The organism is Longimicrobium sp. (assembly GCF_036399255.1).
Taxonomy (GTDB): Bacteria; Gemmatimonadota; Gemmatimonadetes; order Longimicrobiales; family Longimicrobiaceae; genus Longimicrobium.
In genome coordinates this window covers 1-57,082 of sequence record NZ_DASWNM010000070.1, presented here as the reverse complement: position 1 = coordinate 57,082, position 57,082 = coordinate 1, and the positions used below count along the sequence as shown (strand labels likewise).

48 protein-coding genes and 1 tRNA gene are annotated in these 57,082 nt (G+C 70.4%); 27 read left to right on the top strand and 22 right to left on the bottom strand.

The genetic code is table 11. The features are described 5' to 3' along the window. The first annotated feature begins 121 nt into the window (after positions 1-121). Together VGC13_RS11110 and VGC13_RS11105 are read left to right on the top strand one after the other, a co-directional pair. Entirely contained in the window at positions 122-1,495 is a 1,374-nt protein-coding gene (locus tag VGC13_RS11110) for a hypothetical protein (protein ID WP_331125324.1), read from the top strand. 62 nt (positions 1,496-1,557) lie between these two features. Beyond that, positions 1,558-1,630, top strand: a tRNA-Lys gene (locus VGC13_RS11105). A gap of 349 nt (positions 1,631-1,979) precedes the next feature. On the opposite strand, the gene VGC13_RS11100 is transcribed toward VGC13_RS11105, so the two are convergent. From VGC13_RS11100 to VGC13_RS11080, 5 genes are all read right to left on the bottom strand, one after another. After that, a complete protein-coding gene (locus tag VGC13_RS11100; RefSeq protein ID WP_331125323.1) occupies positions 1,980-4,049 on the bottom strand; it encodes a M13 family metallopeptidase in 2,070 nt (689 codons plus the stop codon). 482 nt (positions 4,050-4,531) lie between these two features. Continuing rightward, positions 4,532-5,302 (bottom strand): hypothetical protein, encoded by a 771-nt coding sequence (locus VGC13_RS11095; protein ID WP_331125322.1) that lies wholly within the window; start codon positions 5,300-5,302, stop codon positions 4,532-4,534. 25 nt (positions 5,303-5,327) lie between these two features. Then, entirely contained in the window at positions 5,328-5,693 is a 366-nt protein-coding gene (locus VGC13_RS11090) for a hypothetical protein (protein ID WP_331125321.1), read from the bottom strand. 119 nt (positions 5,694-5,812) lie between these two features. After that, positions 5,813-6,595: a hypothetical protein gene (locus tag VGC13_RS11085; RefSeq protein WP_331125320.1), complete on the bottom strand. Its 783-nt coding sequence runs from the start codon at positions 6,593-6,595 to the stop codon at positions 5,813-5,815. Between the two features lie 10 nt (positions 6,596-6,605). Then, complete coding sequence (locus VGC13_RS11080) at positions 6,606-6,986, bottom strand: hypothetical protein (protein WP_331125319.1); 381 nt, start codon at positions 6,984-6,986, stop codon at positions 6,606-6,608. 198 nt (positions 6,987-7,184) lie between these two features. On the opposite strand from VGC13_RS11080, the gene VGC13_RS11075 reads away from it, so the two are divergent. From VGC13_RS11075 to VGC13_RS11050, 6 genes are all read left to right on the top strand, one after another. Next, positions 7,185-8,753 (top strand): bifunctional UDP-sugar hydrolase/5'-nucleotidase, encoded by a 1,569-nt coding sequence (locus VGC13_RS11075; RefSeq protein WP_331125318.1) that lies wholly within the window; start codon positions 7,185-7,187, stop codon positions 8,751-8,753. 409 nt (positions 8,754-9,162) lie between these two features. Continuing rightward, positions 9,163-10,269 (top strand): serine hydrolase, encoded by a 1,107-nt coding sequence (locus VGC13_RS11070; RefSeq protein ID WP_331125317.1) that lies wholly within the window; start codon positions 9,163-9,165, stop codon positions 10,267-10,269. A gap of 788 nt (positions 10,270-11,057) precedes the next feature. Then, positions 11,058-11,708, top strand: a complete 651-nt coding sequence (locus tag VGC13_RS11065; RefSeq protein WP_331125316.1) for a sulfite exporter TauE/SafE family protein — start codon at positions 11,058-11,060, stop codon at positions 11,706-11,708. A 44-nt stretch (positions 11,709-11,752) separates the two neighbouring features. Further along, entirely contained in the window at positions 11,753-12,034 is a 282-nt protein-coding gene (locus VGC13_RS11060; RefSeq protein WP_331125315.1) for a CDGSH iron-sulfur domain-containing protein, read from the top strand. 199 nt (positions 12,035-12,233) lie between these two features. After that, positions 12,234-13,112 carry a sulfurtransferase gene (locus VGC13_RS11055; RefSeq protein WP_331125314.1) on the top strand — a complete coding sequence of 293 codons (879 nt, stop codon included), beginning with the start codon at positions 12,234-12,236 and terminating at the stop codon, positions 13,110-13,112. A 478-nt stretch (positions 13,113-13,590) separates the two neighbouring features. After that, positions 13,591-13,905: a hypothetical protein gene (locus VGC13_RS11050; protein ID WP_331125313.1), complete on the top strand. Its 315-nt coding sequence runs from the start codon at positions 13,591-13,593 to the stop codon at positions 13,903-13,905. 12 nt (positions 13,906-13,917) lie between these two features. Here VGC13_RS11050 and VGC13_RS11045 read toward each other — a convergent pair whose 3' ends face one another. The 3 genes from VGC13_RS11045 to VGC13_RS11035 form a co-directional block, all read right to left on the bottom strand. After that, positions 13,918-14,715: a TIGR03915 family putative DNA repair protein gene (locus VGC13_RS11045; protein WP_331125312.1), complete on the bottom strand. Its 798-nt coding sequence runs from the start codon at positions 14,713-14,715 to the stop codon at positions 13,918-13,920. Positions 14,716-15,036: 321 nt separating this feature from the next. Then, positions 15,037-16,293 carry a putative DNA modification/repair radical SAM protein gene (locus VGC13_RS11040; RefSeq protein WP_331125311.1) on the bottom strand — a complete coding sequence of 419 codons (1,257 nt, stop codon included), beginning with the start codon at positions 16,291-16,293 and terminating at the stop codon, positions 15,037-15,039. Positions 16,294-16,520: 227 nt separating this feature from the next. Then, positions 16,521-17,246 carry a hypothetical protein gene (locus tag VGC13_RS11035; RefSeq protein ID WP_331125310.1) on the bottom strand — a complete coding sequence of 242 codons (726 nt, stop codon included), beginning with the start codon at positions 17,244-17,246 and terminating at the stop codon, positions 16,521-16,523. 668 nt (positions 17,247-17,914) lie between these two features. On the opposite strand from VGC13_RS11035, the gene VGC13_RS11030 reads away from it, so the two are divergent. From VGC13_RS11030 to VGC13_RS10980, 11 genes are all read left to right on the top strand, one after another. Then, positions 17,915-19,882: an ATP-dependent DNA helicase RecQ gene (locus VGC13_RS11030; protein WP_331125309.1), complete on the top strand. Its 1,968-nt coding sequence runs from the start codon at positions 17,915-17,917 to the stop codon at positions 19,880-19,882. Positions 19,883-19,886: 4 nt separating this feature from the next. Further along, positions 19,887-20,186, top strand: coding sequence for a hypothetical protein (locus VGC13_RS11025; protein WP_331125308.1), 300 nt, complete (start codon positions 19,887-19,889; stop codon positions 20,184-20,186). Between the two features lie 151 nt (positions 20,187-20,337). Beyond that, positions 20,338-20,838, top strand: a complete 501-nt coding sequence (locus VGC13_RS11020; protein ID WP_331125307.1) for a hypothetical protein — start codon at positions 20,338-20,340, stop codon at positions 20,836-20,838. Beyond that, positions 20,820-21,119 (top strand): UPF0175 family protein, encoded by a 300-nt coding sequence (locus VGC13_RS11015; RefSeq protein WP_331125306.1) that lies wholly within the window; start codon positions 20,820-20,822, stop codon positions 21,117-21,119. The genes VGC13_RS11020 and VGC13_RS11015 overlap by 19 nt, the downstream gene beginning before the upstream one ends. Before the next feature lie 106 nt (positions 21,120-21,225). Then, positions 21,226-21,972 (top strand): DUF4344 domain-containing metallopeptidase, encoded by a 747-nt coding sequence (locus tag VGC13_RS11010; RefSeq protein WP_331125305.1) that lies wholly within the window; start codon positions 21,226-21,228, stop codon positions 21,970-21,972. 287 nt (positions 21,973-22,259) lie between these two features. After that, positions 22,260-22,838 carry a thioredoxin family protein gene (locus VGC13_RS11005; protein ID WP_331125304.1) on the top strand — a complete coding sequence of 193 codons (579 nt, stop codon included), beginning with the start codon at positions 22,260-22,262 and terminating at the stop codon, positions 22,836-22,838. Positions 22,839-23,327: 489 nt separating this feature from the next. Next, positions 23,328-23,813 carry a hypothetical protein gene (locus VGC13_RS11000; protein ID WP_331125303.1) on the top strand — a complete coding sequence of 162 codons (486 nt, stop codon included), beginning with the start codon at positions 23,328-23,330 and terminating at the stop codon, positions 23,811-23,813. A gap of 80 nt (positions 23,814-23,893) precedes the next feature. Next, the gene (locus VGC13_RS10995; RefSeq protein WP_331125302.1) at positions 23,894-24,673 is read left to right on the top strand and encodes a hypothetical protein; all 780 of its coding nucleotides are present in this window, start codon (positions 23,894-23,896) and stop codon (positions 24,671-24,673) included. Positions 24,674-24,679: 6 nt separating this feature from the next. Then, on the top strand, positions 24,680-27,247 hold the full coding sequence (locus VGC13_RS10990) for a carboxypeptidase regulatory-like domain-containing protein (RefSeq protein ID WP_331125301.1): 2,568 nt from the start codon (positions 24,680-24,682) through the stop codon (positions 27,245-27,247). 690 nt (positions 27,248-27,937) lie between these two features. Next, entirely contained in the window at positions 27,938-28,825 is an 888-nt protein-coding gene (gene lepB / locus VGC13_RS10985; RefSeq protein WP_331125300.1) for a signal peptidase I, read from the top strand. 7 nt (positions 28,826-28,832) lie between these two features. Beyond that, positions 28,833-30,221 carry a cytochrome P450 gene (locus VGC13_RS10980; protein WP_331125299.1) on the top strand — a complete coding sequence of 463 codons (1,389 nt, stop codon included), beginning with the start codon at positions 28,833-28,835 and terminating at the stop codon, positions 30,219-30,221. Between the two features lie 109 nt (positions 30,222-30,330). On the opposite strand, the gene VGC13_RS10975 is transcribed toward VGC13_RS10980, so the two are convergent. The 4 genes from VGC13_RS10975 to VGC13_RS10960 form a co-directional block, all read right to left on the bottom strand. Next, complete coding sequence (locus VGC13_RS10975) at positions 30,331-31,239, bottom strand: dihydrodipicolinate synthase family protein (RefSeq protein WP_331125298.1); 909 nt, start codon at positions 31,237-31,239, stop codon at positions 30,331-30,333. Then, positions 31,230-32,156 carry a HAMP domain-containing sensor histidine kinase gene (locus VGC13_RS10970; protein WP_331125297.1) on the bottom strand — a complete coding sequence of 309 codons (927 nt, stop codon included), beginning with the start codon at positions 32,154-32,156 and terminating at the stop codon, positions 31,230-31,232. Before VGC13_RS10970 ends, VGC13_RS10975 begins: the two co-directional genes overlap by 10 nt. Positions 32,157-32,228: 72 nt before the next feature. Further along, positions 32,229-32,597: a hypothetical protein gene (locus tag VGC13_RS10965; protein ID WP_331125296.1), complete on the bottom strand. Its 369-nt coding sequence runs from the start codon at positions 32,595-32,597 to the stop codon at positions 32,229-32,231. 256 nt (positions 32,598-32,853) lie between these two features. Beyond that, the gene (locus tag VGC13_RS10960) at positions 32,854-33,927 is read right to left on the bottom strand and encodes a site-2 protease family protein (protein ID WP_331125295.1); all 1,074 of its coding nucleotides are present in this window, start codon (positions 33,925-33,927) and stop codon (positions 32,854-32,856) included. A 222-nt stretch (positions 33,928-34,149) separates the two neighbouring features. Between VGC13_RS10960 and rho the strand changes: the two genes are divergently transcribed. Then, on the top strand, positions 34,150-35,421 hold the full coding sequence (gene rho / locus VGC13_RS10955; protein ID WP_414682987.1) for a transcription termination factor Rho: 1,272 nt from the start codon (positions 34,150-34,152) through the stop codon (positions 35,419-35,421). Between the two features lie 626 nt (positions 35,422-36,047). Further along, the gene (locus tag VGC13_RS10950; RefSeq protein ID WP_331125293.1) at positions 36,048-36,923 is read left to right on the top strand and encodes an N-acetylmuramoyl-L-alanine amidase; all 876 of its coding nucleotides are present in this window, start codon (positions 36,048-36,050) and stop codon (positions 36,921-36,923) included. A 352-nt stretch (positions 36,924-37,275) separates the two neighbouring features. On the opposite strand, the gene VGC13_RS10945 is transcribed toward VGC13_RS10950, so the two are convergent. The 6 genes from VGC13_RS10945 to VGC13_RS10920 all read right to left on the bottom strand — a co-directional run bounded on the left by VGC13_RS10945 (position 37,276) and on the right by VGC13_RS10920 (position 44,221). After that, complete coding sequence (locus VGC13_RS10945) at positions 37,276-37,446, bottom strand: hypothetical protein (RefSeq protein ID WP_331125292.1); 171 nt, start codon at positions 37,444-37,446, stop codon at positions 37,276-37,278. A gap of 343 nt (positions 37,447-37,789) precedes the next feature. Further along, positions 37,790-39,481: an energy-dependent translational throttle protein EttA gene (ettA, locus tag VGC13_RS10940; RefSeq protein WP_331125291.1), complete on the bottom strand. Its 1,692-nt coding sequence runs from the start codon at positions 39,479-39,481 to the stop codon at positions 37,790-37,792. A 500-nt stretch (positions 39,482-39,981) separates the two neighbouring features. Further along, entirely contained in the window at positions 39,982-41,352 is a 1,371-nt protein-coding gene (locus VGC13_RS10935) for an alpha/beta fold hydrolase (RefSeq protein ID WP_331125290.1), read from the bottom strand. Positions 41,353-41,384: 32 nt separating this feature from the next. After that, the gene (locus VGC13_RS10930) at positions 41,385-42,032 is read right to left on the bottom strand and encodes an SdpI family protein (RefSeq protein ID WP_331125289.1); all 648 of its coding nucleotides are present in this window, start codon (positions 42,030-42,032) and stop codon (positions 41,385-41,387) included. After that, entirely contained in the window at positions 42,029-42,304 is a 276-nt protein-coding gene (locus VGC13_RS10925) for an autorepressor SdpR family transcription factor (protein WP_331125288.1), read from the bottom strand. Before VGC13_RS10925 ends, VGC13_RS10930 begins: the two co-directional genes overlap by 4 nt. A gap of 762 nt (positions 42,305-43,066) precedes the next feature. After that, positions 43,067-44,221, bottom strand: a complete 1,155-nt coding sequence (locus VGC13_RS10920; RefSeq protein WP_331125287.1) for a saccharopine dehydrogenase family protein — start codon at positions 44,219-44,221, stop codon at positions 43,067-43,069. Between the two features lie 423 nt (positions 44,222-44,644). On the opposite strand from VGC13_RS10920, the gene VGC13_RS10915 reads away from it, so the two are divergent. Continuing rightward, complete coding sequence (locus tag VGC13_RS10915) at positions 44,645-45,058, top strand: hypothetical protein (protein WP_331125286.1); 414 nt, start codon at positions 44,645-44,647, stop codon at positions 45,056-45,058. A 55-nt stretch (positions 45,059-45,113) separates the two neighbouring features. Here the strand turns inward: VGC13_RS10915 and VGC13_RS10910 are convergent, their stop codons facing one another. From VGC13_RS10910 to VGC13_RS10900, 3 genes are all read right to left on the bottom strand, one after another. Beyond that, positions 45,114-45,791 (bottom strand): HAD-IA family hydrolase, encoded by a 678-nt coding sequence (locus tag VGC13_RS10910; RefSeq protein ID WP_331125285.1) that lies wholly within the window; start codon positions 45,789-45,791, stop codon positions 45,114-45,116. Continuing rightward, complete coding sequence (locus VGC13_RS10905) at positions 45,788-46,393, bottom strand: hypothetical protein (protein ID WP_331125284.1); 606 nt, start codon at positions 46,391-46,393, stop codon at positions 45,788-45,790. Before VGC13_RS10905 ends, VGC13_RS10910 begins: the two co-directional genes overlap by 4 nt. Before the next feature lie 673 nt (positions 46,394-47,066). Beyond that, a complete protein-coding gene (locus VGC13_RS10900) occupies positions 47,067-48,002 on the bottom strand; it encodes an alkaline phosphatase family protein (RefSeq protein WP_331125283.1) in 936 nt (311 codons plus the stop codon). Positions 48,003-48,311: 309 nt separating this feature from the next. Between VGC13_RS10900 and VGC13_RS10895 the strand changes: the two genes are divergently transcribed. Continuing rightward, positions 48,312-50,057, top strand: coding sequence for a hypothetical protein (locus VGC13_RS10895; RefSeq protein WP_331125282.1), 1,746 nt, complete (start codon positions 48,312-48,314; stop codon positions 50,055-50,057). 7 nt (positions 50,058-50,064) lie between these two features. Next, on the top strand, positions 50,065-50,826 hold the full coding sequence (locus tag VGC13_RS10890; protein ID WP_331125281.1) for a hypothetical protein: 762 nt from the start codon (positions 50,065-50,067) through the stop codon (positions 50,824-50,826). A gap of 405 nt (positions 50,827-51,231) precedes the next feature. Here VGC13_RS10890 and VGC13_RS10885 read toward each other — a convergent pair whose 3' ends face one another. Further along, on the bottom strand, positions 51,232-52,377 hold the full coding sequence (locus VGC13_RS10885; RefSeq protein WP_331125280.1) for a lytic transglycosylase domain-containing protein: 1,146 nt from the start codon (positions 52,375-52,377) through the stop codon (positions 51,232-51,234). 634 nt (positions 52,378-53,011) lie between these two features. On the opposite strand from VGC13_RS10885, the gene gluQRS reads away from it, so the two are divergent. The 3 genes from gluQRS to VGC13_RS10870 all read left to right on the top strand — a co-directional run bounded on the left by gluQRS (position 53,012) and on the right by VGC13_RS10870 (position 56,540). Then, the gene (gene gluQRS, locus VGC13_RS10880) at positions 53,012-53,983 is read left to right on the top strand and encodes a tRNA glutamyl-Q(34) synthetase GluQRS (protein WP_331125279.1); all 972 of its coding nucleotides are present in this window, start codon (positions 53,012-53,014) and stop codon (positions 53,981-53,983) included. A 153-nt stretch (positions 53,984-54,136) separates the two neighbouring features. Beyond that, on the top strand, positions 54,137-54,904 hold the full coding sequence (locus tag VGC13_RS10875; RefSeq protein ID WP_331125278.1) for a hypothetical protein: 768 nt from the start codon (positions 54,137-54,139) through the stop codon (positions 54,902-54,904). A 493-nt stretch (positions 54,905-55,397) separates the two neighbouring features. Next, positions 55,398-56,540 carry a copper oxidase gene (locus VGC13_RS10870; protein WP_331125277.1) on the top strand — a complete coding sequence of 381 codons (1,143 nt, stop codon included), beginning with the start codon at positions 55,398-55,400 and terminating at the stop codon, positions 56,538-56,540. Positions 56,541-57,082: the final 542 nt, after the last annotated feature.

Here is a 57,082-nt window from a genome sequence, read left to right as displayed (position 1 = left end):
CTCTCCCCCCTGCAGTTTAGGGGGGAGAGGCCGGGAGAGGGGGGCGCCGGCGGGCGCCAGTTCGATCTCTCTCGTCGAGCCCCGTCCCAACCCTCCGGGGTTGGTGCTACGATACTGAACGATGAGCGCAACGGAGATGACGATGGATACGGCGGACGAGGCGGCGCTGCGGGAGCTGCACGCGTCGCTCTCGGCGCGGCGCAGGCCGGAGGACGTGGCGGAGACCATCCGCGAGCTGCTGGGGGATGCGCTCGCGCCCGCGGAGGCGCGCGTGCTGGAGCGGGCCGCGGGCGGGTCGCTCAAGCGGCGGATCTTCGGCTTCACCTCCATGGCGCAGGAGTTCGCCCGGCCGGTGGGGGCGGACCGTCAGGTGTCCCGCGCGTGCGAGCTCTTTCGCTCCGCCTATCCGCTGAACCACGACCTGTGCGCCAACCCCGGCGCGGTGGAGGCGTTCATCCGCGCGGTGGGGAAGGAGATCGGCAAGGTGTTTGGCCGCAGCGACTTTCGCGACCACCGGCTGTCGCACCTGGAACGGCTCGAGCGGGGGATGGAGCTGTCGCGCCGCGGCTACAACAAGCGGTTTCGCCTGCTGGCGCGCATGGAGGCCAAGCTGCAGCGCCTGGTGCGCGAGATCCGCAAGCGCGAGCTGCAGATGATGGGCAGGTCGGGGCTGGCCTCGCGGCTGTCGTGGGACGAGTTCGCCGCGGACCGCGACGCGGCGGCGTTCGCGGCGTACTACACGGCGCGGCGCAACCTGCGCTCGGAGTTCACCATCGACGGACAGCAGCGCGCGTACGACGAGGTGGCCGCCATGCTGTTTGCCCGCTGCGAGCGCGGCGCCGACGCCGGCTGGTGGACCGTGGCCCACGTGTATCCGCGGGTGGAGGTCTTCGGCCGCCTCTCCGAGCGGCAGAAGGGCGCGCTGCTGGGGCGCTGGTACGCGGTGCTGCGGGAAGTGGCGCAGGTGCTGGAAGAGACGTGGACCCGCTCCGGCATCGACCGGAGCACGATGGTGGTGCGGCGCGGCAACGACTCCACCACCTGGAACAACACGGCGGGGGCGTGGAACACCGCGCGTGACAACTGGATCGGGCTGCTGTACGCGCTGGGGATGGAGGAGCTGCTGGACCGCTTTCTTCCCGGCAAGGCCATGCGGCTCATCGCCGGCGACGTGGCGGCGTGGCACCGCGACGCCGGCACCGAGCCGGACCGCAACCTGTTCGTGTGGAATGAGCTCCCACTGCCGTGGCGGGTGCTCTCGGGCGACGAGGAATGCACCCTGCCCATGGTGGTGGATGCGTGCCGCCGCCACGGGCTGGACGCGGAGAAGTCAGGGTGGATGGCGCCGCGGGCGCACGGACAGGTTGCGCCGTTTCGCCCCACGCCCGAGCTTGTGCACGGCGTGACCGTGGCCAACCCGTTCCTGGCCGACATGCTGCGGCGGCTGGGCTGGTTTTCGGGAAAGCCGCGGGTGCAGGCGAACGCTCCGGGATAGCACTGCGGTAGAGCGCCCGGCACGTCCCGGGTGCCGGAGCAGGTCCATGGAAGACGGGGAGTCCGGCGTAGCTCAGCGTGGTAGAGCGGCCGGCTCTTAACCGGTTGGACGCTGGTTCGACCCCAGCCGCCGGCTCCCCGGCTTCCATGGACGCAAACGAAGAAGCCCCGGTCCGCGTCTGCGGGCCGGGGCTTCTTTTCGATCCACATCGAGGCGCGGCGTGTACCCAATCCTCGGGAAACACCTGTCATTCTGAGGGAGCGCCCACCCCGCGCTTTCGGGAAAATCGTTGAGCCGGTTGGCGCGACCGAAGAATCTCCCTCCCCTCGCGCGGAACCCCTTCCCGGGCATCGCCCGGGGACCCCGCGTGGCGGAAAGATCCTGCCGCCCAGAGAGAGATTCTTCGGTCGGCGCCACGCTTCCGCGCGTACGGAGAGCACTGCGCGGCGCCTCCCTCAGAATGACAGTTTGGGCGGACCTGGTGTTACCAGATCTTCACGCGCTGCTCGGGCGGCAGGTACATCCGGTCGCCGGGGCGCACGTTGAACGCCTCGTAGAAGGCGGGCAGGTTGGCCAGCACGCCGTTGGTGCGGAACATCCCCGGCGAGTGCGAGTCGGTCAGCACCATCTGCCGCAGCGCCTGGTCGCGGTACATGGTGCGCCACACCTGCGCATAGCCCAGGAAGAAGCGCTGGTCGCCCGTAAAGCCGGCGATCACCGGGGCCGGACGGCCCTCCAGCGACTTGCGGTACGCGCGGTGGGCAATGGCCACGCCCGACACGTCGCCGATGTTCTCGCCCAGCGTAAGCCGGCCGTTCACGCGCACCCCCGGCAGCGGCTCGAAGGCGCCGTACTGGTTCACCAGCATGGTGGCCCGCTGCTCGAAGGCGGCGGCGTCCTCGGCCGTCCACCAGTCGCGCAGGTTGCCCTGGCCGTCGCTCTTGCGGCCCTGGTCGTCGAAGCCGTGGCTGATCTCGTGCCCGATCACCGCGCCGATGGCCCCGTAGTTCACCGCGTCGTCGGCCTGCAGGTTGAAGAACGGGGGCTGCAGGATGGCCGCGGGGAACACGATCTCGTTGTTCACCGGGTTGTAGTACGCGTTCACCGTCTGCGGGGTCATCCCCCACTCGGTGCGGTCCACCGGCTTGCCCAGCCGGCCGATCATGTCGGCGTACTCGTAGGCCACGCTGCGGCGCACGTTGCCCAGCAGGTCGTCGGGGCGAATCTCCAGCGACGAGTAGTCACGCCACGTGTCGGGATAGGCGATCTTGACGCTGAAGCTGGCCAGCTTGTCCTGCGCCTGGGCCTTGGTGGCCGGGCTCATCCACTCCAGCTCGTCGATGGCGTCGCGGTACGCCGCCATCAGGTTGTCGACCAGCTCCTCCATGCGGGCCTTGCTCTCGGGCGAGAAGTGGCGCTGCACGTACAGCCTGCCCACCGCCTCGCCCAGCGAGCCCTCCACCACGCCCACGCCCAGCTGCCACCGCGGGCGCTCCTGCTCCTGCCCGCTCAGCGTGCGGCTGCGAAAGGCGAAGCGCGCCTCGCGAAAGTCGCGGCTCAGGAACTGCGCCGCGCCGTCCAGCATCCGCGTGGCCAGGTACGTCTTTACGTCCTCGACCGGCGTGGCGGCCAGCAGCGCGTCGATGGCGTTGAAGTAGTCCGGCTGGCGCACGATCACGCTGTCCACCCCGGGCAGTCCCGCGGCGGAAAAGTAGGGGGCCCACCGGAAGCCCGGCGTGCGGGCCTGCAGGTCCGCCATCGCCGTGGGGTTGTAGGTGGCGTTGCGGTCGCGGTTGCGGGTGCGGTCCCACTGCACGCGCGCAACCGCGGTCTCGAACGCCAGCACCCGCCGCGCCGCATTCGCCGCGTCCGGAGTGCCCGCCAGGCGCAGCAGCGTCTCCAGGTAGGTAGCGTACGCCTGGCGCACGGCGGTGTTGCGCTCGTTGTCGACCAGGTAGTAGTCGCGGTCGGGCATGCCCAGCCCCGACTGGCTTACCGTGATGGCGTAGCGCGACGAGTTGCCCTGGTCCTGCCCCACGCCAAAGGCGAACGGCGTGCCCACGCCCATGCGCCGCATGTCGGCGAACAGCTGCGGGTATTGCTCGCGCCCGGTCACGGCCGCGATGCGCCGCAGGTCGCCCTGCACGGGCGCGGCGCCCAGCTGGTCGATGCGGGCCGTGTCCATGAAGCTGCGGTACAGGTCGCCCACCTTCTGCCCCTCGGTGCCGGCGGCGTTGGGGGCCGCCGACACGGAGTCGATGATGGCGCGCAGCGCGGCCTGCGCGTTGTCGCGCAGCACCAGGAAGGTGCCGATGCTGGTGCGGTCGGCCGGGATCTGCGCGTTGCGGATCCAGCCGCCGTTCACGAAGGCGAAGAAGTCGTCCTGCGGGCGTACGCCGCGGTCGAAGCCGGCGGTGTCCACCCCCAGCGCCAGCGACGGCGAGGGCGCGGCGGCGCCGTCCATGGACGAAGACGTGCCGGGCGCGCAGGCGCCCAGGGCCGAAACGGCGAACAGTCCCGCCGCGGCAAGCGAGACGCGTTTGATTGTGGCCATGCTCCGGGTAGTTTGAGATTGAGGAACGGCGTTGCCCGGCTAAAGACAGCCAGTTCAGCGAAAACGCTGGAATCCCGTGTCCGATTCGTGTAACTGTAATTTACATATATAGTTAGGCGCGGGGAAGGGGTCGCGGGGCTTTGCGTGTCTCAGGCCGGATTCCCGGCCCGGCCGTGCATTCCCCCACAGGCCGTCTCGTCCTCATGCCGGATCCTGGAAAAGAAATGGTCGTACAGAGGAACAGAGTCAGACAGAGCAAGCGAGCCGAGGTATCATCCTGGCTCCCCGGTCTGACTTTGTGAAGGTGTCGTTTTCCCGGAACCGGTTGTCAGGATGATGGGATGCAGATCCGGCGAGGGATCGGGGTGCGGGGGAACAGAGGAAAAACAGAGGAGCAGAGGCCCCCGCCGGGGTTGCCTCTGCTCCTCCGTATCCCCATGCCGTTCCATCCGCTGACGCTCCGGACGGACCGCGTCCCATGCCTAGTGCATGGAAGGCACGGCGGGACGGGGCTGTGCGTCGAAGAAGCCGCGGACGGGGCTGCCCTGGCGCAGCTGCCGCAGCTGCCGGTACGCCAGCGCGATCATCACCCCGTACAGCGCCGTCTTGGTAAGGTGGATGTGGTACGGCTGCGGCGCCCACTGCCCCCCGATGTCGATGCGCGACAGAAAGGCGAACCAGAGCACGCTGAGCGCCAGCGTAAAGGCGTTCACGCCCAGCGCGGACCACAGCCCCCGGTCCATCCCCCCGCTGCTGATGCCCACCAGCAGAACCGCCATCAGCGCCAGCAGCTCCATCAGGTCCCACACGGCCACGGCCAGGTAGTGCGTAAGGCCGGAAAAGGCGTGCTCGTTCGCCCCCACCAGCCCGCCCACCACCATCCCGCCCAGCACCACCACCATCGCCCGCCCCAGCGGCGGCGGCGCGGCGCCGCGCTGCACGCGCAGCAGGATCACGCACAGCACGATGCAGTACGCGGTCAGCAGAAAGGTGCGGCTGTGGTTCAGGATGGGGTGCCACACCAGCACGGCGTTCCACGCGGCGGACCCTTCGCCCCCGCGCCAGCCCACCATGGAAAACATGTCGTGCAGCGCCGAGCTGAGCCCGTGCACCCCGAACGTGGCCGCGGTGAGCGTCCAGCCGTAGCGGAACGTGCGCTGGCGTGCGGGCAGCCCCAGGGCCACCCGGTGCGCGAAGAACGCAAACACCAGGAGGCCCATGGAGCTCAGCAGCTGCGGAACCAGGGTTCTCACGGGACGTGCCCCGCCTTGCGCGCGCTCAGGTCTCGCAGTGCGGGGGGCAGGTCTTGGCGTTGTTCTCGACCGTGAACACGTCGCCGAACTCGGTCAGCTCGCCCGGGCTGCGCCCCTCGTCGTACAGCTCCACCGACAGGCGGTGAATGCTGTGCTCCGGGTCGTCGATGGTGATGGTGATGTCGCGCTTGCTGCCGTTCTTCCCCTTGAGCCTGATGACGTGCTTCTTGGGGTGCCCCTTGTCCTTGCAGTCCACCACGTCGTCGTCGGGCTGGCGGTACAGCTCCTTGCGGGCGCCGCCCTTCTTTTCCACGACGCAGGCGCTGGCGAACGCGGGGTGAAACGTGACGTCGTAGTCGGCGTCACGGGTAACGGTCTTGTGGTCTTCCATGGTTTCCTCTGTTTTTGATTTCATCGGGATTGCGACAGGCGGGAGCCCAGGAGGGAACTGCACTGCGCTACAAAGTGCATCGTCGGGCGCGATCCGGCAAGTGCAACTGCTGCTTGCTGCTACACGCGGCCCGTGGGGCCGGGCGCCTGGCGCCGCAGGTCGTGCAGCCGCTCGAAAAGCGCGGGCACGCGGCGCCCGCCGCCGGCCAGGTGCAGCCGCCGCGCGGCCAGGACCGACATCAGGATCCCCACCGCCAGCTGCAGCCAGAACAGGGCGCTGAAATAGGGCTTCACGTGCGCCACGCCCCAGAAGGCGATCACCGCCAGCAGGCTCACGCTCAGGGTTTCCTTGATCGCGTACGCCGCCAGCGCCAGCCACAGCAGCTGGTCCATGGCGTCGTTCTGCACGGCGGCCAGCAGGGCGGCCATCATCATCACCGCCGTGACCGCGTTCAACACGGCCAGCCGGGTGAAGAAATCGTGGGGCGAGGCAATGGGGAACGGGCGGATGGCCAGCGTGCCCGCCACGGCCGCCACCAGCAGCACCGCGGGAGCGGCCGCGGCAATGCGGGGCGCGGTGCGGCGCGAAACCACCATCAGCGCCAGCAGCAGCAGGCCGGACGCAATGCTGGCCACGCAGCGCCCCAGGTTGGCCAGCAGTCCCCAATCGCTCACGAGGGGGTACAGCCACGACTTCTCGCCGGCGGCCACGGAGGCGGCCGACACCAGGGCGTGCAGCGTGGCGTACACGCCCACCGTGAGAAAGCTGGCGGCCGTCACCTTCCACGCCAGCGCCGCGCGGTCCCGCCGCACCGTGCCAAAGCGGCGCCACACCTTCAGGGCCTGAACCCCGAACAACAGGATGAGCGCCGACGAGGCGATCTGCTGCAGGACGGCGGTCATCGCCCGCGCCCTACTGCTCGGGGCAGAACGGCGGGCACAGCACCGGCCCGTCCTCAATGACCAGGCGCACCTCGTTGCCGTTTCCGTCGCGCGCCTTGAGCACGATCTCGATGCGGTCCACCTGCTGGCCGGGGTCGTTCACCTGCAGCATTACGTCGGCCCCGTTCCCCCGCACCTCCACCGTGCTGCTGGGCCACGGCTTCACCTGCCCGGGCGGCAGCACGAAGGGCGGCTTCTGCTCGTACACCCGCGTTTCCACCCCGCCGTCCACCAGCGTCAGCCGGCGGACGAAGCCGGGATAGAAGCAGATCTCGTAGCCCCCGGCGCTTACGCACTCGCGCGGGTTGGAGGGGGGCAGGTCGAGAAACTTCGGGATGCCGATGTCGTCCATCAAACGCCTCCGGGCCAAATGAACAAAGCGACCGCAACCGAACAAAAGGTGCTCCTCCGCGGCTCGAAACGCAAGTATTTTGTTCGAGGGGTTCGCGCCCATTGCGTAATTTCGTGCAGAAAGGCGCCGGCGGGCGCGGTGATTGCGCGCGGAGCCGGGCGTCCCGTCCACGCACCTGTACGCCCGACCTGGCGAATGATGAATCGACCCGACCGCGTTTTTCTGGGCGCGCTGCTGCTGGCCGGCGCGCTGTCCGCGTGCTCGCCGGCGGCCCCGGCGGCCGGCCCCGCGCCGGGGGACGGCGTGCGGCGCGTGCGCATCGTGCACACCAACGACTTTCACGGGCGGCTGCTGCCGCAGCAGGTGGGCGGGCGCGCCGCCGGGGGCTCGGCGGTGCTGGCGGCGCACTTCGACAGCGCGGCGGCGCGGTTCGGCGGGCCTACGCTCGTCCTCTCCGCCGGCGACGACATGCAGGGTACGGCCATCAGCAACCTGAGCTGGGGGCGCGCCACCATCGCCGCCCACAACGCCAGCGGGTACGACGCGGCGGCGGTGGGCAACCACGAGTTCGACTGGGGGCAGGACACGCTGGCGGCCCGCGTGCGCGAGAGCCGCTTTCCCTGGCTGGCCGCCAACGTCTTCGTGGCCGGGACGCGCCGGCAGCCGGCGTGGCTGCGGCCCTGGGTGATGATCGAGCGCGGCGGTGTGCGCACGGCCGTCATCGGCATCGCCCTGCGCACCACGCCCGAGGTGGTGCTGGCGGGGCGCACGGCGGGGCTGGAGTTCGGGCCCGAGGCGCCGGCCGTGGACCAGGCGGCGCGCGAGGCGCGTGCGGCGGGGGCCGACTTCGTCGTCGTCACCGCGCACGTGGGCGCCAGCTGCGAGGAGTCGGGCACCGCGCCCGCCGAGCCCTCGGCCGGGTGCCGGGGCGAGATCCTGGAGATGGCGGACGCGCTCACCGAGCCGGTGGACCTGGTCGTGGGCGGCCACACGCACCGGCGCGTGCTCACGCACGAGGATTCCATCCCCATCGTGGAGGCCGGGTCGTACTCCACCGCCTACAGCGTCACCGACCTGGAGCGGCGCGGCGGGCGCACCGTCGTCACCACGCGCGAGGTGCGCACGCCCTTCGCCGACGAGGTGTCGCCCGACACGCAGGTGGCCCGCGTCGTCGCCGAGTGGGAGCGCAGCGTGCGCCCCATCACCGAGCGCGTGGTGGCCACGCTGGCGCAGCCCATGGAGCGCGAAGGGGACGAGTACGCGCTGGGCAACCTGCTGGCCGACGCCATCCGCGTGCAGACCGGCGCGCAGGCGTCGCTGGTGAACAACGGCTCCATCCGCCGCCCCCTTCCCGCCGGCCCGGTAAGCTGGGGCATTCTGTACGAGCTGCAGCCGTTCGCCAACGCGCTGGTGACGGTGCGGGTGACGGGCGCGCAGCTGCGCGAGGCGCTGGAGGTGGCGCTCGCCTCCGGCACTCCGAACGCCCACGTCTCCGGGCTGGTGGTGCGCTACGACTCCGCCGCCCCCGAGGGCCGCAGGGTGCGCGAGGTCCGGCTGGACGGCGGCGCGGTGGTGGATGACGACGACGTGGTGACCGTGGGGCTCAGCGAGTTCGTGGCCACCGGCGGCGACCGCTTCACCTCGTTCACGCAGGGGCGGATGACGCGCACGGAGCTGGTCGATCTCGACGTGGTGATCGCCTACCTGCAGGGCCTTCCCCAGCCCGTCCGCGCGCCCGACGCGGGGCGGTGGCGGGCCGTCCGCTGAGCGCGGAAAACTGCCACGCAGAGCAGCAGAGGGGCAGAGACAGGACCGGCTCTCCGCGTCTCTGCGTGACACTCATCCTCAGATCATCCTGTCTTCTCCGTGTCCTCGGGGTGACGCCGAATCCGGGAAAACAACACCTTCATTCGTACAGAGGAACAGAGTCAGACAGAGGAACCAAGCCGATACTTCAGCTCGCTTTCTCTGTCTGACTCTGTTCCTCTGTACGATTATTCTTTTTCAGGACCTGGTCTGAGCCTGAGGATGAGACGGGCTATGGGAAATGCACAATCAGGCCGGGAATCCGGGATCACGCTGTCGATGAGAAGATGATGAGCCGCCGCACCTCCCCGCCGCGCGCGGGTAACAGCGGACGTCCTCCGAACTCCCGACGCCTGGATACGGACGCTGCATGACCGTTCGATCGATCGCCCTCTTCTGCCTCGTGCTCGCGGGATGCGACGCGGCGCGCGACACCGGCGCCCAGGCGGACGCGCGTGCGCCCGCTTCCGCCGCGCCCGCCCGCACGGCCGCCGCGCCGCGCGCCGACCCGGCGGACACGGTGCTGCTGGCGCAGGCGCTGGACCGCGCGGCGGAGCTGCCGCGGCTGCGGGGCATCCTGGTCTCGCGGGGAGGGGAGGTGGTGCTGGAGCGCTGGTTCCGCGGCGCGGGGCTGGACCGGGCCACCAACGTAAAGTCCGCGTCCAAGAGCGTGCTTGCCGTGCTGGTGGGGATCGCCATTTCCGAGGGGCACATCCGCGGCGTCGACCAGCCCATCTCCGACTTCTTTCCCGGCTACTTCGCGCGGGCGGACGTGGATCCGCGCAAGCGCCGGATCACCGTGGGCAACCTGCTGTCCATGCAGTCGGGGCTTGAATCCACCAGCTTCAGCGAGTACGGCGCGTGGGTCAGCAGCGGCAACTGGGTGCGCGCGGCGCTGGACCAGCCCGTGGTGGCGGAGCCCGGCGGGCCCATGCTGTACAGCACCGGCAGCACGCACCTGCTTTCCGCCATCCTGACCCGCGCCACGGGGAGGAGCACCTGGCAGTACGCCAACGAGAAGCTGGGCGAGCCGCTGGGCTTCCGCATTCGCCCGTGGCAGCGCGATCCGCAGGGCATCTACTTTGGCGGCAACGACATGTACCTTACGCCCCGGCAAATGCTGCGGTTTGGGCAGATGTACCTGGACGGCGGCGTGTACGGCGGCCGGCAGGTCGTTCCGCGCGCGTGGGTGCAGGAAAGCGTGCGCCCCCGCACCTCGTCGCCGTACAACGGGCACGGCTACGGGCTGGGATGGTGGAGCCGGGATTCCGGCGGGCGGCGGGTGTTCTTTGCCTGGGGGTACGGCGGGCAGTACGTGTTCGTGGTGCCGGAGCTGCAGCTGGTGGCCGTCTTCATCTCCGAGTCCGAGGGGCCGCGCGAGCCCGGCCACCTGCCCGCCATCCACCGCATCCTGGACCAGAACCTGGTCCCCGGCGCCGCCGCCCGCACCGGGGCCCCCGAGCCGGCGGCGTCCTGAGAGGGTGTTCAAGAATCCGACGCTGCGCATCCAGGCAGATCTACCAGCGCTGTCATTCCGAGGCCCGGCCACGCCGTAGCCTGCCTTCACACCAGGGGTTGCAGGGCCGAGGAATCCCCTGTCGGATTGCTGGAGGGCAGACGCGGCAGCCCGTGCTTACCTTGCGGCTACGACACGGGCGGACAGGGCCAGTGCCGGAGCGGTGCGACGGGGCACCAGCAGCAGACAGTAGATTTCTCAGTCGGCGCGCCAGGAGTTCGCGCGAGCCGATGGTGCGGTGTGGCGCCTCCTTCGAAATGACATACGGGCGCGAGCGCAGGGGTTCTTGAACACACTCTGAAGAGGGCATCGGCGACAGGCCCTGGCGCGCGCGGCGGGCGCCCCCTCCGGGCTCGCATGACTCGCCCACCTCCCCCAAAACTGCTGGGGGAGGTTGATGAGGGGCAGGGATCGAGGCGTCCGAACGGGCTCACGCTGCGCCAGCCTGCACCCCCTCCGGCAATTGCGCGGGGAGGGTGACGCGCCCGACAGGCTGCCGCGTCGGGCCTCGCGCGGGCCGACGGGAGATTCCTCGGCCCTGCGGATCCGCATCGCATTCGTCCGGGGCGGCGTGGCCGGGCCTCGGAATGACAGACCGTGCGGACATCCGGCGGGGTCTGGAGCGCCGCTGGAGTCATGGCAGCGCCTCTTTGCGTTGGCGGGGATTTGACGCGGAGCCCCGCGCGCGGGTAGACTGACCGGCTCCCGCGCGCCCGCGCGGCTCTCGCACATCCACCCGGAACGTTCAGATGGACTCGCTGCAGGTTCTTGCGCCGGCCGCGGCGCTGGTGGCGGGCTTTGCGCACGCGCTGGAGCCGGACCACATGGCCGCCGTCACCACCTTCGTGTCGCGCCGCCCGCGGCCGCTGGAGGCGGCGGGCTTCGGGCTGCGCTGGGGCGCCGGGCACTCGGCGGCCATCATCGTGGTGGGCTGCGTGCTCATCGCGCTGAACGTGCAGCTGCCGGACGGGGTGGCGCGAGGGCTGGAGTTCGGCGTGGGCGCCATGCTGCTGGGGCTGGGCGTGTGGCTGCTGTGGGGCGTGCTGCACGAGCGCGCCCACCGCCTGGCCGGCGGCGCGCAGGCGCACGCGCACGGCCACACGCACGGACGCGGCTCGCTGTGGGTGGGGCTGGCGCACGGCCTGTCGGGAACGGCGCCGCTGGTGGCCGCGCTCTCCGCCTCGCTTTCCGGGTCGCCGCTGCGGGCGGCGGGGTACCTGCTGCTGTTTGGCGTGGGCACGACGCTCGCGATGGCGCTGTACGCGGTGGCGGCGGGGCTGGTGTTTCACCAGGCGGGGCACCGCGTGCCGGCGCTGGCGGGCACCCTGCGCGCGCTGACCGCGGTGGGCAGCGCCGCCATCGGCGTGCTGTGGATGGTGAACGCGGCCGGCGGCGCCTGATCGGTTCGAGCAAGATTCCGCACCCACACAACCAGCGAGGAACGATGTCAGAGGGCATGGCGCAGGGGCAGGACCCGCAGCAGCCCGCGGTCACCATCCGGGCCAAGAACAACGGCCCGTTCCTGGTGGAAGGCCCCTTCCGGCTGATCGACGCCGACGGCAACGAGTACGAGCTCGAGGCGGGAAAGAAGTACAACCTGTGCCGCTGCGGCGGATCGACCAAGAAGCCGTTCTGCGACGGCGCGCACAGCAGGATTGGCTTCGAGGCCGCCGAGCGCGCCGTCCGCGCCGCCGACGCGCAGGCGGAGGGCGGCGCCCCGGCGTAGTCCCGTCGACCCTTATCAAGAATGATTCTTGACAGGGGGAAGCGGCGCCCGTAGCATGCGTGCCATGCGCCGGGCGCGCCCGGCCCCACGATCATCGCCCGGTCCGCTGGCTCAGCGTTCCGGGCGTCGTGTTTCCACGGCGGGCGGCACGATCACGGCGCCGCGCGCCGTCCTCAACATGGAAGATGGAGATCCCAGGATGTCGACAGAAAGCCTGCCGATCGAGCAGCGCGGATACGCCCGGCCCGAGGCGCTGGTGAGCACGCAGTGGGTGGCGGACCACCTGGACGACCCCGCCGTCCGCATCGTCGAAAGCGACGAGGACGTGCTGCTGTACGACGTGGGCCACGTTCCCGGGGCCGTGAAGATCGACTGGCACACCGACCTGCAGGACCCGCTGATGCGCGACTACCTGGACGCCGAGGCGTTCGCCCGGCTGATGCGCGAAAAGGGGATCGGGCCGGACACGACGGTGGTGTTCTACGGCGACAAGAACAACTGGTGGGCCACGTACGCGCTGTGGGTGTTCCGCCTGTTTGGCCACGAGCGGGTGCGGGTGATGGACGGCGGCCGCAAGAAGTGGGACGACGAGGGCCGGCCCATGACGGGCGACTACCCCTCGTATCCGCCCGCGGACTACCCGGTGCCCACCCGCGACGACGAGAAGATCCGCGCCTTTCGCGAGGACGTGGTTGAGCACGTAAAGCAGAAGGGGCAGATGATCGACGTGCGCTCGCCCGAGGAGTACCGCGGAGAGAAGCTGCACATGCCCGACTACCCGCAGGAGGGGGCCATGCGCGGCGGGCACATTCCCGGCGCGGCCAACGTGCCCTGGGCGCGCGCCGTGAACCCCGACACCGGCGAGTTCAAGCCCGCCGGCGAGCTGCGCGAGCTGTACGAGCAGGGTGCGGGGCTGAACCCCGAGCGCGACACGGTGGCGTACTGCCGCATCGGCGAGCGGTCGTCGCACACCTGGTTCGCGCTGTCGTACCTGCTGGGCTACCCCAACGTGCGCAACTACGACGGCTCGTGGACGGAGTGGGGCAACGCCGTGCGCCTGCCCATCGAAAAGCCGTAGCCGATACCCGCATTGGATGGAGGATACGAAGCGCGCCGGCCCGTGGGTCGGCGCGCTTCGTCATGTGTGGTGCGGCAGCGGATCCTGGAAAAGAATGGCCTCACACGGAGTCAACGGAGTCAACGGAGTTCTCTCGTGCCCTTTCCTCTGCTCTCGTGGTGCGAGCGGTGATCGGTGGTGAGCGGAGGCATGGCGCGCCGGTCGGCGAGGCACGAGCCGGCGTGGGCTGTCGGGAACGGGAGAGGGATGGACGTGCGGCAGGGGGCCATCCGCGTTTTTTGGGGAGGGATGGGGATCGCTCGATGATCTCCGAAGTGCAGCGGGACAAGTGGTCCGCACCACCTGATGCGCGATCTCGAAAACCATCCGTCCGCTCCACGGCGGAGGTGAGCGCCGCGCGATCGACACGCGCTGGCCGCGGGTGTGCAGTGAATCGAGACGCGCATCGGCAACGTTCTACGTCACCTCCGGAATGCACATGCGAACTTCCATCGCCTGCCTTGCGATGCTGACGGCGCTCGCGGCCTGCGGGCCGTCGCTCGGCGGCCGCGGATCGCGCGAGCCCACGCTGCGCCCGCGCAACGAGCGCTACGTGCGCCTGTACATGCACACCCTCCCGCGCTGCCCGTTTCGCGAGGTGGGCGGCGTGTGGGGCCGCACCTACCGCGACGTGCGCACCGCGGCGTTCCGGCTGCACGCCAACGCCGTGCTCCTGGAGCCCACCTCCGCTCCCGGCGAGGTGCGGCTGCAGGGCACGGCCGTGCAGTTTACGTCCGTGGACTGCCAGTACTGACGGCGCCGCCCGTCACTCCCCGTCGCCGGCCTGCTGCCGCAGCATCTCGCGGACGCGGGCCGGCGCTTCGTTCATCAGCGGCTGGATGAGCCGCGCTTCGGGAAGGTTCTTCCAGTAGCGCTTGGGCATCTCGGCGCGCATGGCGGCGGGGCGCAGGCGGGCGGGGTTGAAGGTGCTGGCGTAGTACGTCCGCCACAGCGCCTCCAGGCGGTCCTCGTCCGGCGCCTGCGAGCGCGGCACGCCGGGGGTAAAGGTCAGCTGCTCGCCATCCCAGTGCGCGCAGCGGTGCGGGGTAAGGATGCTCCAGCGCATGGACGGGAACCGGTCCACGAAGAACGGCGTTCCCCGCTCCACCACCGGGTGCTCCGGCTCGAACCAGGCCACGTAGTGCGTGCCGCCCTCGTGCTCCACCGTGCGAAAGCGGACGAAGGCGTGCAGCTTGTGGATCTCGCGGCGCACCGCCTTTTCCATCCGCAGCAGCCGGTGCACGTCGGGGTCGCTGGCCACCTCCATCAGCCGCGGCTCGCCGTGCGTCTGCCGCCAGAGCAGGCGGTACAGCAGCGCCCACCGCTGCGGGTCCGCGTGGCACGCCGCCGCCTCGGCCAGCTCCACGAAGCGCCGCGGGACGCGGAACCCCGGCAGCGGGCGCGACTCGCCGGCGACGGGCGCGTCCATCGACAGCCCCAGCGAGGCCTGCGCGTCCTCCGCCTCGCGCCACTCCACCTCGCGCGGCTCCACGCCGTCCGTCAGCAGCCCCCGCGCCGCCTGCCGCCAGGAGGCAAACGAGGGTTCGATACGGATCTGGATCATCGGCCGCACCTCTCGCTGGAGCGAATGAATTCGCCGCAACAACGGCGGAAAGCCCCGCAAACCCCGCGGGGCTTCACCCGCACCCCCGCGGCGTCCGCGCGGCACACACCCGTCGGCGAAGGCCGGCATCGCGTAGTCCCAGCCGCGAATTCATTCGCCTGGGCCGGGTGCGACTGCTTGATCGGCAAACCTGCTCTCGTTGTGCGTGGATCCACTCCGCCACGTCCCCGATCAGGTCTCGGGACACAAGACCGCCTCTCATACTGGGCGGATCGAGTGCCGTGCGGCCGGCCATTGGGCTGAGAACCCTTCCCACTCCCCCTACAGCTCCCCGTGCGCCGCGGCCGTCGCGGTCTCGAACAGGTCGATCTGCGCGCGCCTGGGGGCAATGCGGTCGCGCAGGTCCAGCGTGTCGGGCCCCAGCACCGTCGGGCGATGGTCGTCCGTGACGAGGAAGGGCAGCGCGCGGCGCAGGGGCACGCCCAGGCGCCGCAGGTCTTCGGTGCGGATGCGCGTCCAGCGGCGCGCGGCCAGGATGCGCTTTACGTTGCGCGCCCCCAGGCCCGGGATGCGCAGAAGCTCCTCGCGCGGGGCCGCGTTCACGTCGATGGGAAAGCGCTCGCGGTTGCGCAGCGCCCACGAAACCTTGGGATCGACGGACAGGTCCAGGTTGGGCGCCTCGCGCGTGGTCAGCTCGTCCGCGCGAAATCCGTAGAACCGCATCAGCCAGTCCGCCTGGTACAGCCGGTGCTCGCGCACCAGCGGCGCGGCGATGGGCGGCAGGCCGGGCGAGGCATCCGGAATCGGCGAAAAGCCGCTGTAGTACACGCGCCGCAGTCTGGGCCCGTCGTACAGGTTCGACGCGGTGTCGAGGATGGTGGCGTCGGTGGCGTCCGTGGCGCCCACGATCATCTGCGTGCTCTGGCCGGCCGGCGCAAACACGGGCAGGCGGCGGCCGGGCACGGCGCCCTGCTTTGCCTCGTCGATGCGGTCGCGCATGCGGTCCATGGCGCCGGTGATCTGCACCAGCTGCTTTTCGGGGGCCAGGCGGTCCAGGTTCTCCTGCGTGGGCAGCTCCACGTTCAGGCTCATGCGGTCCGCCCAGCGCCCCGCCTCGTCCAGCAGCTCGGGCGATGCGTCGGGGATGGCCTTGAGGTGGATGTATCCCGCGAACCCGTGCTCCACCCGCAGCGTCCGCGCGACGGCGGTCAGCGCCTCCATCGTATAGTCCGGGGTCTGGATGATCCCCGAGCTCAGGAACAGCCCCTCGATGTAGTTGCGGCGGTAGAAGTCGAGCGTAAGGTCCACCACCTCCTGCACCTTGAACCGCGCGCGGCGCACGTCGCTGCTGCGGCGGTTGATGCAGTACGCGCAGTCGTAGATGCAGTAGTTGGTCAGCAGGATCTTCAGCAGCGACACGCACCGTCCGTCCGGCGTGTAGCTGTGGCAGATGCCCGTTCCCTCCGTGCTGCCGATGCCTCCCGGCCCCGCCTTGCGCCCCTTGGCGCCGCTGCTGGCGCACGAGGCGTCGTACTTGGCCGCGTCCGCCAGAATGGCGAGCTTCTGCGCGATTTCCATCCTGCGATCCACCCCTGGAGAACGGTCCCGAACAGGAGCCGAAATTTAAACTCTGCACAAGGTTGGCGCAAGTCGCGCAAGTGCAGATTTGAACAGGAGATGGAGGGCTCTATTCCGAGCCTGGAAAAGATGAATGTCACGCAGAGGGAGCAGGGGCTGCGGAGGAACGACGACGCTGCTTCGTCTGCTCCCTCTGCGTGAGGATCGTTCTTCTTCCGTAGCCGGAATCAGCCGAAAAGATCGGGCGGGGCGGGGGATGGATTCAGCCGCGCCTGGCCGGTGGGGCACAGGTCCAGCACGGGACAGCGGGCGCAGGCGGGATTGCGAAAGAAGCAGCACTTCTGACCGTGCAGCATCAGCGCCTCGTGATGGTCATAGACCTGCTGCGCGTCCCACTCCGGCGGCAGCAGCGCCTCCAGCAGGCGGTGCGCGGGGCCCACGGGTACGCCGTGCGGCAGCAGCCCCAGCCGCGCGGCCACGCGGTGGTGGTGGCTGTCGACCGGCAGCGCCGGCATCCGCAGCCGGCTGAAGAGCAGCACCGCCGCGCTCGTCTTGGGCCCCACCCCCGTCAGCGACTCCAGCCAGGCACGCGCCTCCGGCACCGGCATCTGTGCCAGAAAGTCCAGCGACAGCTCGCCCCGCCGCGCCGTAACGTCGCGCAGCACCTGCTGAATGCGCGGCGCCTTCTGCTCCGGCCAGGTGCAGGGGGCAATGGCCTCCTGCACCTGCTCCGTGGGCGCGTCGCGCACGGCGTCCCACGTCACGAACCGCCGCCGCAGCTCGCGGAACGCCTGTCCCGAGCTGCGGTTGGTGGTGCGGTGCGAGAGCATCGACGACACCAGTTCGCTGAGCGGATCCAGGTCGTGGAAGTACGGGATGGGACAGCCGTACGCCGCGCACAGGCGTTCGTGGACCAGGAGCGCGAATTCACGCAATGCATCGGGTTTGTTCATGGGAGGGCGCGGATGGCAAGCTCCGGGCCCTTCGTTTACTTCTATGCCCCTCCGCAAGCTCACGACTGGAGAAACGCCCTCCACCGCGGGGCCCTCTCCCCCGCCAGGCCTTTCGCTCGTTCCTCGCGACGGCTGGCGACCCCTCCCCCAAACTGCGGGGGAGGGGTCGGACTGGGGCTCGACGACGGGTATCGAACTGGCGCCCGCCGGCGCCCCCCTCTCCCGGCCTCTCCCCCCTAAACTGCAGGGGGGAGAGGTGACGCGAGCCGAAACCTGCGGAGCGCGATCGAATTCTCCCCTCTCCGTGAGGAACGAGCGGGGAGGGGCCGGGGGAGGGGCACCCCGGCCGACGCAGTCCGATGCCCTTCGCCGAACCGCGATCCATCAGCAACCCAACTTCCCCCAGCAGTTTTGGGGGAGGTGGGCGAGTCATGCGAGCCCGGAGGGGGCGCCCGCCCACGCATCGCATCCTCTACTCCGCTCGAAGCCCGATCCACCCCTCCGCAATCCGCCAACAGCCGTACAAACCGCTCCTCATCAGCCAGCGTTGGCTGCTCTTTTCCGTACACTCTTGACACCGCGCACGCTGTTTACTTGCTTGCATCCAGGCCCCGTTCCGCGCGCCGGTTCGCGCCCGCCATCCTCAACCATTACAATCGGAGGCCATCATGCCTCAAACCATGCCCACGCAGAGCAGCCACGTGCCCCACGCCTCCCCGTCCGCCCCCGATCCCGGCCAGGTGCTGCTGGAGCAGTTTGGCCTGCGCGAGTTCCGGCCGGGGCAGCGGCAGGTGATCGACTGCCTGCTGGCGGGGGGCGGCGCGCTGGCCGTGTTCCCCACCGGCGGCGGCAAGTCGCTGTGCTACCAGCTTCCCGCGCTGCTGCTGGAGGGCGTCACCGTCGTGGTGTCGCCGCTCATCGCGCTGATGAAGGACCAGATCGACTACCTGCGCGGCCGCGGAATCGCCGCGGCGCGGCTGGACAGCTCGCTGACCCGCGACGAGTCGCTGGAGGTGGAGCGGGGGCTGCGCGCGGGAACGCTCAAGATTTTGTACGTGGCGCCGGAGCGCTTCAACAACGAGCGCTTCCTGGACCAGCTGGGCCGCGCGCGCATCTCGCTGTTCGCGGTGGACGAGGCGCACTGCATTTCGCAGTGGGGCCACAACTTTCGCCCCGACTACCTGAAGCTGGCCGAGACGGCGCGCACCGTGGGGGTGGAGCGCGTCCTGGCCCTGACCGCCACCGCCACGCCCGCCGTGGTGGACGACATCTGCGCCAGCTTCCGCATCCCGCCCGAGTGCGCCGTCGTCACCGGGTTCCACCGCCCCAACCTCTTCCTGTCGACGCTCCCCACGGAGCGGTCGCGCCGCGAGCGGACGCTGCTGGAGCGCATCCGCGGGCGCGAGCCGGGGCCCGGCATCGTCTACGTCACCCTGCAGAAGACGGCGGAGTGGCTGGCCAAGTCGCTGGCGGAGGCGGGGATCCCGGCGCGCGCCTACCACGCGGGAATGGAGACGGAGCAGCGGACGGCGGTGCAGGAGTGGTGGAAGGGCTCCGACCGGGCGATGGTGGTGGCGACCATCGCCTTCGGGATGGGGATCGACAAGGCCGACGTGCGCTACGTCTACCACTTCAACCTCCCCAAGGGGCTCGAAAGCTACAGCCAGGAGATCGGCCGGGCCGGGCGCGACGGGCTTCCCTCCACCGTGGAGCTGCTGGGAAGCCTGGAAGACCTGTCGACGCTGGAGAACTTTGCCTACGGCGACACGCCCGACCGCGAGGCCATCCGCGGCCTGGTGCAGGAGGTGGCCGACGCCGACGGCACCTTCGACGTGGCGCCGCTCAGCCTGGGCAACCGCCACGACATCCGCCAGCTGGTGCTGCGCACCGCGCTCACCTACCTGGAGCTGGGCGGCATTCTGCGCCAGAGCACGCCCTTCTACGCCGGCTACAAGCTGCGCACGCTGGTGCCCGTGCCCGAGATCGTGGGGCGCTTTCAGGGGGAGCGCGCGGCGTTCGTGCAGGGGATCTTTCGACGCGCCAAGTTCGGGAGGACGTGGTACACGCTCGACCTGGACGGGCTGGAGCCGGAGGAGCGCGGCCGCACCGTGCGCGCCGTGGAGTGGCTGGGCGAGCAGGGGCTGGCCGAGGTGCAGGCCAGCGACCTGCGGCTGCGCTTTCAGAAGCTGGTGGCCGTTCCCGACGTGGACGCGGTGGCCGACGAGCTGCTGGCGCGCTTTCATGGCAGCGAGCAGGCCGAGATCGCGCGCATCGGGATGATGGCGGAGCTGGTGGCGCGCGACGGCTGCCAGACCAACTACCTGCTGGCGTACTTCGGCGAACCGCACGACGTGCCGTGCGGCCACTGCACCTGGTGCCAGACGGAGCGCGCCACCGCCTTTCCCCCGCTCCCCCCGCCGCACCCCATCGAAGCGCGGGTGGACACCGCGGCCTTTGGCGTGCTGTGCCAGGCCCAGCCCGACGCGCTGGGCACGCCCCGGCGGCGGGCGCGCTTCCTCTGCGGCCTGCCCAGCCCCGCGATCAGCGCGGCCCGGCTGGGCCGCCACGCCCTGTTCGGCGCGCTGGAGGACCACCGCTTCGGCGAGGTGCTGGCCTGGTGCGAGCGGCAGGGGTGAGCCCGTGGGCACCGTCCTGGGCTGGCCGCCCGTGGTCTGGGCACTGCGGATTGCGCTGGTCGTGGCGCTGGCGGGCTGCTCGTACGTCTACCTGCTGCTGATCGCCCCCTTCTTTCGCCCGGCGAACATCCGCCGCATGGTGCGGGCGGACCTGCCGCGCGTGCGCAGTGTGGGCGCGGAGGTGGCGGGGACGCGGGGAGAAGTACAGTTCGTGCAGGAGCCGCGGGTTCGACAGGCGAACAAAGAGAACACGTCGCGCCTGGCCGGACACGCCGATGACGTTTTCCTGCGGGAAGGTGATTGATGGCACGCACCGAGGTACAGAAGGCGAGCGCCGAGTTCCGGGCCGTCCAGGCGTACTACGCCAGCCTCGCGGACCAGGCGGCGCGGGCGACTCATGGGGAGGTTCCCGCACCCATCGTCCCCCCTCTTGCCGAGTTGCAGGTGGTGGATGGGTGGTGTGGAGCGGGCGCCCCGTGTGGTCGCCGCGCGAGAACGCGCTCACCGGGTCGCAGCCCGTGCGGTACCGCTGGACGCCCTCGCTGGCGCAGTCGGCGTACGCCGAGGCGCTGGAGCGGGGGCTCGATGCCACACAGGCCCACCTGGAGCGCGCGGCGGAACGCGCGGGCCGCGGCAGCCGGTCGCCCGAAGCGAGTGCCCGCCTGCGGGCCGAGGTGGCGCTCTACACCAGCCTGGTGGAACAGCAGCGGCGCGCGATCCGTGACGAGGCCGCGCCGCCCGAAGTGCCCCCGGCCCAGGAGCTGGAGTTCGTGGACGGATGGCTGGTGTGGAAGGGACGGCCGGTCTGGTGGTCCGGGTACCGCTCCGGGTCACGGGCAGGGAACGGCGCCGCCGATCATCCGCCGACGCGGGCCCCCGCCCTGCCCCACTCCGCGGCGGAGGCCCGCCCCAGGCGGCGGCACCTGTTCCGTCTGCCATGGCAGCGCGCCGCGTGACGGAGAGTGAGGGCCGAGAAGGCGTGCAAGTCACGGCAGATGTACCCGAGCAGTACCTGATCAACACGACCCCGGGAAAGTTTGGGGAGCGGATGAAGCTTTCCATCGCAGTTCTGATGTTCCAGAGCGGCGGGATCTCCGCTGGAGCGGCGTCCGGGCTGGCGGGCGTGGACCGGCTCGCTTTCGCGGCCGAATGCGCTCGCCATGGGATCCTCGCCGTCACGTGCGAATTCGGAGAGCTTGAGGAGGAGATCGGCAGGGTGAGAGCGCGGATCCGCTGATCGCTCATTCCCCGCACTTCACCCGGACGCGTTGACCCGGCGCGGGAGCCGGTGTAGACTGGCTCCCGTTCCGTCACCTGTTTCTCCCCACTCGCCCTCCCTTTCCATGCGAATCTCCAACCTGATGGCCGGCGCGCTGGCCGTGCTGGCGCTTTCCGCCGCTCCCGCCGCCGCGCAGGGGCGCTGGCGGGTGGCGTATCCCCCCGCGGAGAACCCGGAGTACGCGGCGCTGCAGCAGCACTTCGCCGAGCAGGACATCCTGTCGTCGATGGTGGGTCCCCTCAACGAGCACTTTCCCGTCTCGCGCGACGTGACGGTGGAGCTGGCGGAGTGCGGCAGCGAGGGCGCCTTCTACGACGCGGAGCGGCCGGCGGTGCAGCTTTGCTACGAGTTGCTGGTGAACCTGGCGCAGTCGCTGATGGGCGGCGGGGAAGAGGGCGCCGAGCAGGTGTTCGCGGGCGCCTTTGCGTTCATCCTGCTGCACCAGGTGGGGCACGCCCTGGTGGACCAGCTGGACCTTCCCGTGACCGTCCCTCCGGAACAGGCCGCCGACCAGTTGACCGCGGTGCTGACGGCCTTTGCCCCCGAAGAGCTGCAGACCATCGCCGAGGGCGCGCTGGTCCTGGGCGAGCGGGGGGTGGACTGGGAGAACCCCGGCTCCGGCCGCGCGGCCCTTGGCGGCCCGCGCATGCAGAACCTGCTCTGCCTGTTCTACGGCATCGACCCCGAAGGGTACGCGTGGATGGTGGACGAGGGGCACCTTCCCGCCGCGCGCGCGGAAGGGTGCACGGACGAGATCGAGACGGTGAAGGAGGAGTGGGTGGAATACCTCACCCCCCATACACAGGGCTGATGCCGAATCCGGCTGAGCACCCGGTGTGGCCAGCAGCCGATTGCCTCACGTGGAGGGCACGAAGGACACGAGGGGGTGTTCCTCCGTGGCCTCTGCGGCGTCTGTGTGAGAACAAGGTTTTTCGGGAATTCGCATGAACCTCAAGGCGCATCCCGTTCCGTAGGTTGCGGCCCGCGGCGCCTTGCCGCGGGCCGCGCTCCGTTGTGATGGCGGTGGCGGACGGCATCGCGCGTACTCAGATTCAGGGCGCAGACGGTCGATTCGCCGAAACAGGAGGATGAAGACGGATGGTCGCGGTCCCTTCGACGATGCTGGAGCTGGGCACCCCCGCGCCGCACTTTGCGCTGCCGGACACGGAGGGGAACACCGTGTCGCTGGCGGAGCTGCCGGAGGCGCCGGCGCTGCTGGTGATGTTTCTGAGCAACCACTGCCCGTACGTAAAGCACCTGCGCGACGCCCTGGCGCAGCTGGCCCGCGACTACGCGCCGCGCGGGGTGGCCATCGTCGGTATCATGTCCAACGACGTGTCGCGCTACCCCGCGGACGCGCCGGAGCGCATGCGCGAAGAGCGCGCGGCGGCGGGATGGGCGTTCCCGTACCTGTACGACCAGACGCAGGAGGTGGCGCGGGCGTACCGCGCCGCCTGCACGCCCGACATCTTCCTGTTCGACCGCGCGCGGCGGCTGGCGTACCGGGGACAGTTCGACGGCAGCCGGCCCGCGAACGGCGTTGCGCCCACCGGCGCGGACCTGCGCGCCGCGCTGGACGCGGTGCTGGAGGGGCGGCCCGCGCCCGCGGAGCAGCAGCCCAGCATCGGCTGCAACATCAAGTGGAAGCCGGGGAACGAACCGGAGTGGTTCGGCTGACTCCGGCGGCGGCGGGAGCCTTAGACAGAGGAACGAGATGATATTCCAGTTCGCTTTCTCTGTCTGACTCTGTTCCTCTGTACGATCATTCTTTTTCAGGATCTGGCATGAGGATGAGGCCCGGTCCTTTCGTGGATTCGGGATCACGCGAAGGACGCGGAGCAAGCTGCTTCGCGTCCTTCTGCTTTTTCCCGGCTCGGCGGCGTTCGCGTGCGGAACCCGGACAGTGGATGTAAACGCTCGTTTGGGATGCACTTGCGGAAAGACGGCCTGCGGACCGACCGGATTCCGTACGGCCAGAGGATCCGGAGTGGGCGGCAGCAGATTCCCCAAGTGCCTCATTCACAGGAACTTGCGGGATCACGCCAATCGGGCACGCACTTCGCCTACCGCCCCGCCGTCCGCCGCGAAGTGATGCCGGCGAATCTCCTCCGGGGCAGTACCCCGCGCAGGGCCTCCAACCTCACACATCCCACAGGAAGCACCATCATGAAGACGATTCGCTACGCCGCCGCCCTTGCCGTCGCCGCCTCGGCCTTCGCCGCCGCCGACGCGTCCGCCCAGACCGCCACGCAGGTGGTGAGCTACGAGGTCACCGCCATCAACGAGATCAGCGTGTCCGGCTCGCCGTCGCTGGTGATCAACGACGCCACCCCCGGCACCGGGCTGACCTCCGCCACGGCCGGCGGCACGTACGCCATCACCACCAACGAGACCAACCGCAAGGTCACCGCGCACATCAACAGCAACATGCCGTCGGGCGTCACGCTGAAGGTGGAGCTGGCCGCGCCCACGGGCGGCACCAGCACCGGCGCCGTGAGCCTGAGCACCGTCGCGGCCGACGTGGTGACGGGGGTGAGCAACGTGAACGAGTCGGGCCTCTCCATCAGCTACGAGCTGAGCGCCACCGTGGCGGCCGGCGTGGTGGCCTCGGGCAACAAGACGGTCACCTACACCATCACGGCGGGCGCCTGAGCCCTTCGCCGTCCGCGGGGCGGGCGCCACACCGGCGCCCGCCCCGCGATCTTCTGCATTCCAACCTCCGCGGGACTCCCATGAAGCACCTCTCCCTCCTCGCCGCCGCGCTGCTCTGCGCCGCGCCGGTCGCCGCCCAGGTCAGCGTGGTCAGCAGCACGCTCGAAGAGCACACCGCCGCGCCGGGCGAGCAGTACACCGGCACCATCCGCGTGCGCAACACCGCCGCGACGGCGCAGACGGCGCGCGTGTCGGCCTCCGACTACCGGTTCCTGGCCGACGGGCGCACCTTCTACGAGCAGCCCGGCACGGTGGCGCGCTCCAACGCCGCCTGGGTGCGCTTCAGCCCGTCGCGCCTTTCGCTGGCCCCCGGCGAAGAGGCCACGGTGGCCTACACGGTCGCGGTGCCGGCGCAGGCGTCGCTGCGGGGGTCGTACTGGAGCGTGCTGATGGTGGAGACGGTGGACGACGCGCCGGCCGCCGTGCGAGCCGGGCGCGTGGGGATCGCCCCCACCATCCGCTACGCCGTGCAGCTGGCCACGCACGTGGGCCAGGCGGAGCGCCGCATTGCCCTGGAGGGCGCGCGGCTCACGACGGAGGGAGGCGCAAAGGCGTTCGAGGTGAACGTGGCCAACACCGGCGAGCAGGCCGACCGCTTGGAGCTGCGGGTGGACCTGTTCGACGCCGAGGGCGCGCCCGCGGGGCGGCTGTCCAGCACGCGCGGGCTGGTGTATCCCGGCACCTCCATCCACCAGCGCTTCGACCTGGCGTCGCTGCCGCCGGGCACCTACCGGGCGCTGCTGGTGGTGGATACGGGAAGCGAGGACGTGTTCGGGGCGGAGTACACCCTCCGGCTCTGATCCGTGATGCGGTTCCGCTGTCTCCTGGCGGTCGGGCTGGGCCTCTGCGCGGCGGAACGCGCGGAGGCCCAGCTTGCGCGCGTGGAGCGGCGGGGCCCGCTCGAGGTGGCGGGGACGCCCGGCGAGGCGGTCACGATCCCCTTCCGCGTCACCAGCCTTTCCGCCGGCACCGTTTCGGTTCCCGGGGAGGCCGCGCTTCCCGCCGGGTGGCGCGCCACCGGCGGCACGGCGCACCCGTTGGCGCCTGGTGAGGCGGAGCTGCGGCTGCTGGGCGTGCGCGTGCCGGCCGGCGCGGCGGCGGGGCGGCACCTGGTGCGCTACGCGGCGGGGGGATCCGCCGACTCCGCCGTGGTGGTGGTCGCGGAGCGCCGGGAGATCGCCGTGGAGCCGGCGGGAACGGGGGCGATGGTGATGGCGGGCGAGGCGTACGAGGTGCGCTTTCGCGTGGCCAACCGCGGCAACGTGGCCGAGCGGCTCGCCCTTCGCGCGGAGGGCGACCAGGGGATCGCGCCCCGTGCGGACACCGCCTCCCTCCTTCTCCCCCCCGCCTCCGAGCGGGTGGTGGCCGTCCGCGCGGCGACGGACCGCCGCGGCACCGCCAGCCTGCGCCACCAGGTCACGCTGCACGCCGCCAGCTCCATGGAGTCCGCCGCCGGACGGACGCTGGTCACGGTGGTGCCGCGGGGCGGGGGCCGGGCGCAGCGGCGGCGGCTGCCGGCGGAGCTGCGGGTGCGGGCGGCGGACTCGCTGGCCGGCGCGGGCTTCGCGTTCACGGCGCGCGGCGCGCTGGACCGTGCGGGGCGGGTGCGGCTGGACGTGGAGGCGCGCACCGCCGACCCGGCCGGCACTCCGTACGCGCGGCAGGACGAGTACCGCCTGCGGCTGGAGTCGCCCGGCCTTTCCCTGCGCCTGGGCGACGGCGTCTACGCCCTCTCGCGGCTGACGGAGCCCGGCCGCTACGGCTTTGGCGCGGGTGCCACCGTCCACCGGGGGGTGCTGAGCGCGGGCGGCGTGCTGGCGCGCGACCGCCGCGGCGACGGGCGCGGGGGCGTCGCCGGCGGGTTCGCGCGGGTGGGCGGCCCGCGGGCGCGGCTGGGCGCCAACCTGCTGCTGCCGGACTCCGCCGCGCCCCGCTGGACCCTGCAGGCCACCGCCGCGCCCTTTCGCCTCCTTTCCATCGAAGCCGAGGCCGCGCCGGCGGGGGAGGCCCGGCAGCCGCCCCGCTCGCTGCGCGTGTCCGGCCACGGGCGCAGGCTTTCGTACGAGGCGCTGCACCTGCGCGGCGCGCCCACCTACGGCGGCACCGGGTCGGCGGACCAGGACTTCGCCTCGCTCGCCCTGCGCCCCTTCGGCGAGCTGTCGCTCTCCGCGTCCGTGCGCCGCGGGGGCAACTTCCGGCTCCTGGGCGACACGGTGGCCACGTTCAGCACGGCGCGCCGCGCCGCCGCGGGGTGGGGAAGCCGCTTTACCCTGGAGTACCAGGAGACCGGCGGCGACACGGTGGGGCGCGGGGACCTGCGCTCGCTGCGGGCGCGCGCCGGCATTCCCCTGTTCGGGCGCGTGTGGCTGCACCCGGGGTTCGAGGCCGGCCGGGTGGTGCCCCGCGCCGGCGCCGCGCCCGCCCCGTTCCGCGTCGTCTCGCTGCAGTCCACCGTCTCGGCGCGGGGCGGCGCGTCGCTCTGGGCGTACGCGCAGCTGCGGGAGGGCGCCTCGGTGAGCCCCGGCGGCGCGCGCGAGTGGTCCGGCGCGCTCTCCGCGCACCTGCCCGTGCTGCGTGGAACGTGGGTGCGCGTCTCCGGGCAGGCGCGGCGGGCGGAGGGCGCGCCGCTCGAGGCGCTGCTGGACCTGTCGCTGGAGCGCAGCCTGGGCGGCGGGCACCGCATCGCCGCGCGGGGGCTGGCCAGCGCCCAGGCGGCGGGCGGATGGCGGCCGCGCGGCTACCTGGAGTACGCGCTCCCCGTCGCCGTCCCCATCCCCGGCGCGGACGGGCAGCGGGTGACGGCGCACGTCGTCGACCGCGAGACGGGGAAGGGCATTCCCCACGTGCTGGTGCGGATGGGCGACCGCGTGGCCTTTACCGACCGGCGCGGCGTCGCCGGCTTCGGCGGGCTGGCGGCGGGGGCGTACACGCTGCGGGTGGAGCCCGGCGCCGGCCCGGAGCGCGTGGCCGACCGCGACCTCCCCGTCCCCGTGACCGTGGGCGCCGGGGCGCAGCGGGTGGAGATCGGGCTGGAGCGGGCGGGGCGGGTGACGGGCACGGTGCGGCGCGTCCCCGCCGGCGCCTCCGCCGATTCCGCCGCCGCGCCGATGGCGGGGGTCGAGGTGGAGCTCGCAGGCCCCGGCCCGGTGCGGCGGGTGACGACGGACGCGGAGGGGCGCTTCGACGCGTCGGGGCTGCGGCCGGGGTGGTACCGCGTGCGGATGGCGGCCGCCTCGCTGCCGCGCCACCACGAGCTGCGCGAGGAGCAGATGATCCTGGTCCCCGCCGGCGGCGCCGCCCGCGCGATCCTCCAGGTGGTGGAGCGGGAGCGTCCCGTGCAGATGATCCAGGGCGGCGAGCTGACCCTGCCCTGATACGAACCCCGACAAAAGTGTCATTCTGAGGGAGGCGCCGCGCGATGCTCTCCTTTCGCCCGGGAGCATGGCGCCGACCGAAGAATCTTTATCCGAAGCGGCAGGATCTTTCCGTCACGGTGTGTTCCCGGGCGATGCCCGGGGAGGGTGCCGCGCGAGGGGAGGGAGATTCTTCGGTCGCGCCACTGGCTCCGCGGTTTTCCCGGTAGCCTGGGGTGGGCGCTCCCTTAGAATGACAGGTGTTTCCCGGGATTTGTTTAAACCAGACCTGACAAAACTGTCATTCTGAGGGAGGCGCCCCCGAGTGCTCTCCGTTCGCACGAGAGCGTGGCGCCGACCGAAGAATCTTTGTCGGAAACGGCACGATCTGTCCGTCACGCGGGGTTCCCGGGCTCTGCCCGGGAGAGGGCTCCGCGCGAGGGGAGGGAGATTCTTCGGTCGCGCCGTCGGGCTCCGCGACGTTCCCGAGAACCTGGGGCGGGCGCTCCCTCAGAATGACAGGTATGAAGCAGTCTCTGCTTCGGCGGGTGGCGGGGCGGAAACTTTCGTCGTGGAACGGCGTACCCAACCGGGCCGCGCGGTTGTGCGGAACCGGCGCGCGGCGGATATTCCCGTTCACGCTGGCACGGCCCGACGTGGAGGCTTTCTCCCCGCTCCGGGCCGCCGTCCTATCCAAGATCGATGCACATCGTGTCCAATCCCCGCAGCCGAGACGGGCATTCCGCCGCCCCGCACCCCGAGAGCGCGTCCGCCGCCCCGTCCGAAGGCCGCGCCGAGCTGCGGGGAACGCTTCGCGGCGCCAGGGACCGCAAGGCCGAAAAGAAGAGCGCAAAGCCGGCCGCGGACGATGGGGGCGGGCCGCTGGAGGGGCTCAAGTCCATCCTGGTCGCGGTGCTGCTGTTCTTCGTCATCCGCACCTTCATCGTCACCGCGTACAGCATTCCCTCCGAGAGCATGGAGGAAACGCTGCTGGTGGGCGACTACCTGATGGCGAACAACGCCCTCTTCGGCGCCACCCTCCCCTTTACCGACGTCAAGCTTCCCGCCGTGCGCGACCCGCGCCGCGGCGAGATCGTCGTCTTTCGGCCCGGCTACAACGAGCCGCAGATCGACGTGGTGAAGCGGGTGATCGGCACCCCCGGCGACACGCTGCAGATGTCCAACGGCCAGCTGTTCCGCAACGGCGACCGGGTGACCGAGCGGTACGCGCACTTCGACGAGACGGCCGACAGCCCCATTCCGCTGGAGGGGTTCGGGATGATGGACCCCAACGTGCGGCCCGAGGCGTACGGCGCCCGCAACCACCTGCCGCTGCTGCTGCCGTCGGTGGACAAGCGCGCCTACCAGCCCACGCGCAACACCTGGGGCCCGCTGGTGATTCCCGCCGGGCACTACTGGCTGATGGGCGACAACCGCGACCAGTCGCTGGACTCGCGCTTCATGGGGCCCATCCCCCGCCGCACCATCCGCGGCAAGCCGCTGTTCATCTACTACTCGTTCGACAAGCAGCTGGGCGCGCCCTTCCCGGCGTTCATCACGGCCGCGCGCTGGGGGCGCATCGGCACCCCCATCCGCTGACCCGCGGATGAGCACCGCGCAGACGCAGGCTTCCGGCGCCGCCGCGCCGGACGTCGCGCACCTTCCCGACCCGCCCGGACCGCCCGGGCGGGTTTCCGTTCTGCGCGCCCTGCGCTTCGGCCGCAATCCGCTCCAGGCTGTGGAGCGGCTGCAGCGGAACTACGGCGACGTGGTGATGTCGCGGCTGGGGCCGCGGCGGCTGTACGTGCTCAGCCACCCGGACCTGGTGCGCGACGTCCTGGTGACGCACAACCGCAACTTCATCAAGAGCTTTGCCCTGCAGCGCGCCCGCGTGCTGCTGGGCGAGGGGCTGCTCACCAGCGAAGGCGACTTTCACCTGCGCCAGCGCCGCCTGTCGCAGCCGGCCTTTCACCGCGACCGCGTGGCCGCCATGGCGGGAACGATGGCGGGCTACGCGGAGGACGCCGCGAACCGCTGGCGCGCCGGGATGGAGGTGGACGCCACCCGCGAGATGAACCGCCTTACGCTCGCCATCGCGGGGATGACGCTGCTGGGGGTGGACGTGGAGGGCGAGGCGGACGAGATCGGCCGCTCGCTGACGGCCGCGCTGGGGTTGTTCGACCGGCTGCACAACCCGCTGGCGCCGCTGCTGGACCGCCTGCCCGTCCCCGGCACCCTGCGGATGCGCGCCGCCCGACAACGGCTCGACGCCACCATCTACCGCGCCATCGCCGAGCGCCGCGCGTCCGCGGAACCGCGCGACGACCTGCTGGGAATGCTGCTGGCCGCGCGGGACGAAGAGGGCGACGGCGGGGGGATGACGGACCTGCAGCTGCGCGACGAGCTGCTGACGCTGTTCCTGGCCGGCCACGAGACCACCGCCAACGCGCTCGCCTGGACCTGGCACCTGCTGGCGCTGCATCCCGATGCCGAGGCGCGGCTGCACGGCGAGCTGCGCACCGCGCTGGCCGGCCGCGTCCCCACGGCGGCCGACTACCCCGCGCTCCCCTTTACCCGCGCCATCCTGGCCGAGTCCATGCGCCTGCACCCTCCCGCGTGGACGGTGGGGCGCGAGCCGCTGCAGGACTTCGAGGCGGGGGGCTACCGCATCCGCGCGGGGAGCATCGTGCTCACCAGCCCGTGGATCCTGCACCACGACCCGCGCTGGTGGGGCGGCGACGCCGACGCGTTCCGGCCGGAGCGGTGGCTGGCGCCTGACTTCGAGGCGTCGCTTCCGCGCTTTGCCTACTTTCCCTTTGGCGGCGGCCCGCGCAAGTGCATCGGCGAGGGGTTCGCGTGGATGGAGGGGGTGCTGGCGCTGGCCACCCTGGCCCGCCGCTGGCGCCTGCGCCACGCCCCCGGCGCGGCGGTGGTCCCCAAGCCCGGCATCACCCTGCGCGCCACCGGCCTGCGGATGCGCGTGGAGCCGGTCTAGCGCGCATCCCCCAAAAGAAGAAGGCCTCACACAGAGTCAGCAGAGTCAACAGAGGACTTGCACTCTGTTGACTCTGTGTGAGGCCCATCTTTTGTCGATGGACGCGTGATCAGCCGGCGACGGGATTGGGAAGGATGCCGGCCGCGGCGAGGGCGTCGGCCAGCTTGCCGGCGTCGCGGCTGCGCAGCGGCTGGATGGGGGGCCGCGGCGCGCCGCCGTGCATTCCCAGCGCGTCAAGGCCGGCCTTGATCCCCGGGATCCCCAGCGCGCCCACCACCTCCTTGTGCAGCGGGCCGATGCGCTCCTGCAGCCGCCCCGCCTCGCCGTACCGCTCCGCCTCGAAAGCGATGCACAATTCCGCGCACTCCCGCGGCAGCAGCAGCGCCACGGCCAGGATGCCGCCCACCGCGCCCATCTCCAGCGCCGCGTACAGGATGGCGCCGCTTCCCGCCAGCACGTCGCAGGCGCCGCGGCACCCGTCCATCAGCGCCCCCATCACCCGCAGGTCGCCCGACGAGTCCTTGAGGCCGATCACGTTGGGGTGGCGTGCCACCTCGGCCACCAGCCCGGGCTCCAGCTCGACCCCGCTGAAGCGCGGCGGCACCTGGTACAGGATCACCGGCACCGGCGACGCCTCGGCCACGGCCAGGTAGTGGTCGCGCAGCGCCGCCGGCGTCATCAGCGGCTTGTAGAACGAGGGCGGCTGCACCAGCACCGCGTCGGCCCCTGCCTCGGCCACCGCCCTGGTCTGCCGGATGGTGGCGCGGGTGGATTCGGCCCCCGTCCCGCACAGCAGCAGCCGGTCCGCGTCCACCAGGTCGCGGGCGGCGCCGGTGAGCCGGGCCTTTTCGTCCTCGTCCAGCAGCACGCCCTCGCCCGTGGAGCCAAAGAGCACGATGCCCCGCAGCGGCTCGGCCAGCCAGCGCCGCAGGTTGGCGCGCAGCGACACCACGTCCGCGTCGCCCGTCACCGGGTCGAACGGGGTGGTGGCCGGCGCAAAGACGCCTCTCAGGTCCACGCGGCCCCCACGACGGGCTCGGGCGCCAGGCCGGGGAGCGTGTCGGCGCCCACGCCGTCGCCGTACAGCGGCAGGCGCACCGTAAAGGTGGTCCCCACGTCCACCGTCGATTCCACCTCCAGGCGCCCCGCGTGCCCCTCCACCAGCTCGCGGCAGATGGCCAGCCCCAGTCCCATCCCCTTCCCCTTGGTGCTCCAGAACGGCTGAAAGATGAGGTCCAGCTTGTCGGCCGGGATCCCCGGCCCGTTGTCGGCCACGCGCACCACCGCCTGGCCGCCGTCGCGCTCCACCGACACCGACAGCCGCGCCTCGCGGCCGGACATCCGCCCCGCGGCCATGGCGTCGGTCATGGCCTCGCGGGCGTTGCGCACCAGGTTGTCCAGCACCTGGCGCAAGAAGTACGCGTCGGCGAACACCATGGCCCGCTCCACGCCGGTGGCGTCCACCCGCACGCCGCTTTCCTCCGCCTCGCGCGCCTCGTTGGCGGTCACCTGGCGCGCCAGGTCGTCCACGAACAGGGGCTGGCGGTTCAGGGCGCGCTGGGCGCCCGAGGCGTAGACGGACAGCTCGGCCACCATGTCCACCAGCCGCTGCGACTCGCTGATGATGGCGTCGGCCACGTCGCGGCGCTGCAGGGGGTCGGCCACCATCTTTTCGTTCTGCAGCAGGTCCGAGTGCAGCACGATGGTCTGCAGCGGGTTCTTGATCTGGTGCAGGATGCGCGCGGTGGCGGTGCCCATCGCCGCCAGCTTCTCTTCTTCGGCGCGGCGGCGGTCGCTGCGGCGCAGCAGCGTGGTGATGACCCCGGCGGTGAACACCACCACGCTCACCACCACGCCCACGGTCACGGCAAAGAGCAGGCGGTTGTCCGTCGGCATGGTGGCCGGCGCCGCCGCCACCTGGACCAGCAGGCTCATCACAGGGCCCCAAAGGAAGGTGCCGCACCGCGGGCGGGCCGCGGTGCGGAAAGAACGGCGTGCGCGGCCGGGTCAGGAGGCGCGGCCGTCGCCGCGGCGCGAGTCGGGAATGCGCGAGACCACGAAGCTCACCGTCTCGCCCTTTTCCTCGCCGTCGGGCACCACCGTCTCGACGGTGATGCGGCGCACCACGCGCCCGGCGTCGCGCAGCATCACCTCCACGTCGATCCCCAGCTCCGGCGCCACGATGTGCGTGCGCACCCGGGGCCCCGGGTCGGCCTCCGGCGGATCGGGGTTCCGCAGCAGGATCTTGGTGCTCTGCCGCCCCGTGTCGAGCCCCCGCGCCACCTTGATCTGGTGAAACCAGTCCGGCTGATAGCCGATCAGGTACCGCCGGCCGTGCTGGTCCTCTCCCTGCCCCTCGCGGTTGTGGCGTGCCATCCCCACCTCCGGACTAAAGCGGTCCTGCGCATTTTCCCGTAAGAATTCTCCGGTCCGGAGGTGCGCATGTCAAGGCGCTTGTTCACGGGTGGGGCGGGGGCTGTGTTTGAAACGGCCGATTTGCCTCCGCCGCCGTCCCGCTCCCCGCTCCGCGGCCCGCCCCCGGGCGTCCATCCGCCCCGCGAAAACCCCGGGTGTCGCCGTGAATGGACAGTGCCCGCCCGCCCCCCTGGCTTCATCCCCCCACGCCGCGGGGCTACAGGGGGAAGGGCACCGGCACCAGGGTGGCGAAGAAGATGGCGATGCACGCCCAGGCCACCGCGCGCCGCGCCGGGCTCAGCCGGAAGTCCGGGTCGAACACCGGCGGGTGCGCCAGCCGCCCCCGGCCGATCACCAGCACCAGCACCGCCCACGCCATCCACCCCGGCCACCCCCACGAAAGCGCCAGCAGCAGGACGATCGTCAGTACCCCCGCCGGGCGGTGCGCCCGCCGCGACAGGGCGTAGACCACGTGCCCGCCGTCCAGCTGGCTCACGGGAAACAGGTTCAGCGCGGTAAAGAACAGCCCCAGCCACCCCGCCAGCGCCAGCGGGTGCAGCGCCACGAACGGGGCGTCGCCCACCGGCGAAAGGGTGCGCAGTAGCGCGAACAGGGCCGACTGGCCCATGGGCAGCAGCTCGCCGTTGGCCAGCACGCCGATGCGCACTCCCGCGGCCCACGGCGGGAGCGGGTCCGCCACCGTCCGCGACATCGCCAGGCCCACGGCGACGGCGGGGACGGAGAGCGCAAAGCCGGCCAGGGGGCCCGCGGCGCCCACGTCCAGCAGCACGGCGCGGTTCAGCAGCGGCGAGCGCAGGCGGATGAACGCGCCGAAGGTGCCGATCAGGCTCACCATCCAGGGCGCGGGGATGAAGTACGGCGGCGACACGTCCATCCCGTGCCGCCGCGCCAGCGTGTAGTGCCCCAGCTCGTGCACCCCCAGGATGAGGAGCAGGGGAAGCGAGAACCAGAGCCCGGGGGCGGCCGCCATGGGTGTAAGGCGGGTGGGCACGGGAATCGCAATCCCCCCCACGCTCGAATTCCGGATGCCCAGGGGGTTGCCGTCCACCAGCGCGGCGCCGGCCACGGTGGCGGCGGCGACCGTCAGGGCCAGCAGCAGCAGGTGAAGCCACCACCGCTCGCGCGGCCGGGGGCGAATGCGGCGCGCCAGCGTGACCTCGGTCCCGCGCGGTCCGGACTGCGCGTACACGCGGCCGGGCCAGCGGTCCAGCCACGCGCGGACGTCGGCGTCCGCAAGCGAGCGTCCGGGAAGGAGAAGCGCCTGAAACACCTGTTGGTCATGCACTTCGGCGACGCGCCACGCGGCGAACGGCCCAGCATCCTCGGGCACTTTTCTCTTGACCTTCGTGTATACGGTGCTTAGGTTGGGGCCACGTTTCCTGACGCCACACCCGCAGGCTTCGGCGCACGGCGCGCCCCCTTCCCTGGCTTCCCTTCCCACACAGCGGAACATACCAGCGGACCCGGGCCCCGCGCCCATGGGTCTTCGCACATACATTCGGAGCTAGTCGTGGACATCAGCACGATCAAGACCAAGAGCATCGCCGAGCTCCACGAGATGGCGGAGGAGCTCAGCATCAGCAACTACTCGGGTCTCCGCAAGCAGGACCTCATCTACCGCATCGAGCAGAACCTGCTCGACAGCGAGGTGGTGCTGCGCGGCGAGGGGGTGCTGGAGGTTCTTCCCGAGGGCTACGGCTTCCTGCGCTCGCAGGACTGGAACTACCTGTACGGGCCCGACGACATCTACGTGTCGCCCAGCCAGATCAAGCGCTTCGACCTGCGTACCGGCGACACGGTGCTGGGGCAGGTGCGTCCGCCCAAGGAGGGCGAGCGCTACCTGGCCCTGCTCAAGGTGGAGCGGGTGAACGGCGACGAGCCGGACCGGGCCAAGCACCGCGTGGCCTTCGACAACCTGCGCCCCCGCTACCCGGACCAGCGCATCCACCTGGAAACGTCGAGCGCCGACCTTTCCATGCGGGTGATGGACCTGGTGGCGCCGATCGGCAAGGGGCAGCGCGGGCTCATCGTGGCGCCGCCCAAGGCCGGCAAGACCATCCTGATGCAGAAGATCGCCAACGCGATCACCGAGAACCACCCCGAGGTGCACCTGATCGTGCTGCTGATCGACGAGCGGCCCGAAGAGGTGACCGACATGCAGGAAAACGTGCGCGCCGAGGTCATCAGCAGCACGTTCGACGAGCCGGCCGACCGCCACACGCAGGTGGCCGAGATGGTGCTCGAAAAGGCGAAGCGCCTGGTGGAGCACGGCCGCGACGTGGTGATCCTGCTGGACAGCATCACCCGCCTGGCGCGCGCCTACAACGTGGTGGTGCCGCACTCGGGCAAGATCCTGTCGGGCGGCGTGGACGCCAACGCGCTGCACAAGCCAAAGCGCTTCTTTGGCGCGGCGCGCAACATCGAGGAGGGCGGCAGCCTTACCATCATCGCCACGGCGCTGGTGGAGACGGGAAGCCGGATGGACGAGGTGATCTTCGAGGAGTTCAAGGGCACCGGCAACCTGGAGCTCTCGCTGGACCGCCACATCGCCGACAAGCGCATCTTCCCGGCGATCGACATCAACCGGTCGGGCACGCGCCGCGAGGACCTGCTGCTGAGCGAGATGGAGCTCACGCGGGTGTACCTGCTGCGCAACTTCCTCTCGGACATGCCGCCGGTGGAGAGCATCGACTTCCTGCTCAGCCGCATGCGCAAGACCAAGGCGAACAAGGACTTCCTGGACTCCATGGCCCGCGGCGGCTGACCCGCCGCGCAGCACGTCGGGTGGACACGAACGAGCCGGCCCCGCGAAATCGCGGGGCCGGCTTTGTGTGTGCGCGATGGTGTTGGACCGCGCTCTGGCGGGCGCGGCTCAGGGGTTCGGCGACAAGCATCGAACTGGCGCCCGACAGGGCCCCCTCTCCCCCGGCCCCTCTCCCCCGCGGAGCGGGAGAAAGGGGAGAATTCGATCCCGCTCCGACCAACTCTACTCGCATCTGCCCTCCCCGGAGCGCACCGGAGATTCCGTTCGCGTCACCTCTCTCCCCTGCAGTTCAGGGGGGAGAGGCCGGGAGAGGGGGGCGCCGGCGGGCGCCAGTTCGATCCCTGTCGTCGAGCCCAGTTCCGGTCCCACCCCTCCCCCGCCGTTTGGGGGAGAGGGCGCCAGTCGTCGCGAGGAACGAGCGAAAAGCCTGGCGGGGGAGAGGGCGCCGCCGTCGCACGCGCGCCCCACGTTGCGGCGCCGGTGCCCCAATCCAAGGAGCCCGGGACAAAGGGGGATACAGGTAAGTCAATCATCCACAAGTGCTTGCGCCACGCTCATCGGCGGGACCGTTCGTTGCAGCGAACGCGGGTCTCCGCAGGTGTTCCCTCCCATCCGCAGGTGCACAGATGAAGATCTCCAGCCACAGGCTTCTCGACGACGACGGCTCTCCGTTCCCCTTCGTGCAGTCGCCCCACGGCGGCGCGCCGCTGCGGCCGCGCTGGCTGGTGATGCACTACACGGCGGACGGCGGCAGCACGGCGGTGGACTGGTTCAAGAACCCGGCGTCCAAGGCGTCCGCGCACCTGGTGATCAGCCGTCAGGGAAGGGTGACGCAGATGATGGCCTTTGACCGCGTGGCCTTTCACGCGGGAAAGAGCGAGTGGCAGGGCGTGTCGGGGCTCAACCGGCACTCCATCGGCATCGAGATGGTGAACTACGGCGAGCTGTTTCAGCACCCCACCAAGGGGTGGATGCGCTACTGGCGGCAGGAGGACGGGTCGTTCAAGTGGATTGGCCCCGCGGTTCCCGAGGCGGAGCTGATGCTGGACGGCGCGCGGGCGGTGGACGGAACGTCGCGCCCGCGCGCCTGGCAGCGGTACACCGACGCGCAGGTCGACGCCGCGTTCCGGGCGGCCCGCGCCCTGGTGGAGGCGTACCGGCTGGAGGACGTGGTGGGCCACGAGGAGATCTCGCCCGGCCGCAAGACGGACCCCGGCCCGGCGTTCGGCATCGCCAAGTTCCGCGAGCGGGTGATGCGCCGCGAGCACCAGCCGGACGCGCCGCGCTTCATCGTCACCACCACGCTGAACATCCACGCGGGCCCCGCGCTCACCCACCCCACGGTGGCGGGAAGCCCGCTGGCGCAGAACACCGAGGTAGAGGCGCTGGAGGACCAGGACGGCTGGGTGCGGGTGGCCGTACGCGGCCCCGGCGGCATCACCGGCTGGCTGCCGACCACCTTCCTCAAGACCTCCAACCTCCCCGCCGGCCAGGGCGGTTGATCCAGCCACCGCGCGACGTTGGGGAAACGAAAGAGCCGGCCTCGCATCACGCGGGGTCGGCTCTTTCTTGGAGGGTGGCGGAACAGCCTCAGGGTGCATGTCGATCAGCAGTGTCGTCAGGCTGCCTTCTCACCGGCTTCCCGAGCCCGGATGATACTGGCCATGGCCCTGAGTGCCTGGTTCAGGGCTTCGGCATCCGGAAATCGGATCGATCGGCACAAGATTCACACCCTCACGGAATCGTGTCGCATACTTTCCACGTACCGCGTTCCGCAACTGCTCAGGGGTGAAGTCGTATTCGTCGCGCATCTTGGCTTCAGAGTTCAAGGCCAACACCTCCAGACATCCGAAATTACGCGCAGGGACAATCCGTAAACCGGCAGGTGTTGCAGGTATCGTAGAGCGAGCAGTAGCGCGACCTGATCCCCACATCCTCCGAAGGCTCGCCGATGACGTAGAAGGGAGACACGTCCTGCGTGAGGTCGAACGAATCGACCGTGAGCGACTCGGGATTCAGCTTCATGGGGGATACCTCGGAGAGAAGGGTGCTTGATCGCCGCGGGCTTGAGGGATTGCATCCAATCGTAACGAGGCCGTGGATAGGCACCAGAGGCGCAGAAGGTGGGTTGATACCAAATCCTGAAAAAGAATGATCGTACAGAGGAACAGAGTCAGACAGAGGAACCAAGATGGTATTTCATCTCGCTTCTCTGTCTGACTCTGTTCCTCTGTACCTTTAAGGTGTTGTTTTCCCGGATTCGATATGATACGCCAGCGAGCGGTGCGGCGGCGGCCGGCAGTCGAACGGAAGCGGGGCGGCCGACAAGCTCGGCCGCCCCGCGATCTTTCCGCCCGACGTGATGCGATTACGCCCGCACGAGCTTCTTGTACTTGATGCGGTGCGGGATGTCGGCGGCGGGGCCGAGGCGGCGCTTCTTGTCGGCCTCGTAGTCGCGGTAGTTGCCCTCGTACCACACCACCTGGCTCTCGCCCTCGAAGGCGAGGATGTGCGTGGCGATGCGGTCAAGGAACCACCGGTCGTGGCTGATGACCACGGCGCAGCCGGCAAAGTCCAGCAGCGCCTCTTCGAGCGCGCGCAGGGTGTCGACGTCCAGGTCGTTGGTGGGCTCGTCCAGCAGGATCAGGTTGCCGCCCTCCTTGAGCACCTTGGCCAGGTGCACCCGGTTGCGCTCGCCGCCGGACAGCGTCTTCACCAGCTTCTGCTGGTCGCTCCCCTTGAAGTTGAACCACCCGCAGTAGGCGCGGCTGTTGACCTTGGCCTTGCCCAGCTCGATGGTGTCTTCGCCCCCCGAAAGCTCCTGCCACACCGTCTTTTCGCCGTCCAGCGAGTCGCGGCTCTGGTCCACGTACGCCGGCTTTACCGTGGCGCCCACCTTGAGCGAGCCCGAGTCCGGCGTCTCGTTGCCGGTGATCATGCGGAACAGCGTGGTCTTGCCCGCGCCGTTGGGCCCGATGACACCCACGATGCCGCCGCGCGGCAGGCGAAAGTCCATCCCCTCGAAGAGCAGCCGGTCGCCGAAGCCCTTGGCCACCTTGTCGGCGATCACCACCTCGTCGCCCAAGCGCGGCCCGGCGGGGATGATGATCTCGGCCGTGGTCACCTTTTCCCGCTGGTCCTCGTTCAGCAGTTGCTCGTACCCCTGCAGGCGGGCCTTGCTCTTGGCCTGCCGCGCGCGCGGCGCCATGCGCACCCACTCCAGCTCGCGCTCAAGGCTGCGGGTGCGCGCGGACGACTGCTTCTCCTCCTTCCGCAGCCGCTCCTGCTTCTGCTCGAGCCAGCTGCTGTAGTTGCCCTTCCAGGGAATGCCCTCGCCGCGGTCCAGCTCCAGGATCCACTCGGCCACGTTGTCCAGGAAGTAGCGGTCGTGGGTAATGGCCACGATGGTGCCCGTAAAGGCGGCCAGGTGGTGCTCCAGCCAGGCCACGCTCTCGGCGTCGAGGTGGTTGGTGGGCTCGTCCAGCAGCAGCAGGTCGGGCTCTTCCAGCAGCACCTTGCACAGCGCCACGCGGCGCTTCTCGCCGCCGGACAGGTTCTCGATGCGCGCGTCGGCGGGGGGCAGGCGCAGCGCCTCCATGGCGATCTCGATCTTGCGGTCCAGCTCCCACAGGTTGGCCGCGTCGATGGCGTCCTGCAGCCGGGCCTGCTCGTCGAGCAGCTTGTTCATGGCGTCGTCGTCGCTGACGTCGCCAAAGCTGGCGTTCACCTCGTCGAAGCGGCGCAGCAGCTCGCGCTGGGCGCGCACCGCCTCTTCCACGTTGCCGCGCACGTCCAGCGCGGGGTCCAGCTCCGGCTCCTGGGCCAGGTAGCCCACGCGGGTGCCTTCGGCGGCCCACGCCTCGCCGTTGAAGTCCTTGTCCACGCCCGCCATGATGCGCAGCAGCGAGCTCTTGCCGCTGCCGTTGGCGCCCACCACGCCGATCTTGGCGCCGGGATAGAACGAGAGGTAGATGCCCTTGAGGATCTCGCGGTTGGGCGGCACCACCTTCCGCAGCTCCTTCATGACGTAGATGAAGCGCGACGTATCGAGGTTGCTCATGGCTCGGGCGATCGGGTAGAGGTCGGTCAGGGGCGGCCGCGCCCCGCACAGGTCGTTTGCGGGCGGGAAGATAGCACCCGGGCGGCGTCGGCGGGAGGGCGGGGGTGGGTGAAGGGGTGAAGGGGTGAAGGGGTGAAGGGGTGAAGGGGTGAAGGGGTGAAGGGGTGAAGGGGTGAACGGGTGAAGGGGTGAAGGGGTGAACGGGTGAACGGGTGAACGGGTGAACGGGTGAACGGGTGAACGGGCGGGAGCTCGGGAGAATGGTCGGGTAGCGGACGCGCAGGTGCCTGGGACGCCGCACACCGCCGGGCCGCCGAGTCCGCGAAGGCGGACTTTGCGATTTTCCAGCGGCGAATTCATTCGCTCAGCGGGCGGGCGGCACATTACTGGATCAGAATCGCGTCATTCGCTCAGCAGACGGCACGTTACTGGATCAGAATCGCAACAAACTCCCTTTGCTCCCGCGGCGGGCGGCATGATGCCCGCCGGATTGCGCGGAGTCAGGGCGCGCGGAGGCGCTCTGCGAGCCAGTCCGCCAGCGCGCCCAGCACCTCCGCCGGCACCTGCCTGGAAGGCAGCGTGGCGTAGGTGGACGGGTCCGGAGTGCCGGCGGGATCGGCCAGGAACAGGTGGTTCAGGCCGGGGAACAGGCGCACGGTCACGTCGCGGTTGCCGCCCTCGCGCAGGGCGGCGGCGATGGCGTCGGCCTGTTCGGGCGCCACCTGCCAGTCGGTGCCGCCCTGCAGCACCAGCGCGGGCACGCGCACCCGCCGCAGCGTGGGCGCGGGATCGAAGTCCATCCAGAACCGCACCCACGGAACCTGCGCCGCCTGCTGCTCGCGGAGCGGGTCGTTGATGGCCTTCATCGAGTCCATCCGCGCTTCCGACATCCCCATCCCGGTCCACGCGCGGCGCAGCTGGTAATCGCTGGTCCGCCGGCCCGTCCACCCCTGCCCGGCCAGCAGCGCCACCGCCGCGATCCGCGCGTCGTCCGCCGCGACCATCGGCGCGATGATGCCGCCCTCGCTGTGGCCGACCAGGCCGATGCGGGCGGAATCGACCTCCGCGCGGGCGCGCAGCCACGCCACCGCGGCGCGCGTGTCGTCCGCCAGGTCGGCCGTGGTGGCGCGCGACGCGTCGCCGCCGGACGCGCCCCAGCCGCGGTCGTCCAGGCGCAGCACGGCGATGCCGCGGCGGCTGAGCGAGTCCGCGATCTGCCGGAAGAAGCGGTAGCCTGTGATGCCGGGAATGCCGGAGTCGCGGTCCTGCGAACCCGAGCCGGTGATGAGCACCACCGCCGGCACGCGTCCCGCGGCATCCTTCGGCAGCGTGAACGTGCCGGCGAGCGTGTGGCCGGCCGGCGTGGGGACGGCCACCTGCTCCGCGGTGTACGGCGCGTCCGCCGGCGCACCGTAGTCCGGCCGCTCCCCCGGCGCGATGAAGTAGCCCACCGCGCGCCACGCGTCCCCTTCCTTCAGCGCCATCACCGTCTCGCGCGCGGAGGTGCCGCCGGAGAACGCGGTCAGGTAGCGCAGGCGCGCGTACTCGCCCGCGGGCGCGCCGGGCGGCTGCGCCATCGGCTCGGCGACTTCCACGCTGCGCCCCCGCACGGTGCCGGGATACGGCGCGCGCGCCTGCCGGACGGTGGCCTCCCACGTTTCCGCCGGCGCCAGGCCGCGTACGGGCGTGGCAAGCTGCCGCCAGCTTTCGGCGTACTGGCCCTCGTCCATCAGCCGCAGCCACGCGCCGATCTGCCGGGCGGCTTCCGCCTGCGGCGTCTGCGCGGCGGCGGGGGCGGCCAGCACCGCCGCCATCAACACGCCCAGCACGCCGCGCCGCAGACGCGGCAGGACGCGGTTCATCGTGCGCATCATCGATCCTGATCCAGGGAAACGGGCGGCCATCAGACCGGCCGTCCGGACATGTCGCGCTTCCACGCGACGTACGAGTAGACCAGCGGCACCGCGACCGCCGCCGCGATCGCCGCGCCCGTGGTCCACGGGCGCACGTCCGCCGGAAGGAGCGCGGAGGCCGCCATCACCAGCCCGGCGATCACGAAGGCGCGGCCGCCCACGCGGTGGGTGGCGCGCCACACGCGCTCGTTGTCCATCGTCCACGGGGTGCGGATGCCCATGAACCAGTTGCTGCGGATGCGCGGCAGGTAGTTGCCCAGCCCCACGAACAGCAGTCCCACGGCGGCCAGGATCACCCGGTCCACCTGCACCGGCCAGCCCAGCGCCTGCCCGTACGTGGCCCCCTGCACCACGGCAAAGAACAGGATGATCAGGTTGACGAGCAGCCGCCGGTCCTCGGCAAAGCGCTCCAGGTTGGCGCGGCGCGGGTCGATGCGGGGAAGCAGCCAGAGCGTCGCCAGCATGGCGGTGGCGATGGCGGGGTGCATGAGCGCACCCCACGGCTTCTCCATCCAGCCGTCCACCTCGCCCCGCAGGTTCCAGTGCGAGGGGATGCGGTGCGGCAGGCGGGTGTAGACCGCCGCCACGAACGCCCACATCGCCGCCGCCACGGCGGTGCCCAGCCAGCGGCTCCTCATCGCGCATCCTCCTTGTTGCCGAACATCTGCATCATCTGCTGAAGGAACTCCTGGAAGACCGTCGTCTCCAGTGAGTAGACCAGGTTGCGCCCGCTGCGCTCCGACCGCACCAGCCCGGCCTCCTTGAGCACCGACAGGTGGTGCGACACGGATGCGGCCGTCATGGGAAAGCGGGCCGAGATCTCGCCCGCGGTAAGGTCTCCGCCGCGCAGCACCCGCAGGATCTCGCGCCGCGTGGGATCGCCCAGGGCGCGCAGGGTTTCGTCCAACATCGGCGGCAGCGGCTCCGGTGTGCGCCTGGTGATCGATCATCGTCCATTAGACACACGTCTATTAGACGATCATCTAAATATAGGATTTCAGATGAGGAGTCAAGGGTGGCCGCGACCCGCCACGCCCCCACCGGGCCGGCACGCCCCCACCGGGCCGGCACCACCGGCCCACCTCCCCCAAAAACCCTGGGGGAGGTTGGTGTAACGCAGGCGGTGGTGAGGCTCGCAGAGCTAACCGCGACCCGCCACGCCCCCTCCGGGCCGGCACCACCGGCCCACCTCCCCCAAAAACCCTGGGGGAGGTTGGTGTAAGGCAGCCGGTGGTGAGTCTCGAAGAGTTCGCCGCGACCCGGCACGCCCCCTCCGGGCCGGCACCACCGGCCCACCTCCCCCAAAAACCCTGGGGGAGGTTGATGTAAGACAGGCGGTGGTGAGGCCCGGAGAGTTCGCCGCGACCCGCCACGCCCCCACCGGGCCGGCACCACCGGCCCACCTCCCCCAAAAACCCTGGGGGAGGTTGGTGTGAAAGGCAGCCGGTGGTGAGGCCCGGAGAGTTAGCCACGCCGGAGCGGGATCGAATTTTCCCCTCTCCGCGAGGAACGAGCGGAGAGGGGTCGGGGAGGGGCCCCCGTCGGGCGCCAGTTGATACCTACGAAGCGCCTCGTTGCCGGATCCGCCACCTGCCGACGACGAAAAAGGCCCGGCATCACGCCGGGCCCTCTTCACTTTCGCACTAACGCACTCCCGCACTCACGCACTTTCCTACCGCAGGACCACGCGGCTCTCCTGGATCACCACGCCGCGCTCGGCGAGGGCGGCGATGTACTCGCGGGGGGGCATGGCCTCGTCGGGGGTCCACACGCCGGGCTTCACCTTGCCGGCGGCCTGCATGGCGCCGGTGATGGCCAGCGAGAAGCCGGTGGTGCGCATCATCGCCGTGATCCCCGTCTCGGCGTCGTACCGGTCCAGCAGGTCGTAGCGGTAGCGCACGCGCTCGCCCTTGTCGATGCCCTCGGCCTCCACGCGCAGCGCCACCTGGTCCGGGCTCTCGCGGTAGTCCTTCTTGAGCCGCGGGCCCACGATGGAGATGAAGACGTCGCGCGGCACCACGCTGGTGCCCTTTACATTCACCGGCTCCATCCCCATCAGGCCGATGTCGCGCATCACGGCCATGATCTCGGCGTGGCCGGGGTAGCGCAGCGTCTTGTACTCCATCGTGGGGATCCGGCCCTCGTACCGCTGCGCCATGGTCGACAGGCCGCCCGCGGTGTGGAACGCCTCCAGCGTGCCCACGCCGGGAAAGTCCAGGTGCTCGATCTCGGACAGCGCCTTCACCTGCGTCTGCTTTCCGTCGCGCAGCACCCACGACAGGGTGGTGTAGTAGTCCAGCGCGCCTTCCAGGCTGTACACCACCTGGTAGTTCAGCGGGGGCTCCGGCTTCTGCGGCAGGCCGCCCACCTTGATGCGCACCGAGTGCACCTCGTCCAGCTGCGTGATGCCGTGCTCGGCCAGGATGTTCACCATCCCGGGAGCCAGGCCGCAGTCGGGCACCACGGTGACGCCCTTTTCGGCCGCGCGGGCGTGCAGCGCCTTCTGGTCCTGCACGATCTGGGTGTTGCCGCCCAGGTCGCAGAAGTGCGAGCCCGCGTCCACCGCCGCCACGGTCATCCCGTGGTTGAAGTAGTACGGAAACGCGCTCATGGTGGCGCTTACGCCCTCCATCAGCTGCCGCACGCCGGCGCGGTCGTTGGCGTCCACCGTCACCGCCCGTAGCCGGCCGCCCAGGTAGGGCTGCAGGAACGCGGGAAGGTTGTCGACGTTCAGGTCTGCCAGGACCACGTCGTGGTCCGTATAGGCAAGCAGGTCGTAGGCGCAGGCGGAACCCTGCAGCCCCGCCCCCAGCACCAGCATCCGCATGGAAATAAGACTCGCAACGGGGTGAACGGAGTGCGCACCCGCGCGCGGCGCGGGGGTCGTGAAGGGCGCGGAAGATAGCGGTCGCGCGCGGGGATGGCAAAGCGCGCGGGGCGTAACGCACGAAACGGAAGGAAAGTGTCGGTGGAGGCCGATGGGGGGCGGTGGATCGGCCCGGCGAACGAGATCGAACCGGCGCCCGGCAGGACCCCCTCTCCCCACGGCCCCTCTTTCCGCTGCGCGGGAGAACGGGGCGAATCCGATCCCGCTTCGACGAGGGGGCACATCGCCACTTTCACCCAACCCGCTACGTGGCAGGCACTTGCCCCCTGGTCAAGGCATCCAGTCCGCGAAGGCGGCCTTTGTGTGGTTGTTGCAGCGAATTCATTCGCCATTGCCGGGGGATCGCCGCCAGCTCAGGGTTCGGTGAACGAGATCGAACCGGCGCCCGACAGGCCCCCTCTCTCTCGCTGTCGCGGGAGAAAAGGGGAGAATTCGATCGCGCTTCGGCAGGCCACTGCTTTGGCTTCCGTGGCCGTGGCCTTGCGCCAATCACCTCCAGACTGTTTTTATTACCATCCGAACGTGCGCCTCAAGGGCTGGCGCGACCCGAATCACCTGATGGTGGGAGAAACACCAATGCGCAAGATGAAGCTCGACATCGAAGAGCTGGCCGTGGAGACGTTCGCGACCCGGGTCGCGGACGCGGACGTGCAGGGGACGGTGCACGGGAATGCGCTCACGGATTTCTGCGGTTCGCTCCGCAGCGGCTGTGATACCTGCCAGCTCTCCTGCACCGGAAGCTGCGCCACCGGCTACAACTGCCAGCAGGTCTGCTGAGGCGCGGCCGGCAGCACGCCGGCGGGAGCAGTGCCGGACGGGGCGGATCGATTCCTCATCGATCCGCCCCGCCGCCGTTCAGCAGGGCCAGCACGTCGCGCTGGGCGTGGAGAAAGGCGTCGGGGCGCGCGTCCTCCAGCGCCTGGCGGGGAAAGGGGCCCCAGAGGGCGGCGGCGGTGCGGGTGCCGGCGGCGCGTCCGGATGCGATGTCGTGCGGAGAATCGCCCACGAACAGCGCCTCGTGCGGCGCCACGCCCAGCTTCTGCAGCGCCAGCAGCACGGGCTCGGGGTGCGGCTTGGGCTCCGCCACGTCCTCGGGGGTCACGATGACGTCGAAGTGGCGCACCAGCCCGCACAGCTCCATCCCCTTCATCGCCGCCCGCCGGTGCTTGCTGGTGACGATGGCCAGCCCGTATCCGCGCCGCTCCAGTTCCGCCACCGTCTGTGCCGCATCCGGAAACGGGCGCAGCAGGTCGTCGTGGATGCTGTTCTGGTACTCGCGATACGTATCCAGCATCGCCTCCACCTCGTCCGGATCGCGGCCAAAGCGGCGCATCTGCGACTCCAGCGTCATCCCGAAGCCGCTGAGCCACACGTCGTCGGGCGGCACGCTGCCCAGGTGCGTGCGCATGGTGTGGCGGTAGCACCGCATGATGAGCTCGGTGCTGTCGGCCAGCGTGCCGTCGAAGTCGTAGAGTACCGCGCGAATCCCCTCCAGCGTCGTTCCGCTCATTCCGCCATCCGCTCGCTGCGCCGGGTGATGCGCGGCCTGCGCAGTTTGCGACGCGGGTACGGGCTCAGGCGGGAGAGCAGGTCCGGCTTCTCCGGATCCTGCGTCGTCCACATGCCGCGCCAGGCAGCCGGATCCACACCGGTATGCTGGAACACGCTTCCGTCCGTCATCTGCACCTCTACCACCTCGTCGAAGTCGCTGTATCCAAGGGCGCAAAGCCGTGGGTCGTTCATCCATGCACCGCGGTTCACGCCCCAAAAATGCTCCAGGTCACGCAGCGCATCGTCGGCGTATCCGAACACCTCAGGATCGGCCATCAGCGCGAGAAGCGCGGGAACGGTGCGGTCCAGGTCCAGACGCTCGAAGATGCGGGCGACGTGGCCCAGCGCCGTTGCGGCGTTGCGGCGCACCCACACGTCGGGATGACGGACGTGCTCCAGCGCACGCTGTTCCGCGTACTCCCCGTCCGCGCCGGCCAGCGCCAGGCGGAGAAGGACGTGGCCGATCTCCCCCGGGTCCCCCGCCGCAAAGACGGCCTCCGCCTGGTCCCGGGTGATGGGATCGTACACGCTGCCGTCGTATACGTGTTCGCCCTCCGCCACATCTCCTCCCCAGTCGTAGGCCGCGACAGTCTATCACCCGCCGCCGCTTGCAGATAGCCCCCCAGAGCGTGTTCAAGAATCCCCTGCTCGCGCCCGTATGTCATTTCGAAGGAGGCGCCACACCGCACCATCGGCTCGCACGAAATCCTGCGCGCCGACTGAGAAATCTACTGTCTGCTGCTGGTGCCCCGCTGCATCGCTCCGGCACTGGCCCTGTCCGCCCGTGTCGTAGCCGCGAGTTCAGCACGGGCTACCGCGTCTGCCCTCCAGCAAATCCGACAGTAGATTCCTCGGGCCCTGCAACCTCTGGTGTGAAGGCAGGCTACGGCGTGGCCGGGCCTCGGAATGACAGCGCTGGTAGATCTGCCTGGATGTGCAGCGTCGGATTCCTGAACACACTCTCAGAGGGTGTTGCTGAACCGTCCACAAGCGTTGACTTCCTGAGGGAGGCGCCGCTACGCAACCTGCGGGTACGATGGACTTTGGCGCCGACCGAAGGATCTCGCCGGCAGAACCGAGGGGCTGGCTGCCGCGCCCGGAGGACAGTCCTTCGCGAAGGCAGACGAGATCCTTCGGTCGCGCGCAGGCGGTTGTGTGGCTTCTGGTTACGCGTGGTGCGCTCCCTCAGGAAGTCACCGCTTCGTTGCGAGCTTGAAGGTTTAGCAACACCCTCTCAACCCGCGCGGGCGATGCCGAGCGCGTCCAGGATCATCGGCGTCACGTGCATCAGCGAAGCGGCATCCGCGAAGCGCTCGTGTCCGGCGCCCAGCGCCAGCACGGGGACGGGGTTGAGGGTGTGCCCGCCGCGCACGTCCTCGACGTTGCCGTGGTCGCTGGAAACGACCAGCAGCGTGTCCGCCGGCAGCGCGTCCGCCAGCGCGCCCAGGAAGGCGTCCACACGCTCCAGCGCGGCGATTGCGCCGTTCAGGGCGCCGCGGTGGCCCGTGTAGTCGGTGTCGTAGTGCGCGAACAGCGTCACGTCCGCCCCCGCGGCGATGCGGGCCAGGGTGCGGGCGGCCTCCTCGGGCGTGACCTGGGGGATGTCGCTGCCCAGCGTCTCGCGCCACCGCTCGTTGGTGATGGACGACGCCACGGCGCGCCCCTCCGCCAGCTCCATGGCGCCGCGGGTGAGCGCGCCGGCGGACTGGGCGGCCAGCATGGGCCCGGCGGGGCGGCGAAAGATGCGCGGATCGGCGGGGGCGCCGGAGAGCGGATAGGCATTGGCGAACGCCGCGGTGCGTCCCGCATCCACCGCGCGCTGCAGCAGGTTCTCGGCGGCCAGCATGGGGCGCAGCGGCGTAGGCACCCAGGGGCCAAAGTGGCGCCCGTACTCCGCGGCACCGTTGCGGCCGGTGAGCAGCGTGGTCTGCCCCGTCCCGCTCTGCGGCAGGCCCTCGACGCCCAGCGTGGCGTCCGCCGCCGCGAGCACCGCCCGCTCCGCCACGATGCGCCCGTCGGCATCCATCTCCTCCGCGACCAGCCTTCGGCCGCCGAGCAGCGTTTGCAGGCGAGGGAGGCTCGCGGCGGCGAACGCGTTGAACGCCGCATCGTCCGCCCCGATGCCGACGCCGTCGAGGAACACCAGGATGGCGCGATGGGGCACGTTCATGCACGGGGAGCGAGAAAACGGAACCGCCGGGCCGACTCATCTGCATGAAAGGATAACAGCACACGCCAGGGTCGTCACCGCCAGCGGACGAGCAGCTGCAACGTGCGCCGTAGCAGCGCGCTTGCGTAAACATACGAATTGCCCGTATACTGGCGTCCATCTCTCATCGGTATTTTCGCGCGCCTTGTCTCCGATCGATTCCCTCTGGACGCGGTTTCTGCGATGAAACCGTGTGAATCCTCGTGGTGTGCGGCACCGTAGGGTCTGCCACGGCGTCGTTTGTTTCATCCAAACCCTGCTTGTCCCCTGATGCGCCTTCCGAACTTCAATCGTCCACGCCCCTCCGCCGACGCTCCCGATCCCGCGCCCCCCGCCGGGGCGAGCCCTTCCGATGCCGATTCCACGCTGGTGGTGGATGCGGAGAACGGGTGGGCCATCGGCACCGCGGCCGACCTGACGGAGGTCGACGGCGATCCCGTGCACAACGTGCTCAAGCGCACGGAAGTCTGGTTTGGGTACCGGGCCGCCGCGGTGGAGAAGGAGGCGGCGGAGCTGGCCGCGGCGCACGCGGACAAGGGCCAGCCCCGCCACGACCTGCCGCGCACCGAGCCGCTGGAGATGGAGGTGCTGCTGGAGCAGCGCGCCCGCGAGGTCCTGTCCGGGTGGGTGGATCGCGTGCATCGCCAACTGCAGGGCGCGATCGCGGCCGAGACGGAGGCGATCGGAACGCGCCTCGCGGCCGCGCGCCGGGCGGTGGCGAACGCGTCGTCCGCACGCGCCATCCTGGGCCCTCGCGCCCCGCTCCCCGAGCGCGTCCCCGCGCTGCGCATCGTCCGCGACGACGCGCAGCCGTCGGGCGCCGCCGCTCCGGAGGCCGCGACCGAGGAGATCCACGCCGAGCGGCACCTGAAGAGCCTGTGGTTCTGGATGCTGATGCCGCTGCTGATGCTGGCGGACTTCTTCGCCAACCACCCGGTGTTCGTGGAGCTGTTCCCCGCGAACACCCTGCTGGACCAGGGCTTTGCCGAGTGGGAAGAGCGGCAGCTGAGCAACGGCCTGTCCGACCTGCACGGCATCGCCACCATGGTCAAGAAGGCGCTGGTGTACCCGGAGCCCTCCGTGCTGGCGCTGGTGGTCGTGCTGCTTCTGCTGTTCCTGGGGCACACCTGCGGCGGGCACCTGCGCACGCTGGTGGCGCTGTTCCGGCACCGCAAGGGAAGCGTTTCCGCGTCCAACGCGCACATCTGGCGGCAGAGCGCGTGGCCGGCCGGCGGCGCGGTGTTCGGTGCCGCGGTGATCGTGTTGATGCTGGCGCTGGCCCGCACGGGGGTGCTTCCCGCCGCCGAGGCGCGCCTGGCGACGGCGCGGCAGGAGCTTGCCACCACGCAGACGGAGCTGAAGCAGGCGGAAGCGAGTGAAGCGTCGGAGCTGGAGACGGCGGAGAAGCGGCGTGCCGTAACCAACGCGCGCGAGGAGGTGCGCCTGCGCGAGGAGCGGCAGAGCTACGCCCGCGCCATCAACGGGATGAACCTTCCCATCGCGGGGCTGAACGCCGCGCTGGTGCTGGCCGCCATCCTGGTGGGCTACCTGCGCGAGGAGAAGCGCTTTTCCGTGGTCCCCCAGGCCGTCGCCGACCACGCGGCCGACCGCGCCCGGCGGCAGGCCGACCTGAGCGTGGAATTCGGCGACCGGCGCGCGGCGGCGCACCAGGCGCTGGACGAGGTGCGCGCGGGAATGCTGCGCGTGGAGCACCTGCTGGCGGTGGACCTGCTGCGCGACTGGCAGGGGAAGGCCGAACGGCTGCGTGGCGTGGTGTCGACGTTCCGCATCGAGAACGCGCGGCTGCGCGGGCTGGACGTGGCCGACATCGCCGCCTTCCGGGTGCCGGTGAGCGTCTCGTTCGCGCAGCCGGACCCCGGACGCTTTGCGCTGGACCGCCCGCGCGCGCTGGACGCGTATCGCACGGAATGCGAACGCCTGCAGGACCACCTGCTGGACCTTGACCTCGACCGGCATCCCGAGATGAACGGAGCCGAAAGCATTGCCGCCGACTGAGATGACGATGATGAACATCTGCCGATCCGCCCTCACGATCCTCGCGCTCGCCTGCACCGCCGCCTGCGGGCGCGAAGGCAAGGCCGCTCCTCCTCCTCCCCCGCCTCCGCCGCCGCCCGCGACGGAGTACGTGGTGGCGGTGGACATGTCCAGCAGCCTGACCCCCACGGAGCGTGAGGGCCACGAAAAGCTGCTGCGCGCGCTGGTCAAGGAGCTGAACTTCGGCGACCGGCTGGTCCTGCTGGCCACGCACGCCGAGGGCATCCGCGACGCCTCCGTTCCGCGGGCGGTCTCCATGCCCGTTCCCAGTGGCGCGCAGCCACTGAAGCGGGAACGGGAGGAGCTGGAGCTCGCGCGCATGACGGCGGACGGGTACGTGACGACGCTGTTCAAGACGGAGCCCATCAACGGCACGGACCTGTTCGCCACGCTGCACACGGCGGGGGAGCAGGCAGGCCAGGGCACCGGCAGCGGGCGCAAGGTGCTGGTGGTGCTCTCCGACATGCTGCAGTGCGCCCGGGGCGAGGGCGTCTGCATGGAACGACAGGGCGGACTGCCGGACAGCGCCTGGATCGCCGCGCGGCAGCAGCAGGGCCTCATCCCTTCGCTGGAGGGCGTCTGCGTGGCCGTGGTGGGCGCGGACGCGTCGAAGGCGGAGGGAGTGCGCGTGCGGGAGTTCTGGCGCCGCTACTTTCAGACGGCGGGCGCGGACTTCAGCCCCGCGCGCTACGTGCACGGGGCATCCGGCCCGGCCGTTCTGCGCTGCTGAGGGAATAGGGAACAGGGGATAGCCAGCAACGACAGGATTGGACGGCAAATCGGCCCCCGCGAGATCTTCGCGGGGGCCGGTGTTCGGTCGCGGACGTCGCGTCCGTTACTCGGGGTGGCTGCGGTTGCGTGAGGGATGCGCGCCCGCAGGGCCGAGAACACGGCGCGCACGCACGAGGGCGGCGGGAACGCGCAGGGGACGGTGAGCGCCGGGGGCTCGGCGCCGTTGGCAACAGTCGTATCGTTGCCTACGGCGCGCGCAGCCCGGCCCGGAGCGCAGCGGAGGGACACGCCCGAACAGCAGGGAACAGGGAACAGGGAATAGCCAGCAACGACGGGAAGGGAACGAAAACCGGCCCCCACGAGATCCTCGCGAGGGCCGGGTCGTTCGTCTATCGTCACCCGATCAGCTCGGGATGACCAGGCGCTGGCCGGGGCGGATGCGGTTGCGGCGGCCCAGGTTGTTGGCGGCCTGCACCTTCTTGACCGTGGTGTCGTAGCGGCGCGCGATGGTCCACAGGCTCTCTCCGCGGCGGACGGTGTGCCTGCGGGCGGCGGCCAGGCGGCGCTGCTCCTCGCGGCGCTCGCGGGCGGCGTTCTCGGCGGCCTGCTTCTGGATGCCCGCGAAGGCGGCGGCAAAGCGCTGGCTGCGGCCGCGGGGCACGCGCACCGCGTACGCCTTTTTGCCCGGGGGCGTCATGGACCGCACCAGGTGCGGGTTCAGGCGCTTGACCTCGTTCTCGCTGACGCCCACCGCCTGCGCCACCACCGAAAGGCGCGTGCCGGCGGGCACCTGCACCTCGTCGCTCTCCAGCGGCATCCAGCGCTGCACGCTGCCCAGCCCGTACTTCGCCGGCTCCTTGCCGATGAGCGCGGCGGCCACCATCAGCGGCACGTACTCGCGCGTCTCGCTGGGCAGGCGGCTGCGGATGCGCCAGAAGTCGGCGTCCTTGCCCTTTTCCTTGCCCGTCACCTGCCGCATCACCCGGGCAACGCGGCCCTCGCCGGTGTTGTACGCGGCGGCGGCCAGGTACCACGAGCCAAACTGGCCGTGCAGGTCTTCCAGGTAGCTGAGCGCGGCGTCGGTGGACTTTTCGGGGTGCCTGCGCTCGTCCACGTACCCATCGACGCGCAGGCCGTAGCGCTCGCCGGTGTCCTCGATGAACTGCCACAGGCCCACCGCCGACGCGTGCGACTTTGCGGTGGGGTTGAAGCCCGACTCGATCATCGAAAGGTACAGCAGGTCCTCGGGCATGCCGCGCTCGCGCAGCTTGGCGCGGATCATCCCCTCGTAGCGGCCGCTGCGCTTGAGGTACAGCGCCATGCGGTCCTGCTGCCGCCCGCTGAAGATGCCGATGAAGCGCTCCACCGGGGCGTTGCGGACCACGGGGATGTCCCACGAGGCGCCGCTGACCGCCGCGTTGGCCTCGCGGACGATGCCCGTGGCCACGGCCGAAACAGGTGCGTTCTCCCGGCCCTCATCGCCGACGGCTGCGGCGCCCAGAACGGCGCCCAGGAGCACGGCTACGGGGAAAGCGGACCTGAATTGCATGCGGCCTCCCATGGCAAGCGCGGGTGCTGTGACCTGCGATGTTTCTGGAGTGCGCGGGCGTGCCGCGCATAGAGTGCGACCACCTCGTAAAAGGCGGTCGCCAAAGCGGATAGACGTTGTCGATGTGCCCCTAAGCTAAACGCAGACAACGGCTTAGTCAACCGATTGGGTCGATTTTCCCGGATTCGGCTTCTTCACGGAGGCGGCATCTTCCCGGTTTTTCGAAGGCGTTGGGTGGCGCTGCGACAAGGATCGAACTGCGTCCGAGAGTGGCCCCCTCTCCCGGCCTCTCCCCCGCAAACAGCGCGGGAGAGAGGTGACGCGTACCGAACTACCTGATGTGCCGGGCAAGCGAACACGCCAACGCAGGCTGTCGAAACGGGATCGAATTCTCCCCTTTCTCCCGCTCCGCGGGGGAGAGGGGCCGGGGGAGAGGGGGCCCCGTCGGGCGCCAGCCAAATGCCAGTCGCAGCACACAACCCCTTCTGCTCCTTCCTCCCCTCTCCGTGAGGAACGAACGGGGAGGGGCCGGGGGAGGGGCACCCCGGCGGGCGCAGTTCGATGCCCTTCGTCGCACACCGGCCCTTCGACCCGCCCGTTGCCATGATCCCCCCGCCGCGCGAAGTTGGCGCACATGGTTCGCGGACGATTTGCCCCCAGCCCCACCGGCGCGCTGCACCTGGGCAACGCGCGCACGGCGCTCCTCGCGTGGCTGCACGCGCGGGCGCACGGCGGCGCGTTCGTCATGCGCGTCGAGGACCTGGACTTTGGCCGGGTACGGCCAGGGATCATGGAGCGGCAGCTGGACGAGCTGCGCTGGCTGGGGCTGGACTGGGACGAGGGGCCCGACGTGGGCGGCCCCTTTGGTCCCTACGTGCAGTCGCAGCGGCAGGAGCGCTACGACGCGGCGCTGCGGACGCTGGCACAGCGCGGCCTGCTGTTCGAGTGCACCTGCTCGCGCAAGGACATCGCCCAGGCCGCCAGCGCGCCGCACGCGGGGGAAGAGGGGCCGCGCTACACCGGCGCCTGCCGCGACCACCGGGTGGACCCCGCCGTTCCCTCGCTGATGGCGCACGGGCGCTCGCTGTTCGCGCTGCGGATGCGGGTGGAGCCGGGCGCCGTCTGCTTTGCGGACGGGGTGATGGGGGACTGCTGCTTCGACCCCGCGGCGGAGGGCGGCGATTTCGTGGTGCGGCGCAGGGACGGCGCGGCCGCGTACCAGCTGGCCGTCGTCGTCGATGACGCGGCGATGGGGATGACGCACGTGGTGCGCGGCGCGGACCTGCTCTCCAGCACCGCGCGGCAGATCCTGCTGTGCCGGGCGCTGGACCTCCCCGTGCCGGCGTTCGTCCACGTGCCGCTGATGCTGGGGCCCGACGGCGAGCGGCTGGCCAAGCGCCACGGCGCCGTCTCGCTGGGCGACCTGCGCGAGGCCGGCGTGCCGCCCGAGCGCGTAGCGGGCTGGCTGGCGGCCAGCTGCGGCCTGGCGGCGCCGGGGGAGGATGCGCGCCCGGCGGAACTCGTCAGGCGCTTCGACGTGGCGCGCCTTTCCCGGGAGCCGACGACCGTTTCGGAGGCGGACCTGGCGCGGCTGCGCGGCGGCTGAACTGCATCCATCCGCCGTGGCAGCGGGTGTTTGCGACGGAAACTATTCCGCGACGGCCGCTTGCGCGCTATTTTGCCTGCAATCACCCGACATCCCCCCTCCGAAGAAGCACCGTTCGTCCCCCCTTCTTCGGCACTTTCCTGGAGGAACCCGATGCAATTCGGTGTGCTTGCCCTGGCCGGGCTGCTTGCGCTGCCCGCCGCCGCCGCCGCACAGAACGACGGAGGCTTTGCCTCTCCCCCCCGCGCCGAGCTGGTGCCCTACACGCGCTTCGCCGTCACCCCGTGGGTGGGCTTTCGCGTTCCCTACGGCAGCGGCGAATACTTCGTGCTCACCGAGGGCGGCGACCAGCTTCAGCTCGACGAGGACCGCGGCGGCGGCGCGGCCGTGGGGCTGGACGCGTCGTTCGCGGTGGCCCGCCCGCTGAACATCGTGGCCAGCGTGTCGTACAGCGCGGCCGACGAGGACCAGCTGACGGTGACGGACCTGGAGGGCAACCAGGAGTTCTTCGAAACCAACGGCCCGGAGATCTGGTTTCTCAAGGCCGGCGTGCAGTACCGCCTGCCGGACCCCCTCCCCGACAACCGGCGCTTTCACCCGGCGGCGTACGTAACGGTGGCGCCCGCGCTGGTGTGGGCCGACTTTCCCGAGATCGAGGGCTTCGACAACGACGACGTCACCGGCAGCGCCCGCAACTTCGCGCTGAACATCGCCTTCGACGCGGCCACCAACATCGGAACGCGGGGGCTGGCGCTCTCGTTCGGCGTGGAAGACTACATCACCTTCTGGGACAAGGACCGCATCGCGGCCCGCGACGAGGTGCTGCTGGGCGGGCTGTTCCAGGACAACGTGACGGTGGAGTACGACGCCGCCGCGGCCAACATCCTGATGCTGCGGGCCGGGCTTTCCTGGCGGTTCTGAGGGAAGCAGTGCCCAGTATCAAGTGCCTGGTACCTAGCGCCTGATACCGAGTACCTGGGGAGAAATGAAGGGGACGCGGATGAGAGATTTCATCCGCGTCCCCTCTCGTTTCCCCCACGCTCGACGCGTACCGCCGAATCCGGGAAAGCAACACCTTTATGGATACAGAGGAACCGGGTCAGACAGAGGAACCACGATGATCTTTCGGCCCGCATCCTCTGTCTGACTCTGTTCCTCTGTACGATGATTCTTTTCGAAAATCTGGTACAATCTGCCCTGTCGGTGGGGCGTTCCCCTACATCTGCGGCGGACACGGCGGGGTGCACTCCGCGGATGATCCATCCGTTCCCCCGCATGGCTCGCGGCGACCCGCCTACACAGGCGGGAACGCCGATCCCGTAAGTTATCCGCGTCGCCCGGCAAGACGGCGGGCGCCGCCGCGGACCCATCGGCGCGGCGGGGCACAACGGATTCTTTTGGAAGCAACGGAGCCATGAGCGCACCCAACGATACCCAGACTGCACCGGCCACGCCTTCGCGGCGCGACTTTCTTCGCGTGTCGGCCCTGGGGCTGGCCGTGCCTGTGGTGGCGGCGGCGTGCGGCAACGGCGGCGGCGAAAAGGCCGCGCCCGCGGCGCCGGCGGCCGGCACGGCGGCGGCCGGCACGGCGGCGGCGGGCACCCACGGCGGCACCGCCACCGACAGCAACCACACCGGCGGCACCACCGCGCCGCATCCCAAGACGCCCGCCGAGATCCGCGCCGCGGCCGACGCCATGGACGCGCACCACGAGGCCGGCATCAAGTCGTTCCCCGCCAAGACCGCGGGCAAGGGCAACCAGCCGTTCGCGCCGCGCGTGGAGAACGGCGTAAAGGTCTACGAGCTGACCGCCGAGAAGATCCAGTGGGAGACGGAGCCCGGCAAGCGGGTCGAGGCCTTCGCCTACAACCAGCAGGTGCCCGGCCCGCAGATCCGGGTGCGCGAGGGCGACCGGGTGCGCGTGATCGTCCACAACCGGCTGGAGCAGTCCACCGCCATGCACTTTCACGGCGTGGAACTGCCCAACGACCAGGACGGCGTGCCCTTCATCACCCAGCCGCCCATCAAGCCGGGCGAAACGTACACGTACGAGTTCACGGCGCCCGCGGGCAACTCGGGCTCGCACATGTACCACTCGCACCACAACGCGGCCGAGCAGGTGGGCAAGGGCCTGCTGGGCGCCTTCATCATCGAGCCGCGCAGCCCCCGCGCCATCGAGCGGGTGGACGTGGACTACGTGATGATCCTGAACGACGGCATGCACGGCTACACCATCAACGGCAAGGGCTTTCCCGCCACGGAGCCGATCGTGGCGAAGATGGGGCAAAAGGTGCGCATCCGCTTCATGAACGAGGGGATGATGATTCACCCCATGCACCTGCACGGCATGCACATGACGGTGATCGACAAGGACGGCTGGGCCCAGCCGCAGCCCTGGAAGTGCGACACGCTGAACGTGGCGCCGGGCGAGCGGTGGGACGTGATCGTGAACTGCAACAACCCCGGCGTGTGGGCCTTCCACTGCCACATCCTTCCCCACGCGGAGGCTCCGAACGGCATGTTCGGGATGGTCACGGCGCTGATCGTCGAAAAGTAGGCGCCGCTCCGCGATACGACGCGGGCCCGTCCTCCCCGGACGGGCCCGTTCGCGCATCCGGATAATGCGTATCCGGACAATGTTGCCAGGTCCATTCGCGCGATTGATCGAGGGATGCGCAGCGCTCCAGGCCGATTGACTTCCTGAGAGGGTGTTGCCAACCCTGACCCCTGATTGACTTCCTGAGGGAGGCGCCGCTCCTCTATTTGCTGGTACGAAAACCATGGCGCCGACCGAAGGACCTCGCCAGCAGAACGACGGGGCTGGTCCCGTGCCCTGATCTGGCCCCTGCGCCACCCAGACGAGGTCCCTCGGTCGGGCGCAATCTGCTGGTCGATCTTCTGGTTTCAGGTGGTGGGCTCCCTCAGAGGGTGTTTAAGAATCCCTGCGCTCGCGCCCGTTGTCATTTCGAAGGAGGCGCCACACCGCACCATCGGCTCGCACGAAATCCTGCGCGCCGACTGAGAAATCTACTGTCTGCTGCTGGTGCCCCGCTGCACCGCTCCGGCACTGGCCCTGTCCGCCCGTGTCGTAGCCGCAAG

What these genes read in the sequence shown, in the direction of transcription:
- VGC13_RS11110 (WP_331125324.1), top strand. Translation starts at nt 122, where the DNA reads ATGAGCGCAACGGAGATGACGATGGATACGGCGGACGAGGCGGCGCTG.
- VGC13_RS11100 (WP_331125323.1), bottom strand. Translation starts at nt 4,049, where the DNA reads ATGGCCACAATCAAACGCGTCTCGCTTGCCGCGGCGGGACTGTTCGCC.
- VGC13_RS11090 (WP_331125321.1), bottom strand. Translation starts at nt 5,693, where the DNA reads ATGGAAGACCACAAGACCGTTACCCGTGACGCCGACTACGACGTCACG.
- VGC13_RS11085 (WP_331125320.1), bottom strand. Translation starts at nt 6,595, where the DNA reads ATGACCGCCGTCCTGCAGCAGATCGCCTCGTCGGCGCTCATCCTGTTG.
- VGC13_RS11080 (WP_331125319.1), bottom strand. Translation starts at nt 6,986, where the DNA reads ATGGACGACATCGGCATCCCGAAGTTTCTCGACCTGCCCCCCTCCAAC.
- VGC13_RS11075 (WP_331125318.1), top strand. Translation starts at nt 7,185, where the DNA reads ATGAATCGACCCGACCGCGTTTTTCTGGGCGCGCTGCTGCTGGCCGGC.
- VGC13_RS11070 (WP_331125317.1), top strand. Translation starts at nt 9,163, where the DNA reads ATGACCGTTCGATCGATCGCCCTCTTCTGCCTCGTGCTCGCGGGATGC.
- VGC13_RS11065 (WP_331125316.1), top strand. Translation starts at nt 11,058, where the DNA reads ATGGACTCGCTGCAGGTTCTTGCGCCGGCCGCGGCGCTGGTGGCGGGC.
- VGC13_RS11060 (WP_331125315.1), top strand. Translation starts at nt 11,753, where the DNA reads ATGTCAGAGGGCATGGCGCAGGGGCAGGACCCGCAGCAGCCCGCGGTC.
- VGC13_RS11055 (WP_331125314.1), top strand. Translation starts at nt 12,234, where the DNA reads ATGTCGACAGAAAGCCTGCCGATCGAGCAGCGCGGATACGCCCGGCCC.
- VGC13_RS11050 (WP_331125313.1), top strand. Translation starts at nt 13,591, where the DNA reads ATGCGAACTTCCATCGCCTGCCTTGCGATGCTGACGGCGCTCGCGGCC.
- VGC13_RS11045 (WP_331125312.1), bottom strand. Translation starts at nt 14,715, where the DNA reads ATGATCCAGATCCGTATCGAACCCTCGTTTGCCTCCTGGCGGCAGGCG.
- VGC13_RS11040 (WP_331125311.1), bottom strand. Translation starts at nt 16,293, where the DNA reads ATGGAAATCGCGCAGAAGCTCGCCATTCTGGCGGACGCGGCCAAGTAC.
- VGC13_RS11035 (WP_331125310.1), bottom strand. Translation starts at nt 17,246, where the DNA reads ATGAACAAACCCGATGCATTGCGTGAATTCGCGCTCCTGGTCCACGAA.
- VGC13_RS11030 (WP_331125309.1), top strand. Translation starts at nt 17,915, where the DNA reads ATGCCTCAAACCATGCCCACGCAGAGCAGCCACGTGCCCCACGCCTCC.
- VGC13_RS11015 (WP_331125306.1), top strand. Translation starts at nt 20,820, where the DNA reads ATGGCAGCGCGCCGCGTGACGGAGAGTGAGGGCCGAGAAGGCGTGCAA.
- VGC13_RS11010 (WP_331125305.1), top strand. Translation starts at nt 21,226, where the DNA reads ATGCGAATCTCCAACCTGATGGCCGGCGCGCTGGCCGTGCTGGCGCTT.
- VGC13_RS11005 (WP_331125304.1), top strand. Translation starts at nt 22,260, where the DNA reads ATGGTCGCGGTCCCTTCGACGATGCTGGAGCTGGGCACCCCCGCGCCG.
- VGC13_RS11000 (WP_331125303.1), top strand. Translation starts at nt 23,328, where the DNA reads ATGAAGACGATTCGCTACGCCGCCGCCCTTGCCGTCGCCGCCTCGGCC.
- VGC13_RS10995 (WP_331125302.1), top strand. Translation starts at nt 23,894, where the DNA reads ATGAAGCACCTCTCCCTCCTCGCCGCCGCGCTGCTCTGCGCCGCGCCG.
- VGC13_RS10990 (WP_331125301.1), top strand. Translation starts at nt 24,680, where the DNA reads ATGCGGTTCCGCTGTCTCCTGGCGGTCGGGCTGGGCCTCTGCGCGGCG.
- VGC13_RS10980 (WP_331125299.1), top strand. Translation starts at nt 28,833, where the DNA reads ATGAGCACCGCGCAGACGCAGGCTTCCGGCGCCGCCGCGCCGGACGTC.
- VGC13_RS10970 (WP_331125297.1), bottom strand. Translation starts at nt 32,156, where the DNA reads ATGAGCCTGCTGGTCCAGGTGGCGGCGGCGCCGGCCACCATGCCGACG.
- VGC13_RS10965 (WP_331125296.1), bottom strand. Translation starts at nt 32,597, where the DNA reads ATGGCACGCCACAACCGCGAGGGGCAGGGAGAGGACCAGCACGGCCGG.
- VGC13_RS10950 (WP_331125293.1), top strand. Translation starts at nt 36,048, where the DNA reads ATGAAGATCTCCAGCCACAGGCTTCTCGACGACGACGGCTCTCCGTTC.
- VGC13_RS10945 (WP_331125292.1), bottom strand. Translation starts at nt 37,446, where the DNA reads ATGAAGCTGAATCCCGAGTCGCTCACGGTCGATTCGTTCGACCTCACG.
- ettA (WP_331125291.1), bottom strand. Translation starts at nt 39,481, where the DNA reads ATGAGCAACCTCGATACGTCGCGCTTCATCTACGTCATGAAGGAGCTG.
- VGC13_RS10935 (WP_331125290.1), bottom strand. Translation starts at nt 41,352, where the DNA reads ATGCGCACGATGAACCGCGTCCTGCCGCGTCTGCGGCGCGGCGTGCTG.
- VGC13_RS10930 (WP_331125289.1), bottom strand. Translation starts at nt 42,032, where the DNA reads ATGAGGAGCCGCTGGCTGGGCACCGCCGTGGCGGCGGCGATGTGGGCG.
- VGC13_RS10925 (WP_331125288.1), bottom strand. Translation starts at nt 42,304, where the DNA reads ATGTTGGACGAAACCCTGCGCGCCCTGGGCGATCCCACGCGGCGCGAG.
- VGC13_RS10920 (WP_331125287.1), bottom strand. Translation starts at nt 44,221, where the DNA reads ATGCGGATGCTGGTGCTGGGGGCGGGGCTGCAGGGTTCCGCCTGCGCC.
- VGC13_RS10910 (WP_331125285.1), bottom strand. Translation starts at nt 45,791, where the DNA reads ATGAGCGGAACGACGCTGGAGGGGATTCGCGCGGTACTCTACGACTTC.
- VGC13_RS10900 (WP_331125283.1), bottom strand. Translation starts at nt 48,002, where the DNA reads ATGAACGTGCCCCATCGCGCCATCCTGGTGTTCCTCGACGGCGTCGGC.
- VGC13_RS10895 (WP_331125282.1), top strand. Translation starts at nt 48,312, where the DNA reads ATGCGCCTTCCGAACTTCAATCGTCCACGCCCCTCCGCCGACGCTCCC.
- VGC13_RS10890 (WP_331125281.1), top strand. Translation starts at nt 50,065, where the DNA reads ATGATGAACATCTGCCGATCCGCCCTCACGATCCTCGCGCTCGCCTGC.
- VGC13_RS10885 (WP_331125280.1), bottom strand. Translation starts at nt 52,377, where the DNA reads ATGCAATTCAGGTCCGCTTTCCCCGTAGCCGTGCTCCTGGGCGCCGTT.
- gluQRS (WP_331125279.1), top strand. Translation starts at nt 53,012, where the DNA reads ATGGTTCGCGGACGATTTGCCCCCAGCCCCACCGGCGCGCTGCACCTG.
- VGC13_RS10875 (WP_331125278.1), top strand. Translation starts at nt 54,137, where the DNA reads ATGCAATTCGGTGTGCTTGCCCTGGCCGGGCTGCTTGCGCTGCCCGCC.
- VGC13_RS10870 (WP_331125277.1), top strand. Translation starts at nt 55,398, where the DNA reads ATGAGCGCACCCAACGATACCCAGACTGCACCGGCCACGCCTTCGCGG.